The 57,671-nt window shown below is 41.2% G+C and carries 48 protein-coding genes and 1 tRNA gene (1 of these 49 running past the window's edge); 11 read left to right on the plus strand and 38 right to left on the minus strand.

Annotation, left to right across the window (positions count from 1 at the left end):
- Positions 1 to 213: 213 nt before the first annotated feature.
- From BMI76_RS01525 to BMI76_RS01550, 6 genes are all read right to left on the minus strand, one after another.
- Positions 214 to 1,281, minus strand: a complete 1,068-nt coding sequence (locus BMI76_RS01525; RefSeq protein ID WP_075345866.1) for a zinc-binding dehydrogenase — start codon at positions 1,279 to 1,281, stop codon at positions 214 to 216.
- A 33-nt stretch (positions 1,282 to 1,314) separates the two neighbouring features.
- The gene (locus BMI76_RS01530; protein ID WP_075345867.1) at positions 1,315 to 2,583 is read right to left on the minus strand and encodes a PTS galactitol transporter subunit IIC; all 1,269 of its coding nucleotides are present in this window, start codon (positions 2,581 to 2,583) and stop codon (positions 1,315 to 1,317) included.
- Positions 2,584 to 2,620: 37 nt separating this feature from the next.
- Positions 2,621 to 2,920 (minus strand): PTS sugar transporter subunit IIB, encoded by a 300-nt coding sequence (locus BMI76_RS01535; RefSeq protein ID WP_075345868.1) that lies wholly within the window; start codon positions 2,918 to 2,920, stop codon positions 2,621 to 2,623.
- A gap of 12 nt (positions 2,921 to 2,932) precedes the next feature.
- The gene (locus BMI76_RS01540; RefSeq protein WP_075345869.1) at positions 2,933 to 3,406 is read right to left on the minus strand and encodes a PTS sugar transporter subunit IIA; all 474 of its coding nucleotides are present in this window, start codon (positions 3,404 to 3,406) and stop codon (positions 2,933 to 2,935) included.
- Between the two features lie 35 nt (positions 3,407 to 3,441).
- Complete coding sequence (locus BMI76_RS01545) at positions 3,442 to 5,379, minus strand: transcription antiterminator (RefSeq protein WP_075345870.1); 1,938 nt, start codon at positions 5,377 to 5,379, stop codon at positions 3,442 to 3,444.
- A gap of 291 nt (positions 5,380 to 5,670) precedes the next feature.
- A complete protein-coding gene (locus BMI76_RS01550; protein WP_075345871.1) occupies positions 5,671 to 6,963 on the minus strand; it encodes an adenylosuccinate synthase in 1,293 nt (430 codons plus the stop codon).
- A 321-nt stretch (positions 6,964 to 7,284) separates the two neighbouring features.
- Here BMI76_RS01550 and gshAB point away from each other — a divergent pair, with 321 nt between their 5' ends.
- Positions 7,285 to 9,555, plus strand: coding sequence for a bifunctional glutamate--cysteine ligase GshA/glutathione synthetase GshB (gene gshAB / locus BMI76_RS01555; protein WP_075345872.1), 2,271 nt, complete (start codon positions 7,285 to 7,287; stop codon positions 9,553 to 9,555).
- Between the two features lie 128 nt (positions 9,556 to 9,683).
- Here gshAB and BMI76_RS01560 read toward each other — a convergent pair whose 3' ends face one another.
- Positions 9,684 to 10,286 (minus strand): nitroreductase family protein, encoded by a 603-nt coding sequence (locus BMI76_RS01560; RefSeq protein WP_075345873.1) that lies wholly within the window; start codon positions 10,284 to 10,286, stop codon positions 9,684 to 9,686.
- 156 nt (positions 10,287 to 10,442) lie between these two features.
- Between BMI76_RS01560 and hslO the strand changes: the two genes are divergently transcribed.
- Together hslO and dusB are read left to right on the plus strand one after the other, a co-directional pair.
- Positions 10,443 to 11,315 (plus strand): Hsp33 family molecular chaperone HslO, encoded by an 873-nt coding sequence (hslO, locus tag BMI76_RS01565; RefSeq protein ID WP_075345874.1) that lies wholly within the window; start codon positions 10,443 to 10,445, stop codon positions 11,313 to 11,315.
- Positions 11,302 to 12,282, plus strand: coding sequence for a tRNA dihydrouridine synthase DusB (gene dusB, locus BMI76_RS01570; RefSeq protein ID WP_075345875.1), 981 nt, complete (start codon positions 11,302 to 11,304; stop codon positions 12,280 to 12,282). Before hslO ends, dusB begins: the two co-directional genes overlap by 14 nt.
- A gap of 374 nt (positions 12,283 to 12,656) precedes the next feature.
- On the opposite strand, the gene BMI76_RS01575 is transcribed toward dusB, so the two are convergent.
- The 4 genes from BMI76_RS01575 to rpsB form a co-directional block, all read right to left on the minus strand.
- On the minus strand, positions 12,657 to 15,098 hold the full coding sequence (locus BMI76_RS01575) for an ATP-dependent Clp protease ATP-binding subunit (RefSeq protein WP_075345876.1): 2,442 nt from the start codon (positions 15,096 to 15,098) through the stop codon (positions 12,657 to 12,659).
- Positions 15,095 to 15,559 carry a CtsR family transcriptional regulator gene (locus tag BMI76_RS01580; RefSeq protein WP_075345877.1) on the minus strand — a complete coding sequence of 155 codons (465 nt, stop codon included), beginning with the start codon at positions 15,557 to 15,559 and terminating at the stop codon, positions 15,095 to 15,097. The genes BMI76_RS01575 and BMI76_RS01580 overlap by 4 nt, the downstream gene beginning before the upstream one ends.
- 184 nt (positions 15,560 to 15,743) lie before the next feature.
- A complete protein-coding gene (gene tsf / locus BMI76_RS01585) occupies positions 15,744 to 16,784 on the minus strand; it encodes a translation elongation factor Ts (RefSeq protein ID WP_075345878.1) in 1,041 nt (346 codons plus the stop codon).
- Positions 16,785 to 16,904: 120 nt separating this feature from the next.
- On the minus strand, positions 16,905 to 17,690 hold the full coding sequence (gene rpsB / locus BMI76_RS01590; protein ID WP_003089767.1) for a 30S ribosomal protein S2: 786 nt from the start codon (positions 17,688 to 17,690) through the stop codon (positions 16,905 to 16,907).
- 202 nt (positions 17,691 to 17,892) lie between these two features.
- On the opposite strand from rpsB, the gene BMI76_RS01595 reads away from it, so the two are divergent.
- Both BMI76_RS01595 and BMI76_RS01600 read left to right on the plus strand, forming a co-directional pair.
- Positions 17,893 to 17,963 (plus strand) — tRNA-Cys (locus tag BMI76_RS01595).
- Positions 17,964 to 18,039: 76 nt separating this feature from the next.
- Complete coding sequence (locus BMI76_RS01600) at positions 18,040 to 18,996, plus strand: S66 peptidase family protein (RefSeq protein WP_075345879.1); 957 nt, start codon at positions 18,040 to 18,042, stop codon at positions 18,994 to 18,996.
- 437 nt (positions 18,997 to 19,433) lie between these two features.
- Here the strand turns inward: BMI76_RS01600 and BMI76_RS01605 are convergent, their stop codons facing one another.
- Genes BMI76_RS01605 through BMI76_RS01615 form a run of 3 tightly spaced genes read right to left on the minus strand, consistent with a single transcriptional unit; the run spans position 19,434 to position 21,718 of the window.
- Entirely contained in the window at positions 19,434 to 19,733 is a 300-nt protein-coding gene (locus BMI76_RS01605) for a rhodanese-like domain-containing protein (protein WP_075345880.1), read from the minus strand.
- Complete coding sequence (locus BMI76_RS01610; RefSeq protein ID WP_075345951.1) at positions 19,726 to 21,378, minus strand: FAD-dependent oxidoreductase; 1,653 nt, start codon at positions 21,376 to 21,378, stop codon at positions 19,726 to 19,728. The genes BMI76_RS01605 and BMI76_RS01610 overlap by 8 nt, the downstream gene beginning before the upstream one ends.
- A 16-nt stretch (positions 21,379 to 21,394) precedes the next feature.
- A complete protein-coding gene (locus tag BMI76_RS01615) occupies positions 21,395 to 21,718 on the minus strand; it encodes a rhodanese-like domain-containing protein (protein WP_142355020.1) in 324 nt (107 codons plus the stop codon).
- 132 nt (positions 21,719 to 21,850) lie between these two features.
- Between BMI76_RS01615 and BMI76_RS01620 the strand changes: the two genes are divergently transcribed.
- Positions 21,851 to 22,111, plus strand: a complete 261-nt coding sequence (locus tag BMI76_RS01620; protein WP_075345953.1) for a metal-sensitive transcriptional regulator — start codon at positions 21,851 to 21,853, stop codon at positions 22,109 to 22,111.
- A gap of 88 nt (positions 22,112 to 22,199) precedes the next feature.
- On the opposite strand, the gene BMI76_RS10850 is transcribed toward BMI76_RS01620, so the two are convergent.
- The 8 genes from BMI76_RS10850 to BMI76_RS01660 form a co-directional block, all read right to left on the minus strand.
- Positions 22,200 to 22,391, minus strand: a complete 192-nt coding sequence (locus BMI76_RS10850; RefSeq protein ID WP_257615230.1) for a hypothetical protein — start codon at positions 22,389 to 22,391, stop codon at positions 22,200 to 22,202.
- Between the two features lie 151 nt (positions 22,392 to 22,542).
- Entirely contained in the window at positions 22,543 to 23,424 is an 882-nt protein-coding gene (garR, locus tag BMI76_RS01630) for a 2-hydroxy-3-oxopropionate reductase (RefSeq protein WP_075345881.1), read from the minus strand.
- 101 nt (positions 23,425 to 23,525) lie between these two features.
- Positions 23,526 to 24,668, minus strand: coding sequence for a glycerate kinase (locus BMI76_RS01635; protein ID WP_075345882.1), 1,143 nt, complete (start codon positions 24,666 to 24,668; stop codon positions 23,526 to 23,528).
- Positions 24,669 to 24,689: 21 nt separating this feature from the next.
- On the minus strand, positions 24,690 to 25,601 hold the full coding sequence (locus tag BMI76_RS01640; protein ID WP_075345883.1) for a dihydrodipicolinate synthase family protein: 912 nt from the start codon (positions 25,599 to 25,601) through the stop codon (positions 24,690 to 24,692).
- A 10-nt stretch (positions 25,602 to 25,611) separates the two neighbouring features.
- Entirely contained in the window at positions 25,612 to 26,940 is a 1,329-nt protein-coding gene (locus tag BMI76_RS01645) for an enolase C-terminal domain-like protein (RefSeq protein WP_075345884.1), read from the minus strand.
- A 37-nt stretch (positions 26,941 to 26,977) separates the two neighbouring features.
- Entirely contained in the window at positions 26,978 to 28,105 is a 1,128-nt protein-coding gene (locus tag BMI76_RS01650; RefSeq protein WP_075345885.1) for a mandelate racemase/muconate lactonizing enzyme family protein, read from the minus strand.
- 18 nt (positions 28,106 to 28,123) lie between these two features.
- Positions 28,124 to 29,467: an enolase C-terminal domain-like protein gene (locus BMI76_RS01655; protein ID WP_075345886.1), complete on the minus strand. Its 1,344-nt coding sequence runs from the start codon at positions 29,465 to 29,467 to the stop codon at positions 28,124 to 28,126.
- Between the two features lie 21 nt (positions 29,468 to 29,488).
- The gene (locus BMI76_RS01660; RefSeq protein ID WP_075345887.1) at positions 29,489 to 30,829 is read right to left on the minus strand and encodes a GntP family permease; all 1,341 of its coding nucleotides are present in this window, start codon (positions 30,827 to 30,829) and stop codon (positions 29,489 to 29,491) included.
- A gap of 587 nt (positions 30,830 to 31,416) precedes the next feature.
- Between BMI76_RS01660 and BMI76_RS01665 the strand changes: the two genes are divergently transcribed.
- The gene (locus BMI76_RS01665; RefSeq protein WP_075345888.1) at positions 31,417 to 32,535 is read left to right on the plus strand and encodes a sugar diacid recognition domain-containing protein; all 1,119 of its coding nucleotides are present in this window, start codon (positions 31,417 to 31,419) and stop codon (positions 32,533 to 32,535) included.
- A 126-nt stretch (positions 32,536 to 32,661) separates the two neighbouring features.
- The gene (locus tag BMI76_RS01670; protein ID WP_075345889.1) at positions 32,662 to 33,501 is read left to right on the plus strand and encodes an aldo/keto reductase; all 840 of its coding nucleotides are present in this window, start codon (positions 32,662 to 32,664) and stop codon (positions 33,499 to 33,501) included.
- A gap of 103 nt (positions 33,502 to 33,604) precedes the next feature.
- Here BMI76_RS01670 and BMI76_RS01675 read toward each other — a convergent pair whose 3' ends face one another.
- From BMI76_RS01675 to BMI76_RS01755, 15 genes are all read right to left on the minus strand, one after another.
- Complete coding sequence (locus BMI76_RS01675) at positions 33,605 to 35,500, minus strand: M13 family metallopeptidase (RefSeq protein WP_075345890.1); 1,896 nt, start codon at positions 35,498 to 35,500, stop codon at positions 33,605 to 33,607.
- A 424-nt stretch (positions 35,501 to 35,924) separates the two neighbouring features.
- Positions 35,925 to 36,662, minus strand: coding sequence for an ABC transporter permease (locus tag BMI76_RS01680; RefSeq protein ID WP_075345891.1), 738 nt, complete (start codon positions 36,660 to 36,662; stop codon positions 35,925 to 35,927).
- A gap of 1 nt (position 36,663) precedes the next feature.
- Positions 36,664 to 37,419: an ABC transporter permease gene (locus BMI76_RS01685; protein ID WP_245543127.1), complete on the minus strand. Its 756-nt coding sequence runs from the start codon at positions 37,417 to 37,419 to the stop codon at positions 36,664 to 36,666.
- A 10-nt stretch (positions 37,420 to 37,429) separates the two neighbouring features.
- Positions 37,430 to 38,341 carry an ABC transporter ATP-binding protein gene (locus BMI76_RS01690; protein WP_075345892.1) on the minus strand — a complete coding sequence of 304 codons (912 nt, stop codon included), beginning with the start codon at positions 38,339 to 38,341 and terminating at the stop codon, positions 37,430 to 37,432.
- A 411-nt stretch (positions 38,342 to 38,752) separates the two neighbouring features.
- Entirely contained in the window at positions 38,753 to 40,897 is a 2,145-nt protein-coding gene (locus BMI76_RS10605) for a peptidase domain-containing ABC transporter (protein WP_075345893.1), read from the minus strand.
- A 3-nt stretch (positions 40,898 to 40,900) separates the two neighbouring features.
- Positions 40,901 to 43,705, minus strand: a complete 2,805-nt coding sequence (locus BMI76_RS10610; protein ID WP_075345894.1) for a type 2 lanthipeptide synthetase LanM family protein — start codon at positions 43,703 to 43,705, stop codon at positions 40,901 to 40,903.
- Positions 43,706 to 44,083: 378 nt separating this feature from the next.
- Positions 44,084 to 44,227, minus strand: coding sequence for a type A2 lanthipeptide (locus BMI76_RS01705; RefSeq protein ID WP_075345895.1), 144 nt, complete (start codon positions 44,225 to 44,227; stop codon positions 44,084 to 44,086).
- Between the two features lie 1,325 nt (positions 44,228 to 45,552).
- Complete coding sequence (locus BMI76_RS01710; RefSeq protein ID WP_075345896.1) at positions 45,553 to 46,416, minus strand: Rgg/GadR/MutR family transcriptional regulator; 864 nt, start codon at positions 46,414 to 46,416, stop codon at positions 45,553 to 45,555.
- 557 nt (positions 46,417 to 46,973) lie between these two features.
- Positions 46,974 to 47,483, minus strand: coding sequence for a hypothetical protein (locus tag BMI76_RS10615; RefSeq protein ID WP_142355021.1), 510 nt, complete (start codon positions 47,481 to 47,483; stop codon positions 46,974 to 46,976).
- Between the two features lie 16 nt (positions 47,484 to 47,499).
- Positions 47,500 to 47,913, minus strand: coding sequence for a hypothetical protein (locus BMI76_RS10620; RefSeq protein ID WP_075345898.1), 414 nt, complete (start codon positions 47,911 to 47,913; stop codon positions 47,500 to 47,502).
- Positions 47,914 to 48,403: 490 nt separating this feature from the next.
- Positions 48,404 to 48,862 (minus strand): hypothetical protein, encoded by a 459-nt coding sequence (locus tag BMI76_RS01730; RefSeq protein ID WP_075345900.1) that lies wholly within the window; start codon positions 48,860 to 48,862, stop codon positions 48,404 to 48,406.
- Between the two features lie 1,279 nt (positions 48,863 to 50,141).
- A complete protein-coding gene (locus tag BMI76_RS01735) occupies positions 50,142 to 50,363 on the minus strand; it encodes a hypothetical protein (protein WP_075345901.1) in 222 nt (73 codons plus the stop codon).
- Between the two features lie 408 nt (positions 50,364 to 50,771).
- Positions 50,772 to 51,002, minus strand: coding sequence for a Blp family class II bacteriocin (locus BMI76_RS01745; protein WP_075345903.1), 231 nt, complete (start codon positions 51,000 to 51,002; stop codon positions 50,772 to 50,774).
- A 306-nt stretch (positions 51,003 to 51,308) separates the two neighbouring features.
- Complete coding sequence (locus BMI76_RS01750) at positions 51,309 to 52,226, minus strand: sensor histidine kinase (protein ID WP_180372818.1); 918 nt, start codon at positions 52,224 to 52,226, stop codon at positions 51,309 to 51,311.
- A 440-nt stretch (positions 52,227 to 52,666) separates the two neighbouring features.
- Complete coding sequence (locus BMI76_RS01755) at positions 52,667 to 53,413, minus strand: response regulator transcription factor (protein ID WP_075345905.1); 747 nt, start codon at positions 53,411 to 53,413, stop codon at positions 52,667 to 52,669.
- A 487-nt stretch (positions 53,414 to 53,900) separates the two neighbouring features.
- Between BMI76_RS01755 and BMI76_RS01760 the strand changes: the two genes are divergently transcribed.
- The 3 genes from BMI76_RS01760 to BMI76_RS01770 all read left to right on the plus strand — a co-directional run bounded on the left by BMI76_RS01760 (position 53,901) and on the right by BMI76_RS01770 (position 57,286).
- Positions 53,901 to 55,616: an alkaline phosphatase gene (locus BMI76_RS01760; RefSeq protein ID WP_075345906.1), complete on the plus strand. Its 1,716-nt coding sequence runs from the start codon at positions 53,901 to 53,903 to the stop codon at positions 55,614 to 55,616.
- 406 nt (positions 55,617 to 56,022) lie between these two features.
- Positions 56,023 to 56,619, plus strand: coding sequence for a hypothetical protein (locus tag BMI76_RS01765; protein ID WP_075345907.1), 597 nt, complete (start codon positions 56,023 to 56,025; stop codon positions 56,617 to 56,619).
- Between the two features lie 10 nt (positions 56,620 to 56,629).
- A complete protein-coding gene (locus BMI76_RS01770) occupies positions 56,630 to 57,286 on the plus strand; it encodes a DUF4767 domain-containing protein (RefSeq protein ID WP_075345908.1) in 657 nt (218 codons plus the stop codon).
- Positions 57,287 to 57,431: 145 nt separating this feature from the next.
- Here the strand turns inward: BMI76_RS01770 and BMI76_RS01775 are convergent, their stop codons facing one another.
- Positions 57,432 to 57,671, minus strand: partial view of a LacI family DNA-binding transcriptional regulator gene (locus BMI76_RS01775; RefSeq protein ID WP_075345909.1) — the 3' end only. The gene runs 753 nt beyond the window's last position; only the last 240 of its 993 coding nucleotides appear in the window; the start codon falls outside the window, past its right edge — the gene reads right to left on this strand; it ends in the stop codon at positions 57,432 to 57,434.

A 57,671-nucleotide genomic window follows, 5' to 3' on the forward strand; every position in this document is an offset into this window, starting at 1 on the left:
ATTCTCCTTGTGATTTTTTGAGCATATATGTCTTTAGAAAAAGAGTCTGGAGTCAGTCGATTAAGAGGGGCACGCCCCGTCTTGATAATCTAAGATAAGTCAAACTGAAATCAGCCAACCTTAACTCTATTTCCAGACCCTTTTTGACCTTCTGCTTTTCAACAATCAAAGCTATAGCTTGTCGTCTAGTCTATTGTTGATTTTGATTGAGTATTAGTCTAATTCTCCGGGATTCGAAGCAATGAGAACTTTCAGCTCCTTACCGGCCATCATGGCTTCAAAAGCATCCCGCCAATGTTCCAAATCAAAGACCGCAGTTACCATTTTTTCTTCATTAATAGCACCTTTGCTTTCCAAATGAATCGCTATCGGCCAGTCATAAGGGTTTTGTGACCGTGAACCTTGATAAGTGATTTCATGCTGAATGATGGTTCGTTCATCAAGTTCGTTTAAATCTTTGGCAAACAGTCCTACTTGCTGCAGCACGCCACCCTTGCGAATCAGAGGAAGCGCCGCATTGACAGCAGGAATGGCTCCTGAGCAGTCATAAACCTTATCTACTCCCACACCATTGGTAGCATCTGCTATAATTTGAGCCAGATCTTCTTCCTGCGTGTTGACAACAATATCGGCACCTAATTCTTTAGCAATCTTCAGCCGGTCGGCATCCTTAGTAACGCCTGAAACGATGGTAAAGGCTCCAATTTCTTTGGCAATCTGCAGGGATAAAAGCCCCATAGGCCCAGGTCCGATGATAAGAATAGTATCGTGGAAGTCCAGCGGCGTCAGCTGATACATGGCATGTACGCAGGACGCCAGCGGTTCTGACATGGCTGCTAATTTATAGCTGACATTATCCGGAAGAATATGCACACTTTCTTCGCGTGTCAGAACATAATTAGCCATGCTGCCAAAAGCTTTTGTACCGATTCCGGAGCGTTTTTCACATAAATTGTATTTTTTCTCTTTACAGTAAGCACATTCGCCGCAGGTATCAAAAGTGGTCTCGCTGGTAACGCGGTCCCCCACTTTGACCTTTGTCACATCCTCACCGACAGCCACGACCTGTCCGGAAAATTCATGTCCCAGCACTAGGGGAGTGACAGCGTTTTTATATTCGCCCTTATAGGTATGAATATCTGTCCCGCAAATACCTGTGTAGGCTACCTTCATCAAGACACGGTCCCCTTTGACCTCCGGAACATCAATTTCTTCCAGAGACATGTTATCAAAACCGGGAGCTGATTTGACAACAGCTTTCATTTTCTTAGGAATACTCATTTAACTTTCCTCCATACTAATAATGATCTTATGTTAGAATACTGATTTAACTAATTCTGAGAGTTTTAAGAAAATCCAGTTAAGCAGATTTCCGCCCGTGTCAAAATTAGAAATTTGCGATGCGCCTTTAGGGAATTTGACAACCCCTTCTGCCATTTTCGTCATAACTGGCGCATAGTCAGTTGCCATCCACAAAGCAAAGGTAATAACAACAGTCAAAGCAATAACTGAATGCAGGATATTACCTTTTCGAGTTGGGACAACCAAGGCAGCAAAGAAAGGAATTGTTGCTAAGTCGGCAAATGGCAGCACGCGGTTGCCCGGCAGCAAAACAGCAATAAGCAGTGTAATGGGCACCATCAAGAGACCTGTTGACAGTGCTGCTGGAGAACCTGTTGCAAGAGCTGCATCCATTCCCAGGAAGATTTCACGGTCAGCATACCGTTTTTGCAGCATGGTCTGAGCAGCTTCCTGAATGGGAATGAGTCCTTCCATGAGAATCTTAACCATGCGCGGCAGAATAAACATAACTGCACCCATAGCCATGGCTGTTTGAAGGATTTTGGTAACATTATAACCGCCCAGAATTGCGAGCGCTCCGCCAATAATAATTCCCATGATCATTGGTTCACCAAAGATACCAAAGCGTTTTTGAATGGTTTCGGGTTTGACATCAAGTTTGCCGATACCAGGAATCTTGCTGACAGCCCAGGCAATGGGAATACCAAGAATCGCATACCCCTGAGCAGAACCTGTTGATATCGAAACCCCTTCAAGTCCATAATATTCCTGAACATAAGGAGCTGTTTTATCGGCAATGATCTGAACAATAATGGTATAGCCAATCCCGCAGACAATGCCCCAGAAAAAGCTCTTAGTTACGATATAGCCAGTTGCTGCTGCCGCACTCATATGCCAGTAATTCCAAATATCAATATTGAGTGTTTTGGTCCAATTGAAGGCCAGCATGATGAGGTTGACAAGCAAGATGACCGGTATCATTACCGCTGCAATCGGATGAGCCCAGGTTGCTGCCGAGACTGCCGGCCAGCCGGCATCCACAACAGTAAGCTCCAAGCCAAATCTCTCAACCATGGCCTGCGCTGCAGGGCCGACATTATCGGACAAGAGTCCTAATACCAGACTGATTCCTAACATACCGATCCCTACAGTCAAGCCTGATGTAATGGCCTTGCGCACCGGAACTCGAAAGATAACTGCCAAAGTAAAAATGATTATTGGGAGCACTACGCTTGAGCCCATATTCAAAATACCTTGAACAACAGTTGTTAATGTATCCATAACCGTCTCCTTTTAAATAATAATGAAGTCCTGCAAATTATTGATTGGCCTGTATTTTAGCCACTTCTTCCAAAATCTGAGCCTCAACCTTATCCTGTCCGATTCCTGTTAAGAAGGCCATTGCTTTGATAGCAGGTATCTTATATTCCATCGGCAGCATGGTTGTCGTAATCAGCAAATCATTTGAATCCTGCTTAGACGCAGCTTCTGCAATTTTAATCTGTGTGATTTGGGCATCAATATGATTGCGTGCAAACAAATCTTCAATCTTTTTCATAACAACGGTAGAAGTTGCTATACCCGCTCCGCAGGCTACCAATACTTTAACTTTTGACATAATACGTCTCCTTTAAATGTTATTTGTGTTTACAATAGTGATAAGATCCTCTGCAGAATGTACCTTTCGTATTTGCGTCAGTAATGCTGCATTCTGCAATAAGCCCATCAGCGACTGAAGCATCTCAAGCTGGGCATGAGGCTCTTTCAGACCCAAAACAAAGGCTATCTCGGCTGCTACCGATTGATTGAAATCTTCCATACTCATAAAAGAAATCGGCTGGGTTGTCACAATAGCGACAAATTCTTTTTTGATGCACTCAGCATCTGTATGAGGAATAGCAACACCCATTTTTTCCAGCTGCAGACCTGTCGGAAAATTCTTTTCCCGTTCGATGATTTTGTCAAGAAACGTGTCATAGACATAACCTAAATCAAAGGCTTTTTTATAGATTGTTTCAAACATATCCTTGCTTGATTTAAAGCTTTCATTAACAAAAATAAGTTCTGGTCTTATATAATCTTCAAGTTTCATTTTTTCAGCCATTATGTTAACCTCCTCCATTACTATTAGCTGCTTTTTTACAATAATTCTATAAAGTCAGTGACAGTCGGCGAGTACCACAATTTATCGATGTATTCTGAACTGTCAATCTTAGAATAAATGCTGATTAAGGCATCCTTGTAAAAAAATTCATCTTCCTGAGACATCGAAATTAACATAATCACCTTAACCATATTGCTTCCCCAGCGAATAGGTTTTTTCAGCGTCATGATCACCAATTGTGATTCACTCACAGCAACCGGCAGGGCATGCGGAAGTGCGATTCCGGTGTAAACACTGGTGCTTCCCAGGTCCTCACGGATGAGGATAGACTTGCGGTACAATGGATTTTGGCGATTCTGAAGGCTGGATTTTTCAACCAGAAAGTCAATGCAGCCATTGACCGTCTTTTGGTCAACTTTTAAGAAAACATTCTTTCCAATCAGCTTATGAACCAGTGATTTCGTATAGGCTTCCTTATTTTCAATGACAGACAAAACCCGTCTGTTCCCCTGTTGAAGCTGTAAATACCGATTTTGCAAATTTTCCAAATCAGCATCAGTCAGCACCGGGCTGATAAAAATAACCTTGGACTCATCAACCTCTATATCTGACAAGGAAATGGAACTGATAATCATATCTGCCTGCTTTATTTTGTCTGCTGTCAATTCACTGGCATCAATTTTTATCAGGTGGTCAAAATTAGAAATCACATGCGATAAGGAGGTCATAATCAGCTCAGTTGTCGCCAGTCCCTGGGGACAGACCACATAGATCATCAAAGGTTTGGCCAGCTTTTCAATAGCGATTTCAAAATGAACGGTCAAAAAGGCCATTTCCCCGTCTGTCATATCAATTGAGAAGGCATCTGACAATTCACGGCAGGACAGCCAAACAATATTGTAAAGAACGCTGTACTTCTTTTTGATTTCTTCAGTGATGTCACTGTTAACCATGATTCTGTTTTTCAGACGAAAGATCATGGGCTGCACATGGCTGATCAGCATCTTAAAAAGATGCCGGTCGCCGCTCAAATCAATACTGAGCAATTGGCTGACGCGCTCGATCAGATTTTTGATAATATTATTAATCTGGTCCCCGACAATCAAGTCATTGGTTTCATAGCCAACGGACAGCAAGGTGTAAGACAGATTAATAATCTCTAAGAGCGGCATGGGCTTATCCTTAAGTCCGACAAATTCTCTGAATAGATCGCCGGCAAAGGTGTAAACTTCGTAATAAGAAAGATTTTCGATGAAATGAACCATGTCATTTGATACGATAGTACTGCCATTTAGATAGCGCATCTTTGCAATCAGCAGATCAACAATTAAATAGATGCTGTACTGCTCACTCAGAATGAAATGGTAGGTCGCCGCATAGTGATTTAAAATGGAAATAACACGTTCTATTTCTTCTTTTGGAAAGAAATATGCAAACTGCGGATTGTGTGTCACTGTATGCAGGCCCAGATGAAACTCCGTTATCAAATAGTTCCTCAGAAACTTCCTTATTTCCTGCTCCTGTCCGACAATCCTGTACCTGCCGTTATGGCGCTCCATGTGAATCTTATAACCTGTAAATTTATTTTCTAATTTATCAATATCCCTTCTGACGGATGTTTCACTGACAAAATACTGAACAGACCAGTCAATAATGTCAATCTCCTTTTGATCAAAGAACAGAGATTTCAGCAGCAGATATTCCCTGGAAATATCTTTCATTTCCTCAGCATGAAAATGATTCAGCAGATCTGCCAAACGCTTTTTTTCATTGGCATTGACGGCCAAGCGTATGCCGCGCCGAGGAATTTTTTCGATTTTATCAGACAGCTCTTCTATCTCTTTGTTCAAGAAAGACAGGTCTGAGTAGATGGTTTTTGTCGAGACGGAGTATTTATTAGCCAATGTTTTGCCGGCAATGAAATCATCGACTAACAGTAAATCTCGTAAAATACTTATCTGTCTGTAATTCACACGTCATTCCCCTTTCTTTGATATGTTTCATTATAAATGTTTGCGTTTACAAAACAAAGCCAAGTTACTTCCCCATTAATGTGGAAGCGCTGACATCAGCACTGTTAGAGCTTTAATATAAATCCTCTTGATTTTCTCATAAATATTTAATTAAATTAATAACGTAAAACTTTCTAATTCATTAAATCTATTTTCTGCAGGCATTATTTTCAAAAAAAGCAGACAAAAAGAGCAGAGGCAAAATGACTTTTTGCCTCTGCTCTTTTAAACTGATGTATTTAATAATCCCTGCTAAATATTAGCCCAGACACTGTCTAAAATATTGGTCTGGTCGCGGTCCGGCCCAACAGAGAAAGTTGAAATGCGGACACCGACAAGCTCGCCGACACGGCGAACATAGTTGCGGGCATTCTCCGGCAGCTCTTCAAGGCTGCGAACACCTGTAATATCTTCAGACCAACCCGGCAGCTCCTCATAGATAGGCTTGCAGCGCTTGAGCTGCTCGAGGCTGGCTGGATAGTGGTCAATACGCTGACCGTCCAGATCATAAGCGACACAGATCTTAACTGTCTCAAGCCCTGAGAGAACATCAATACAGTTGAGACTGAGGTTGGTAATGCCTGATACACGGCGGCTGTGGCGCATAACAACTGAGTCAAACCAGCCGACACGGCGCGGCCGCCCTGTTGTTGTTCCGTACTCATGACCGATTTCACGAATGCGGTCTCCAATTTCATCAAAGAGTTCTGTCGGGAAAGGTCCGTCACCAACACGGCTGGTATAAGCCTTACAGACACCGACAACCTTGTTGATTTTACTTGGACCGACACCTGAGCCGATTGTCACACCGCCCGCAACCGGGTTGGATGAAGTTACAAAAGGATAGGTTCCTTGGTCAATATCCAGCATAACACCCTGTGCTCCTTCGAACAGAACACGCTTGCCCTTATCCAGAGCATCATTTAAGATGACGGAAGTATCGGTCACATATTGCTTGATTTCCTGACCGTAGGCATAATACTCTTCAAAGATATCCTCAAAAGCAATTTCTTCGCACTCGTACATCTTGCTGAAAAGACGGTTTTTCTCTTCCAAATTGGACCGCAGACGCTCTGCAAAGATGTCCTTATCCAGCAAATCAGCAATCCGAATGCCGACACGCGCCGCCTTGTCCATATAAGCAGGACCGATTCCCTTATTGGTCGTTCCAATCTTGTTGTCGCCCTTGGCAGTTTCCTGCAGCTGATCAAGTTTAATATGATAAGGCAGAATAATATGAGCACGGTCAGAAATACGCAGACTGTCTGTCCTAACGCCTTCTTTGTGCAAATAAGCCAGCTCCTCAACCAAAGACTTAGGATTGACCACCACACCATTGCCGATAACCGAAATTTTTTCCGGGAAGAAAATGCCTGACGGAATCAAATGCAGTTTAAATTTTTTACCGTCAATAACGATGGTATGACCGGCATTATCACCGCCTTGATAGCGCGCAATCACTTCGGCATCTGCTGACAGAAAATCTGTGATTTTCCCCTTGCCTTCATCTCCCCACTGGGTTCCAACTACTACTACTGATGTCATATGCTGATACGAACTCTGACAAAGAGAGTCCTCATCCTTTCTTAAAAACTATAACCCCTAAAAAGCAGATTGCCTAAGCTCCGGCACTCCTCAGACATACTGAAAGCCAAAATAAAAGCAGAAACCAATGAAAATTTCTGCCAGCAGCAGGGTCTCAAACTTATTAAGCAGCTATAACATGGCAGGAATTTCACCTGCAGGTTTGCCTTACAATTTATTATAAGAAATTTCTGACTGTTTTTCAATATTTCGTATCAGAAACATGCGTTTTTCCGAACATTCTTGTAAACTAGAACTAGAATATCTTTTAGGAGAAAGAATATGTCAAACATTGATCAGATTTTACAGCAAAGTCCGCAGAACCTCCCCGTCTTACAAGCTACTTTTGGACTGGAAAGAGAGAGCCTGCGTATTGATCAAAAGACGCAGCGCTTAGCACAGACTCCTCATCCTCATAAACTAGGATCTCGCAGCTATCATCCATACATTCAGACAGACTACAGCGAACCTCAGCTAGAATTAATCACCCCCATTGCCAAATCAAGCAAGGAAGTGCTGCGCTTTTTAGGAGCTATTACCGATGTCGCTCAGCGCAGCATAGATAACGATCAATATCTCTGGCCCCTGTCCATGCCGCCGCAAATCAGAGAAGATGAGATTGAAATTGCTCGGTTAGAAGACCCTTTTGAGCTATCCTACCGTCAGCATCTGGCTGAAAAATACGGCAAGATGCTCCAATCTATGTCGGGTATTCATTACAATATCGAATTAGGTGCCGACCTGCTTAAATCACTGTTTGAGCGCAGCAGCTATCAGTCTCTAATCCCCTTTAAAAACGATCTTTATTTAAAATTAGCTCAAAATTTCCTGACCTATCGCTGGTTTTTGACTTATCTCTATGGCGCCAGCCCCTTGGCCGAACAAGGCTTCTTTGAAAAAGAATTAACCACCCCTGTTCGTTCGCTCAGAAACAGTCATTTAGGCTATGTCAATACCTCAGATGTCAAGGTTCCTTTTGATCGGCTGGAAAATTACGTCGCAAGCATTGAACGTTATGTTGACACAGGTGCCTTGTCTGCCGAGAAAGAATTTTACTCAGCTGTTCGCCTGCGCGGCAGCAAGTACAGCCGAGACTACCTCACCAAGGGCATTACTTACTTAGAATTCCGCTGCTTTGACCTGAATCCCTTTGACAATTGCGGTATTACGCAGGAAACCATCGACAGCGTTCATCTCTTTACCCTGGCTATGCTTTGGCTCGACGCTCCTCAGGAAGTCAATCAGACAGTGGAGAAGGCTGCAGAACTTAACGAAAAAATCGCTCTCAGCCATCCCTTGGAAAAGCTGCCACAAGAGGCTCCTTACCAAGATGTCCTGACAGCTATGGAAGAGCTGATCAGGCATTTCCAGCTGCCTGCCTACTATGAACAGCTTCTGGCCGATATCAAAGATCAAATCAATAATCCCGAACTGACTGTTGGCGGCCGGCTTTCAAAACACCTTGATAACCTGTCCTTGGAAACATTCGGTCAGCAAAAGGGGAAGGAATACCATGACTATGCCTGGGAGGCCTACTATGCTCTTAAAGGCTATGAAACCATGGAACTCTCAACACAAATGCTCCTTTTTGACGCCATCCAAAAGGGGATTCATTTTGATATTTTAGATGAGAGCGATCAGTTTCTCAAGCTCTGGCACGGCAGCCATATTGAATATGTCAAAAACGGCAACATGACATCTAAAGACAACTATGTTGTTCCCTTGGCCATGGCTAATAAAGTTGTAACCAAAAAAATCCTAAGAGAACACGGCTATCCGGTTCCTGCCGGTGCAGAATTCGACAGCAAGGACGAGGCGCTCCGCTATTATCAGCAAGTTGAAAAACAGGCTATCGTTGTTAAACCCAAATCAACTAATTTCGGTCTGGGCATTTCCATTTTTGAAGCGCCTGCCAGCCTGAGCGCTTATGAAAAGGCACTGGGTATTGCCTTTCTTGAAGACTCTTCTGTTTTGGTTGAAGAATTTGTTGCCGGAACTGAATACCGCTTTTTTGTCCTTGACGGCAAATGCGAAGCTGTTCTGCTGCGGGTTGCCGCAAATGTGGTCGGTGATGGTCACAGCACTGTTTCTCAGCTGGTTGAGCAAAAAAATAAAAACCCGCTGCGGGGCCGAAATCACCGCTCACCGCTTGAAATCATCGAACTCGGTGACATTGAATGCCTCATGCTGCAGCAGCAAGGCTGCACCCCAGAGAGTATTTTGCCAGCCGGCGTCAAGGTGAATTTGCGCGGCAATTCAAACATTTCAACAGGCGGAGATTCCATTGATATAACTGAGGAAATGGACAGCAGCTACAAGCAGCTGGCTGCTGATATGGCTACAGCCATGGGAGCCTGGGCCTGCGGCGTTGACTTGATTATTCCGGATACCACTTTAAAAGCAACTAAGGAAAATCCGCATTGTACTTGTATTGAGCTCAATTTTAACCCGTCCATGTACATGCACACCTACTGTCAGGAAGGTCCGGGACAGGTGATTACTGGAAAAATACTGGCTAAATTGTTCCCTGAAGTCCCTATCCATTTAGACTAAAGTCAGAAACAAAAAGCGACACGCAAAACAGATAGAAACTGTCAGCATGTCGCTTTTTATGTTTTTTAAAATGTCACAGCATGCAAGCTCGGCCTAAGGAGCTGCCTTGCTTTGCAGGTTATTCTAATTTAAGCTCCAAAAACTTTGAAACGGTCCTGATCCGCTGCAAATTCTTTGTCGCCTGCCGGAGCTTCGATAGAGCCAAACGGTGCCTGAGCACGCAGTTTCCAATTAGCCGGCAGACCATATTTTTCAGCAACCTGGGCATCAACAAGAGGGTTGTAGTGCTGCACACTCATTCCAATGTTTTGTTCAGCCAAAGCCAGCCAAGCTGCATAAAGAGCAATACCGTGCGCTTGTTCAGACCATGGCTTGAAGTTGTCCGCGTAGAGAGGGAAATTTTCTTCCAGATTTTTAACAATATCCTGATCTTCAAAAAAGAGAATCGTTCCAACGCCGGCTGCAAAGCTTTCTAATTTAGCTTTTGTTCCTTCAAAAGCTTCAGCTGGTGTTACTTTTTCTAACTCACTGTAAGCAATCTTGTTCCAAAAATTATTGGATTCTTCACCAAACAAGATGACTGCCCGGCTGGTTTGTGAGTTGAAAGCTGAAGGTGCCTGTTTGATAGCATTTTTAATCACATCAGCAAGTTCGGCTTCTGATAAGGCAACATTTTTACCCAAGGCATAAATGCTGCGGCGCTGTTTTTGTAAATCTAAAAAGTTTGACATAGTATAATAGCCTCCATTTGTATTTGTAAGACTATTATATAGTTATTACTAATTAGTATCAATTAATTTGCTTGCTTTTTTATAAAACTGCTGACAGCCTGTTTTTACAGAGTTTCCGTCCTGCTACTTCCCTCAATTTATGTTAAAATAAAAGGTATGGACAAACTTATTAAATCAATTTCAGCATCGGGTGCTTTCCGTGCTTATGTGCTCGACAGTACTGAGACAGTTCGGACAGCACAGGAAAAACATCAAACCCTTTCAAGCTCGACAGTTGCCTTAGGCCGTACACTGATTGCCAATCAAATTTTGGCTGCCAATCAAAAGGGTGACAGCAAGGTAACGGTCAAGGTCATCGGCGATTCTTCTTTTGGGCACATCATCTCAGTAGCTGATACCAAAGGCAATGTCAAGGGCTATATTCAAAATAAAGGGGTTGACATTAAGAAAACCGCAACAGGCGAAGTTCTGGTCGGTCCTTTTATGGGACATGGACAGTTCGTCGTCATCACAGACTATGGTATCGGAAATCCCTACACCTCATCTACACCTCTGGTATCCGGAGAAATCGGAGAAGATTTGACCTACTATCTGACAGAAAGTGAACAAACGCCCTCCGCAGTAGGGTTAAATGTTCTTTTGGATGACAAAGACAAGGTCAAAGTCGCTGGCGGCTTTATGCTGCAGGTTTTGCCTGAAGCTTCTGATGAGGAAATCACCCGCTATGAGAAGCGTATCCAAGCAATGCCTGCTATTTCAAGCCTCTTGGAAGCCGATAATCCTATTGAAGCCCTGCTTTCAGCACTTTACGGCGAAGATGAGTACAAGGTGCTCTCTGAAGAGGAAATCCGCTTTGCCTGCGACTGCTCGCGCAAGCGTTTTGAAGAAGCTCTCAAGACTCTGCCGGCGGATGACCTTAAGGAAATGAAAGAGCACGACCACGGCGCAGAGATTGTCTGTCAATTCTGCGGGAGAACTTACCAATTTAACGAAAATGATTTAGAGGAGATGATTCATGACCAAGCTTAACAGCTCATTTAGGATTGGTGGAGTAGAAATCCCCCATCGTACTGTCTTAGCACCCATGGCTGGTGTCACCAATTCTGCCTTCCGCACCATTGCTAAGGAATTCGGAGCCGGACTCGTTGTGATGGAGATGGTATCAGACAAGGGCATTCAATACAACAATGAAAAAACACTGCACATGCTTCATATTGATGAAGAAGAGCATCCTGTTTCTATCCAGCTTTTTGGCAGCGACGGTGACAGTCTGGCACGCGCAGCTGAATTCATTCAGACCAACACTCAGGCTGACCTTGTAGACATTAACATGGGCTGCCCGGTGAATAAAATCGTTAAGAACGAGGCAGGAGCCATGTGGCTCAAAAATCCTGATAAGATTTATTCGGTTGTTTCAACCGTTAAATCTGTCCTTGACATTCCACTGACAGTCAAAATGCGGACAGGCTGGTCAGAACCTTCTTTGGCCGTCGAAAACGCTCTGGCTGCTGAGTCTGCCGGCGTTGCTGCTCTCGCCATGCACGGACGCACACGCGAACAAATGTACACCGGCCATTGCGACCATGAAACACTGGCTAAAGTAGCCCAGGCCATCACTAAGGTTCCTTTTATCGCCAATGGGGATATTCGTTCTGTCGAGGACGCTAAATTTATGATTGATGAGGTAGGTGCCGATGCCGTTATGGTCGGACGCGCTGCCAGAAGCAATCCTTATATCTTTACCCAAATCAACCACTATTTTGAAACCGGAGAAATCTTAGACAATCTGCCTTTCAGCAAAATGCTGGAAATTGCCCAAGACCATCTGAAACGCTTAGTTAATCTTAAGGGTGAAACTATTGCTGTCAGAGAATTCCGCGGCTTGGCACCGCACTATCTCCGCGGTACATCCGGCGCTGCTAAAATCAGATCAGCCGTCTCTCGGGCAGAAACTTTGGCTGACGTGACAGCTATTTTTGATGGGATTTACTCATAACCAACGCGCTCTGTCCAACAGTTTTTTCGGACTTATCTCATCCAGACTTCTTTCTTGAGCCAAAGAATCCGTCAAGCTCTAAGAGCTGCAAAGAAAACTGCTGCCTTTAAGCCTATCTGTCCTAAAAAGATGTTTACTTTAAAAAGCTTGGAAAAAATAATTTTCCAAGCTTTTTAATAATGCTCACAAAAACACCGATTTTATTTAGGCAAAAGGAAAGCCAGCTAGCAGTGGTTCATTGGTGCTAAAGCACTCAATAAACTGTGCAGGGGTAAGGCGCAGCCAACAAGTCTTACTCCCAACCATTGCATCAAGAGCTTATTCCAAAACAGGAATACTGGACGAGTTTTACCGAGCCTCTTCTGTTTTATATATCAGACAATATCAAATTTGAGTTTATCTTTTTGAATACCGATTTTCAGTGTCTGTCCGCTGGAGAGTTCTCCCGAGAGAACAAGCTCTGCCAGTTTATCTTCGACCTCAGTTTGAAGACTTCTGCGAAGCGGACGCGCTCCCATTTCTGCATCGTAGCCGATCTGCGCCAAATGCTTGAGCGCTGAGCTTTGGAATTTCAGAACAATGCCTTGTTCGGCCAAATGAGCAACCAGCGGCTGCACCATAATTTTGACAACATCACGCATATTTTCCTGAGTAAGATTATGAAAGACAACTTTTTCATCAATACGGTTAATGAATTCAGGACGGTAAGCTTTTTTTAGTTCCTCCAAAATCCGACTTTCCATGGCCTTATAATCCTGAGAAAAATCCTTGGCCCCAAAACCGACTGTCTTATCGTCACGAAGAGCTGTCGCTCCAAGGTTTGAAGTCATAATAATAATCGTATTTGAAAAATCAACCTTGCGGCCGCGGCTGTCAGTCAGAACCCCATCATCCAGCACCTGCAAGAGAACATTGAAAATGTCCGGATGGGCTTTTTCAACCTCATCAAAGAGCAGCACAGAATAAGGCTTGTTGCGAACTTTTTCAGTCAGCTCGCCCCCCTCTTCATAGCCGACATAGCCCGGAGGGGCTCCGTTGAGGCGGGAAGCTGCGAATTTTTCCATGTACTCACTCATATCAAAACGAATGAGAGCCGATTCATCATCAAAGAGGACTTCTGCCAAGGCCTTGGCCAATTCTGTCTTACCGACACCGGTCGGTCCCAGAAACATAAAGGAGCCGATCGGACGTTTTCCAATTCGAATACCTGACTGATTCCGGCGGATGGCACGGCTCACCGCAGAAATTGCTGTATCCTGACCGATAACACGCTTATGCAGTTCTTTTTCCAGATTGAGGTACTTTTTGCTGTCTGCCTGAGTCAGCTTGTTTACCGGAATTCCAGAAAGCTTGCTCAAGGTTTCTAAAATCGCATCCTCGCTGACTGCAACACGTTTTTTAAGCAGAGGTTTTTCCTCTTTTTTCAATAAACGGCGGGCAGCAGCTATATCTTTATCAATAATGGCTTGATCCAAGTCTGTCAGAAAGGCAGGTGCCTCTTTTTTCACCAAGCCCTGCACGGTCGCACTGGCCTCATCCAACAAATCAATAGCCGAATCAGGCAGATTCTTGCTGGTCAGGTAACGGTGCGCTGCTTTGACGGCTGTTTTGACAGCAGCAGCAGAAATCGTCACATGGTGATAATCTTCATAATTTTTCTTTAAGCCAAGCAAAATTTGATATGCCTCTTCTTCGCTCGGCTCTTCAATGGTTACTTTGGCAAAGCGGCGGGACAGGGCAGAATCCTTTTCAATATGCTTTTGATATTCTTCCTGAGTTGTAGCACCAATAGTTCTGAGACTACCTCGCGCTAAGGCCGGTTTGAGAATATTAGCCGCATCCAAAGTGCTGTCGATTCCGCTGCCGGAGCCCATAATAGTATGCAGCTCATCAATAAAGAGAATAATGTGCCCGTCTGCCTCAATATCCGCAATAATCTGATTCATACGCTCTTCAAAGTCCCCGCGGAAACGCGTTCCGGCAACAACGCTCATCATATCCAGTTCCAAGACTTTCATATCGGCCAGTTCAAAAGGCACCGCGCTGTCCACGATACGCTGGGCCAGTCCGTAAGCCAGCGCTGTTTTACCAACTCCGGCATCCCCAACTAAGACAGGATTATTTTTTGTCTTGCGGCTTAAAATCTGAATCATGCGTGAGATTTCCTTCTCCCGGCCAATAACAGGCTCCAAACGTCCTTTGCGGGCCAGATCGGTCAAATCCCGTGTGAAATCAGCCAATTCGCCTGTCAGGCTGGGCGGCTTCATTAAGTCGGAGAAATTGCCGTTGTTTTTGATTTTCTTGGGCTTACGCATTTCAAAGATGGCTTTGATATCTTCTTTTGAGAAACCTGCATAGCGTTCAACAGCCTTGCGCAAATCAAGCAGGCGGACAGACTCGCCGTCGTCCTTGATTTGAAAACCGACTAATTCTAAAATCCGCGTTGCCAGCAAATTAGGATTGAGCAGCATAGCAAACAAGACATGCTCCGTTCCTACTTCCTTGGCACGAGTCGCTTGACTGATGGCAGAAGCTTCTGCCAGAGTTTTACTCAAAGCCTTTGACTGTTCCAGCAAAGTAATCTCACCGCTTGGCTTCTTAGGTCTTCTGCCAACCGCCAATATAGCTGCCGCCTGATAGTCTTCAAACTGGACATCGTCTTCAAATTCAGCAAAACTCAGGCCGGCTACTGAACTGTCAATTTCAACCATGGCAAGAAGGACGTGCCAGCTTTCAAGATAGGAGCTTTCAAAGCGGGCAGCTTCAAACTGAGCCAGCCGGAAAACTTCCTGCATTTTCAATGAATAATCGGTCATAGATGGTATCCTTTTCTGTCTAAACGTTGTAGTATCTTGCGAAGCATGCGGGCCCGAATTTTAGGACTGTCTGCACCCAGAACTTCGTCTCCGGCAGCCGACAAAATAATATTTCCTTCACGCTCACTGATAATCTTTTCATCAAAGAGCAGCTGAATAATATCCGCAAAAACCTGCTCACTGATTTGCTCACCAATGTTTGCTTCCAGATTGTTAAGCATCTGATGCTGGTCTGAAAAATGAATTTTAGCAATTCGAATATAGCCGCCGCCGCCGCGCTTGCTTTCAACAAGGTAGCCGCGGCTCTCGGTAAAGCGTGTCTTAATCACATAGTTGATCTGACTGGGAACAACACTGAAACTGTCCGCCAAAGCACTTCTCTTAATTTCTGCAAAACCAGACTGAGCCAGTATCTTTTTAATATATTCTTCAATACTGTCAGACGTATTTTTTGATGTCATGATATCGACTCCTTCCCAGTCACTTTGACTATAACTGACCTTATTATACCGAAAAATCATACTTTTGGAAAGCAAGAGCCTTGGAAGTGAAACGGTCTTGCTTTTCAAAATTTATTCAGGCAAGCAAAAAGCACTCCAAGATAAGCCCTGACAGCCTATCTTAAAGTGCCGTTAAAATAAAATCTTAGTTGTTCAAGGCAGCGGCCATTGTTGCTGCAACTTCGTTTTCAAAGTCATTAGCAGCTCTTTCAATACCTTCACCCACTTCAAAACGAACAAAGCTGATTGCTTTAGCATTTACTGATTCGAGGTAGGCCTCAACAGTCTTGCTGTCGTCCATAATGTAAACTTGGGACAGCAAGGTGTACTGTTGGTCAACCTTAGTATTATCAAGCATGAAGCGTGCCATTTTACCAGGAATGATTTTATCCCAAATCTTTTCTGGCTTGCCTTCAGCCTTAAGCTCAGCTTTGATGTCTTCTTCGGCTTGTGCCATAACTTCATCAGTTAATTGCAGTTTTGAACCGTATTTAAGAAGCGGAAGCGCTGGTTTGTCAACCATGGCACGGCTTTCGTTATCTTGTTCAATCTTATGGTTCATTTGAGCCAATTCATCATGGATGAATTCTTCACTTAATTCCTTGTAAGAAAGAACGGTTGGGTTCATTGCTGCTACGTGCATAGCTACTTGTTTTGCAAGAGCTTCATCTGCACCTTCGAGCACTGTGACAACACCAATTTTACCGCCATTGTGTTGGTAAGCTCCAAAAACTTGGGCATCTTCTTTTTCAACAAGGGCAAAGCGGCGGAAAGAAATTTTTTCACCGATTGTTGCAGTTGCATTGACATAGGCTGCTTCCAAAGTTTCTCCTGAAGCCAAAGTTACTTTAAGAGCTTCCTCATTGTTAGCAGGTTTTTGTTCAGCAATAGCTTTTGCTGTTTCATTAACCAGTTCAACGAATTGAGCATTCTTTGCAACAAAGTCCGTTTCTGCATTAACTTCAACGATAGCTGCAACATTGCCATTAACATAAATACCGGTCAAACCTTCAGCAGCAACACGGTCAGCTTTTTTCGCTGCCTTAGCAATACCCTTTTCACGCAGCAATTCAACTGCTTTTTCCATATCGCCTTCAACTTCAACCAATGCCTTTTTAGCATCCATTACACCGGCACCGGTTTTTTCACGCAATTCTTTAACAAGAGCTGCAGTAATATTTGCCATGATTATTCCTCCAATTTTAAGTATAAAAGGGGAGGGCTAGGCCCCGCCCCTTAGGTTACGTATGTTATTATTATGAGCACAGACAGGTAAAAACAAAGCTTTTACCTATTCGTCTATGACTTAGTCTTCGTTTGAGCCTTCAACAACTTCAACGATTTCTTCGATTGAATCAGCCTGTGTATCGTCTGCTGCAAGTTCTGCTTCAACCGCTTCAACACTGTCTTCACCTTGACGGCCTTCAATAACAGCATCAGCTAATTTGCTTGTGATCAATTTAACGGCGCGGATAGCGTCATCATTTGCTGGGATGATAACATCGATATCATCTGGATCAGCGTTAGTATCAACCATAGCAACAACCGGGATACCCAGTTTTTTAGCTTCTTTAACAGCGATTTGTTCTTTATGCGGGTCAACGATGTAGATAACATCTGGAATACGAGGCATATCTTCAATACCGCCCAAGAATTTTTCAAGACGGGCACGCTGTTTGTTCAGAAGAGCTACTTCTTTCTTAGGAAGCACTTCAAACGTTCCGTCAGCTTCCATTTGTTTGATTTCTTTAAGACGAGCGATACGTTTTTGAATAGTATCCCAGTTGGTCAAAGTTCCGCCCAGCCAGCGATGGTTAATGTAAAATTGGCCTGCGCGTTCAGCTTCTTCTTTAATAGCTTCTGAAGCTTGTTTTTTCGTACCGACAAACAAGATAACCGCATCGTTAGCTGCTGCATCGCGAACAAAGTCGTAAGCTTGATCGGCTAATTTAACGGTTTGCTGAAGGTCAATAACGTGAATTCCGTTACGTTCTGTGAAGATGTACTTAGCCATCTTAGGGTTCCAGCGGCGTGTTTGGTGACCAAAGTGAACACCAGCCTCAAGAAGTTGTTTCATTGAAATTACTGCCATGAGTATTTCTCCTTTATAATGTTTTTTCCTCTCTCAGACTTCAGCTTGCAGCCCAACCTCAAAAGGCAACCAGACCACAATTCATCTAAGATGAGTATTATCACATTTCTGCGACTTTACTATCATAACAAAATTAGGAATAAAATGCAAGGGAATTCTACTTGACCAAAAGGCAAATTTAAGGTAGAATAATTACTGTTACGGCGGTATAGCCAAGTGGTAAGGCACGGCTCTGCAAAAGCTTGATCGTCGGTTCAAATCCGTCTACCGCCTTTTAGTTTGAGAACTCCCAGCCTTTCTGGGAGTTCTTTTGTCTGTTTTAACAGTTTGGGGGATAACAAATCGATTTATGAGAAAATTAACTTACGGCGACCACATCAGGATTGTCAGTCCATCGAGCTCTATTGAACTTTTAGGAGGCTTCAAAGCTAATTTATCTGCTAAAAGAACCTTGGAAAAATTAGGTTTTACAGTCTCATTTTCCAATAATTATATGGAAAGCGACCTGCTTCACTCAAGTTCTATCGCCAGCCGTGTTTCCGATCTGCACGATGCCTTCCGTGAAGACCACGTTAACGCTATTTTAGCGACTATTGGCGGCTTTAATGCCAACGAACTGCTGCCTTATCTGGATTATGATTTAATCAAAAAACACCCTAAGATTATATGCGGTTATTCTGATACGACTGCTCTTTTAAATGCTATCTATGCTAAAACCGGTATGGAAACCTATATGGGACCTTCTTATTCGAGTTTCAAGATGGAGGAAGGTCAGGACTACCAAAGCAGAATGTGGCTCAATGCTGTCACCAGACATTCTTACAGCCTTGTTCCCAGCAAAGAATGGTCCAGCGACGCTTGGTACGATCCTAAGCAGCCGCGCCATTTTCAGCCGACTGAATGGAAAATTTACAACGATGGCAAGGCTCAGGGAACTATCATCGGCGGAAACCTGTCGACTTTCGGACTTTTGCGCGGAACAGAATTTGCTCCCAAACCAGAAAATTATGTTCTCTTTTTAGAAGGGGCTGAGGAAGAGCATTATACAGAAGTTGCCCGCAATTTGGCTGCTCTTTTGCAGGTCTATCCGGATCCGCAGGCAGTGGTCTTTGGGCGTTTTCCTAAAGAAACACAAATGACCGAGGACATTTTGCGCTTTATTCTGGATAAACATCCGATCCTTAAAAAAGTTCCTGTGATGTACGACCTTGATTTCGCCCATACGCAGCCGCTCTTTACCTTTACCATTGGTGCTCAGGTAACCATTGATACTATCCACAGGCAGCTGTCAGTAGTAACTGACTAACAGCAGTCAAGCATCTTGCTGGCCGGGAACATGATTAGCTGCACTGTCCGGATAGCGGCTCAAATCAGGCTCTGTCACGCTGTTATACTTCAATAGTTAAAAAAGAGGAGGGAATTTGTACTGTTCCTCAAAAGTTAGACAGAAAGACTAACTTTTGAGGTGCAGTTCATTCATCCCAGCCTCTTTTTCTATGGCCAAAAAGCTTACTAACAACCAATCAAATTGGCATGAAAGCACCTATTTTCGCGCTATGACCCGAAAACTTCTGCTTTCATCACTGAAAAATATCAATACAGCCAAGGCTAAAACAGGTCACCTTCGATAGTGAAACAAGCATTCAGCAAGAAAAAGACCTGTCTCCTGTGCCATACAGAAAAACAAGTCTCGTTATTTTTTCTCTTATTAGTCAGCGGCCCTTATTTAAATGGTACTCTTGTTTATTGTTCTAAGGAACCTGTCCAAGCACTTGTTCCGCCGCTAATATTGGTAACATCATACCCCTTACTGTCCAGAAAGGCACAGGCCTGTGCAGAACGGCCGCCCATTTGGCAGATGATATGATAGGGTTTATCTGCCGCTAATTCTTGGTAACGGCTGGCTAATTCACTCAAGGGCAGATTAACTGCACCCGGAACACGGCCGGCTGCAAATTCATCGGCTTCACGCACGTCAATTAAATTAAAAGCTTTCGCTTCTAAATCTTCTTGAATTGCTTTGATATCAACAACTTTAATCATGGATTATTTCCTCCGGTCTAACCATATTATACAGTGAGTAAGCTCCGTCTAAGTTTTGTACCTTGAAGCCATTTTGTTTCAAGATGCGCTCTGCCAGATAAGAACGCAGACCGCTGTGGCAGCTCACAATGTAAGCTTTCTCTTTATCCAGCTCACCTAAACGTTCCCGCAGCTCATCAAGCGGGATAGTCAGTGCATCGGGGAAACGGCCGTTAGCTATTTCGGAGGCTGTCCGAACATCAAGCAGAACTTTGCCTGCCGCCAATTCATCCTTTAATTCATACCATTGAACACTGTCACTCGTCCCTTCAGCCAAGTTACTTGCTGCATAACCAATCATGTTGACAGGGTCCTTAGCAGAACCAAACGGCGGAGCGTAGGTGAATTCCAACTCTGGCAAATCAAAGACCGTCAGGCCACCCTTGATAGCTGTCGCCAAAACGTCAATACGCTTGTCAACACCTTTTTGTCCAACAGCCTGAGCTCCATAAATGGCACCCGTTTTGGGATTGAAAATTAATTTCAGAGTAATAGAGGTCGCGCCAGGATAATAACCGGCATGGTCATTTCCAGTTGTATGAACAACGGCCACATCTTCAAAATGCTGGCGGGCAACCCGCTCGCTCAGACCCGTTGAAGCTGCTGATAAATCAAAGACGCGGACAATAGCAGTTCCGATACTTCCCTTGTTTTGACGCGGCAAACCAGCGATAATATCTGCCACTTGCCGGCCTTGACGATTGGCCGGACTGGCTAAGGAAATCAAGGCATCTTCTGATGTAATCTGCTGTTTCACAACAATCGCATCCCCTACAGCGTAGATATCCGGCTGACTGGTCTGGTAATGCTCGTCTACCAAAATACCCCCACGTAAACCTAAAGCAATTCCTGCTGACTTAGCCAGGTCATTTTCAGGCTGCACGCCAACAGAAAGAATGGTAAGGTCAGACTGCAGTTCTGTACCATCTTCCAGCACGATAACCTGACCTTTTTCAGAAAAAGCTTGTGCAGACTGATTGGTATAGATAGTAATACCTTTTTTAATCAGTTCATCCTGCACATAGGCTGCCATTTCTTCATCCAGCGGCGGCAGGACATGAGGCGCCTTTTCAACAATGGTCACGTCTAAGCCTTTTTTAGCAAGGCTTTCTGCCATTTCCAGACCGATAAAGCCAGCCCCAATAACAGTTGCCTTACGGGCAGCAGAGCTGCCCAGACCTGCCATAATTTTATCCAGATCGGGAATATTACGGAGCACAAAGACATTCTCTGCCTCATCTAAACCTGCCATCGGCGGAACAAAGGGTTTGGCACCTGGTGACAAAATCAATTTATCGTAACTTTCCTTATATTCCTGACCGTCTGACACAACAGTCACTTCTTTTTTAAGCGGATCAATCGAGAGGACTTCTGTTTCAGGACGCACATCCAACTCAAAACGAGCCTTCAATTGCTCTGGTGTCTGTACCAGCAAATTAGAGCGCTCTGCTATTTCTCCCGAAACGTGAAAGGGTAAACCGCAGTTGGCAAAGGATACATAGGGTCCCTTATCAAAAACAATAATTTCAGCATCTTCCATCAAACGGCGCAAACGCGTAGCTGCTGACATACCGCCGGCTACACCGCCGATAATAACGATTTTCATGAGTTTATCCTCCATTTTATATAGTTTTTCCTTTATAAGACATCATGCCGCCTTTGACATTAATGGCCTCATAGCCTTTTTGGCTTAGTACACTTGCTGCCCGCTTACTGCGCATTCCAGATTGACAGATGACATAAACCGGCTCAGTTTTTTTCCCTTGGTAGGTATGAATATCCTGCAGCGGAAAATTGCGCGCACTTCTAATATGCCCGCCCCGGTATTCATTAGGTTCCCGGACATCTAGCAAGGTAATTTTTTTCTCAGCTAAAATATCCTCTAACTCAGCAGTTGTAATACTTTTCCCCGAAGAAGGAAACAGTTTTTTAAACAATTCAAGCATGCTTTCTCCTTTTCTCTTTAAATACCCCAAAGGGTATGTTTAGATACTACCACAATAGCGAATTGCTTGTCAACTGTTTTACTTCCTGTTTTAGGATTTGACAAAAATACCCCCGGTCAGTATAATAAAATCATGAAAAAAGAGCAAAAAGATATTATCAATCGTCTAAAACGGGCCGAAGGACAGTTACGGGGTATCCAAAAAATGATGGAAGAAGATCAAGAATGTATTGACATCATCACCCAGCTCTCAGCCGTTCGTTCCAGCATCAACCGCACAATGGGACTGGTCATTGCCAGCAAAATCACTCAGGTTATTGAAGAACCCAGTGACGATCCCGCTTTGCAAGAAGAACGCATTCAAGAAGCTATCGGCCTTATTGTGAAAAAATAGCAAAAAGGCTGAAGAACCCTTACGCTGCGCTCAAAACTCCCGTCATTCAAAATACAAAAAATAAGCGGGAAAGAAAAATCAGGAACGGTCAACTCAATTCTGCAGCTCTGACCCCAACCGCCGCATCACAAAATATAAAATGAGGCTGAGACTCTTTTGTCTCAGCCTCATTTTTATAATCGTCAAAAAGTGCTTCATCAGCCAGCATGAAATAGTACCATGCAGCTTTAAGAGCTGAACTTCTGCCTCTCAATGCCGCCCGCAGAGCAGTTATAACCAAGCAGCACCGCCTTTTGGAACAAGAAGAACATTTAACGGTATTTAAAAGACTTGCTTCTCGTGCAACAAAAGGAAACAAGTCTCATTATTGTATTTTTGGCTGCTGAGAGAGGGAGTCCTCCATCCCAGTTTTTAGCTGTCAGAATAAGCGGCTACTGCAATTTTTGGCCATTTACCAATTCATAATAGCGCGCAATGGCTGAATGGTCATCTGAACCGTAGTCATGAGCCTTAAGCACTTGGAGGATTTCCATAGCCTGCGCAGTGAACGGTGTTGACACATTGTAGGAGTGTGAAGCATCTAAAGCATTTTGCAAGTCCTTGATATGCAAATCAATACGGAAACCTGGTGTAAAATCACCATCAAAAATTTTCTGTGACTTTTGATCCATAACCGTCGAACCGGCCAAACCGCCGCGAATGGCTTCATAAACCCGCGATGGATCAACTCCAGCTTTCTTAGCCAAAGAATAAGCTTCAGATACTGCAGCAATATTGACCGCAACGATCATTTGATTAGCTAATTTCGTTAAATTACCGGCACCGACTTCACCGACGAGAGTAACACTGCTGGCCATGGCCTGCAGAACATCCTTATATTGTTCAAAGACCTTTTCATCACCGCCGACCATAACAGCAATGGTTCCGTCAATAGCCTTAGGTTCACCGCCGGACACAGGAGCATCTAAGAAGGATACAGACAGTTCTTTTAACTTGTCATGAAATTCCTTGCTGGCTACTGGTGAAATAGAGCTCATGTCAATGACCGTCTGACCGGCACTTAAGCCTTCAGCAATCCCGTTTTCATTAAACAGAGCCGCTTTTACATGCGGTGAATTGGGCAGCATGGTGATAACAATATCACCCTTTTGAGCAGCATCCTTACCGCTCGCAGCAGCATGGCCGCCAGCTGCTGTCAAGGCATCAATGCTGGATTGATTAAAGTCAAAACCATAGACCTCGTGACCGGCCTTGACCAAATTGATAGCCATTGGTTTACCCATAATACCTAATCCGACAAATCCAATTTTCATTTTATTTACATCCCTTTCTGAATTCTATACTTTACATTTTAACAAACCCTTATCTCAAGATAAATAGTATGTGTACTATAATTATTAAGCGACAAGCTTTTTTATTTGGTCAATGTACCAAATAAGGTGATGAGATTTTGGCTGGCTGACAGTACCAAAGATCTGGTATCAGCCATGGCTTCTTCCAAAGTCATCGGACGATTAACAATATCAAAAACACCTGCTATTCCTTGATGATAGACCTCGTCCAGTTCTAAAGAACGGCTGCCCACGATTGCTACCGTAGGAACATCGTATTTTTTGGCAATGGCTGCAATGCCGATGGGAGCTTTGCCATTGATCGACTGACCATCCATGCGGCCTTCGCCGGTAATGACCAAGTCGGCTCTTTTAATGTCCTCTTCAATATGAATCATTTGCAGAATCTTATCAATACCGCGCTGAGACTGGCCGTTCAAAAAGGCCATCAAACCTGCACCGAGACCGCCTGCAGCTCCCGCACCAGGGACATCCTTGATATCCTTGTGCAGAGTCTTCTTAATAACCTGAGCAAAATTAGCAAGTCCTTCATCCAGAACCTTTATCAAGTCCTCGCTGGCTCCTTTTTGAGGACCGTAAACTGCTGTTGCCCCATTGCTGCCGCAGAGCGGGTTGGTCACATCAGACAAAATAATCAGCTCTACAGAATCAAAACAGCCTTCTGCAGCAGATACGTCCAAACTGGCTACCTGAATCAAATTTTCACCATTTGCAGCTAGTTCTTTTCCCTGTGCGTCAAAGAACTTCACACCAAGCGCTGCTGCCATTCCCATACCGCCATCGTTGGTTGCTGAGCCGCCAATACCAATATAGATCCGCTCAACGCCATGCTCTAAAGCACTCTTAATCATTTGGCCGGTACCATAAGTTGAGGCCTTCATAACATCTAAGGCTCCTGACTCAACTAAGGTAATACCGGATGCTGCTGCCATTTCTAAAACAGCTGTTCTCCCACCATCAATAATAGCATAGGAAGCATTGACAGGGGAACCGAGCGGCCCTTGAACACAAACCGTAACCTTCTCACCCTGATTGACATCAAGGATAGCATCAACAGTTCCCTCGCCGCCGTCAGCAATGGAAAAAATCTTTGTTTCATAATCAGGATACAAGCTATGGATGCCCTCAGAAATATAGGTTCCAACTTCTTTAGAACTGGCACTGCCTTTAAAAGAATCCGATGCAATGACAATTCTTTTCCCCATACTTATACCTCCTGCTAATCTTTACATGTCAGATGGAAGAAAACCACCCTTACGCATTGCTTCTTTCATTTGTTCTAATACCGGTCCGGTAGTCGCCTCAGTCGGCAGAACCGATTTACCCATGTCCATGCCCATAAGGTTAGCCATATCCTTAGTCGCTGCCGGGAAGCTTGCTGCATCCTGAGACAGACGAATCGGATTTAGTTTAAACTGAGCTTCCAGCGATTTTTCAAAATCACCGGCAGCATAGTAATCATAGATACTGCTGACCAGCTGCGTGTACATATTGGCTGTAGAGCAGACACTGCCGACAGCGCCTACGCAGAGGCCGGGATAAATAGTAGTGTCTTTGCCTGTCAGAACTCTGAAATCAACATCATGTGTCTGACGAACCAATTCACTGCAAAAGGTGATATCACCGCTTGAATCCTTGATACCGATAATATTTGGCACATCGTGAGCCAAACGGACAATAATGTCCAGCGGAATCGTATAGCCGGAGCGCCCCGGGTTATTATAAAGCAGCATAGCCGTATCAGGGACACTGTCAGCAATAGCTTTAAAATGATGATACAGGGCTTCAGGAGTTGGCTTAATGAACATAGGATTCAGCACTGAAACAGCGGCAATATCCCGTTTGGCAGCTTCCTGAGCGAGCTCAATACATTTGCGAGTGCGAATGGCTCCGATACCGAAATAAATTGGAACACGGCCGGCAGCCTCTTCCAGCATGACATCCAAAGCATGAAACATTTCATCCGGCTCAAACATATAGAACTCTGAATTGCTGCCAAAGGCTAAGATGCCATGCACCCCGTTTTCGATGACATGATTGACGATTTTCCGCAGTCTGGTATCGTCAATATTTTCATTATCATCAACAGGGGTAATAATCGGAACGACAATTCCTTTTACATTTTCTCTCTTAAACACTGAGTTTCTCCTATCTTACTAAACTTGGCTTTTTATTGTCAAATTTCCAGCCCGGAATCAAATACTGCATAGCAGCCGCATCATCACGCGCACCAAGATTCTTATCAACATAGAGCTGATGTGCTTTTTTGATAGCATCCAAGTCAGGTTTGATGCCTAGACCGACAGAATCTTTGGCAATATGAATGACACCATCTCTGATAATATGAGGATTTTCGGTCAGAGCCTGACCGTCCTGCCAGATATAATGCGTGTCGCAGGCATTGATTTCACCTGGTGCTGCTGCCGCAGCATGAGCCACCATGGCTAAGGAAATATCAAAGTGATTGTTGGAGTGAACGCCCCAAGTCATACCAAAATCATGGCACATCTGAGCAACACGGACAGAACCTTGCATGGTCCAAAAATGCGGATCCGCAAGCGGAATGGTTACAGAATGCAGAGCGACCGAATGCTGCATCTGCCGCCAGTCTGTCGCAATCATATTGGTAGCTGTCGGAATACCGGTCGCCTTGACAAACTCAGCCATAACTTCACGGCCGCTAAAGCCGTCTTCAGCCCCGCAAGGATCTTCAATATAAGCAGCAATGCCTTTTAAATCTCTGCCGATTTCAATGGCTTCTTTCAATGACCAAGCACCATTTGGATCAAGCGTAATACGGGCATTTGGAAATTCTTCTTTCAAAGCCTTAATAGCTTTAGCTTCTTCTTTGCCTTCTAAAACACCGCCTTTGAGCTTAAAGTCCTTGAAACCATAGCGTTTATAAGCAGCCTTGGCCAAGTCAACAATAGCTTCCGGTGTCATCGCTTCCTTGCGGCGCAGACGGCCCCAGTCATCAGAATCATCATCTCCTTGTAAATAAGGAAGGTCTGTTTTATTAGGATCAGCAACGTAGAAGAGATATCCTAAGAAAGGCACGTCTTCGCGAACCTGTCCGTCTCCCAGCAAAGCAGCTACTGGCACTTGAAGATGCTGACCCAGCAAATCAAGCAAAGGTGTTTCTACTGCTGTCTGAACATGGACAGTCGTCCGGAGGTCAAAGGTTTGGAGACCGCGGCCGCCTGAGTCAAGCTGGCCGAATTTCTCACCAATTTCTTTAACGATGTTTTTATATTCTCCAATACTGCGTCCAACAACTAAGTCTTTCGCCCTTTCTAAAGTATCGGTAATTTTTTGACCGCCCGGAACCTCACCGACACCCAGATTGCCTGAACTGTCTTCTAAAATCACTACATTGCGCGTGAAATAGGGACCGTGAGCTCCGCTTAGATTTAATAGCATGGAATCATATCCGGCAACCGGATAAACATCCATTTTCACAACTGTAGGTACTGACATTTTTTATCCTCCAAAATTATTTTCTCTAGTTAATACCTTATTGAAATACCTGAGCATCTACTTGTAAGTCCGGCAAAACATCTTGATTGAGCGTCAGCCCCAGACCCGGACGTGTCGGTACTTTCATCTTGCCATCGACTAATTCTACCCTTTCTTCAAAGAGACCTACTGTTTCAAACCATTCAAAATGTTCTACCCAAACATCTCCGCTGTAACAGGCTGTCAGTGGCAAATGGAGCTCCATACTGTAATGGGGTGCCAATACCAAATGATTTTCTTCAGCGCGCTGGATTACCTTTTGAAACTGTGTAATACCGCCGATACGCGGTGCATCAAGCTGACAGACATCAAAAGCACGTTTATCAAAGAAAGGAAGACCTTCTTCATAACTGGTCAGCATTTCTCCTGTTGCAATCGGTGTCCCCAGAGCTTGTGATAAGCGCAGATGCCCTTCAACATCATGGCAGGTCACCGGTTCTTCAAACCAAACGAGATTATAGTCATCAAAATATTTGCCAGCCTTAAGTGCCGTTGAGACATCCCACTGCTGATTGGCATCAATCATGATAGGCACATCGTCGCCCAACGCCTTTCTCAAAGCGGCTACACGTCTGACATCTTCCTTATAATCTGGCTGACCGACCTTGATTTTCACACCGCCGACGCCTTCTTCCAAGACTGTCTGTGCATGGGCAATGACTTCTTCAATCGTATCTTGTAAGAAACCGCCCGTTGTATTGTAACAAGGAACGTATTCCTTGTACTGACCCAAAAGCTTACTTAAGGGAAGACCGGCACGCTTAGCCTTAATATCCCACAGGGCAATGTCGAAAGGTGTGATTCCCTGAACAGCAACACCGGTATTGCCAATCGAAATACTGGACCACAGTAATTTATTCCATAAGCGGCTGATATCGTTAGGATCCTGACCCAGCAACAAGGGTGCGTATTCTTTAGCTAGAGCGTACTGGGCAGGGCCGCCGTTTCGTTTGCAATAAATGTAACCCAGACCCGTATAGCCGCCTTCTGTCTCAATAACCGCTGCTGTAATCATAACTTCTTTCAGCGGTGTCTGTTTGCCTTGAATAACTTTGGCATCACTGACAGGCTTTTTGAGAGGAACACGAATTAATTTCACCTCAACTTTTGTAATCTTATCTATCATATAGTCAACCCCTCACATTTAGCGATGGCAAAAGACCGGCCGGTTGGGATCGAACTGCCACCCTTCTTCCAAATACTGCATGGCAATGGTATCATCACGGTCTTTAAAATCCATTTGATGATACAGAGCATTTTGTTTTTCCAGCTTATCCAAATCAATATCGACACCCAAGCCGGGTTTATCCGGAAGCTTGATTTTTCCATCAGCAAAGCTTAGCGGTTCTTTAAGCAGGGACTCGCCGTCCTGCCAGATCCAGTGTGTATCAACCGGAGCAATGTTGCCCGGAGCTGCGGCTGCAACCTGTACAAAGGTCGCAAGCGTAATGTCAAAATGATTATTGGAATGCGAACCCCAGGTTAGTCCCCACTCATTCAAAAGATAGGCCATGCGAACACTGCCGTTTAAGGTCCAAAAATGCGGATCAGCTAAAACAATATTGACGCTGCGCAGAGCCGCAGCATGGTGAAATTGCCGCCAGTTGGTCGCAATCATATTTGTCGCCACAGGAATTCCTGTTGCATCGCGGTATTCCGCCATGATTTCACGGCTGGAGAAGCCCTGTTCCGGACCGCAAGGATCCTCAATGTAAGTCAGCACATTTTTACGGTCTTGTGTCAGAGCAACCGCCTCTTCCAGCGTCCAGGCTCCGTTAGGATCAATGTTGATGCGAGCATCCGGAAAAGCAGCTTTCAAAGCGTCAACCGCCTTCATTTCTTCTTCACCTGCTAAAACACCGCCCTTTAGTTTAAAATTATTAAAACCGTATTTTTCTTTGAGCACGCGCGCTTGTTTGACAATCGCCTCAGGCGTCATCATTTCAGTTCGGCGCAGCGATTCCCAGCTGTCGCTGCCATCGCTTTTTTCATAAGGCAGATCAATTTGAGCAGAATCTGCCGAGTAAAAGAGATAGCCCAAAAACTCAACCTCATCACGTTGAACACCGCCTTCACCCAACAAAGCAGCGACAGGCAGCTCTAAGAATTTCCCCAGCAAATCCAGCATGGCACATTCAATAGCAGCCTCAGACTGGACAACAAATTTTAAGTTAGAGAGATTTAACTGCTGCAGACCCTCACCAGTATCTTGTGCAGCCCTTTGACGGCTTTTGCGAATATTCGTCAGAACCTTATGGTACTCACTGACTCGCTCTCCAAGGACAAAAGGCTTATAGCTCTCCAGCTGCTTGGTAATATGCTCTCCGCCGTGTATTTCTCCAATACCAAGATTGCCGCTGTCATCTTTTAAAACGACAACAATTCTCGTGAAATAGGGTGCATGGCAGCCGCTCAGCGTTAACAGCGGACTGTCATGACCAGCTACCGGATAAACAGTCATTTCGATGACTTTTGGTGCTTTACCCATATTTTTCTCCTTTAATTGATCCTAAACAATACCCATGGATGCAATAACAGCAATGAAAACAGAGTTAACCAGCGGGAAGGCTGCTCCCAGCCAGAATTCGTGGTAATAACCTTCCTTATGTGTCAAATGGGTGTAGTTGAGACGATTGATAACCGAACCATTGTGCGGCAGGGAATCCAAACCGTAACAAGAGATATTAACCATACGGTGCAGGACATCCGCGCTGATACCTTGTTTTAAGAAACGCGGAGCAAAGACATTGAGCGAGATAGCTTCACCGCCTGAAGCCGAACCGGTAATACCAGCAACCAAGTTAGTAGCAACAGCAAGCTGAATCAGCGGCGGTCCAGGGATTTTATCCAAGTTATCAACCAGATATTCAAAGCCCGGTGCCGCTGCAACGATACCGCCAAAACCAACAACGGCAGCAACATTCATGATAGACTTCATGGTTGAATTAACACCATCAGCCATGGTATTTTTGAAATTAGCAAATTTATTATAGTAGAAAGCAAAGCAGACCAAACAGCCCATGGTCAAAGAAAGATAAGGAGGCACATTAAAGACATTCATGGCAACAATCAGGGTAATAGATGGCAGGAGTGCTTTGACAAAGTCCCAGTTAGTTGTCTTTTTATCCATAGCTTTCAAGGCTAAAATTTGTGAAGCCTCTTCCATCTTGTGACCGGTCTTTTCAAACCCTTCCCCGCGTTTTTCATTGCGTTTGAGCATCCACCAGATATACCAGGCACCAAAGATAATAGACACTCCGGCAGCGATAATACCAAGTATGGGTGCTGCAGTTGGTTTTGTTCCCAGTGTTTCCATTGGAATCAAGTTTTGAATAGCCGGCGATCCCGGGAGAATAGCTGTCCACATTGAACCACCGTAAACCGCAACGGCAATAATGAAATGCCAAGGAATATCCAATTCCTTAAAAATACGGAAGCAGATCGGAGCAATTGTAAAGATAACAACGAAACCGCTTACACCGCCGAATGAAAGAATAGCCGTAATCAGCGAAAGCCCCATCAAAACCCAGAACTTCGCATTTTTATTACCCATTTTCAGAGACCATTCAGCGATTTTATTGGCAATATCCTGAGCGGCACCGCAGTCTCCCAGCATAGAGCCGAGAACGGTCGCCGGAAGGAAAATCAGAAAATTATCTTTGGCAAAATCAGCAAATGCCGGTGCATACTCATCTGTCAGGCTTTTTGTCAGCGGCAGACCAGACAAAAGAATAACAACGATAGAGGCAGCAGGACCCAAAACAAGAATCGGAAACTGCTTATAGGATCCCCAAATCAAGAAAGCTAGGGCAAGCAGAATGCCCAGTAAACTAATTAATCCACTGTCCATAACGAACTCCTTTTATAAAAATGAAATAGCATGAGAAAATACCAACTTGAAACACTGAACGGCTTAAAAGCCATCTGCATCAGCCCCATATTGCTATTGACTCCCATTAATGAATGCTGGCTAAGAACGGACAGGTCCGAAAAGCTGACTGACGCTGGCTCCACTCCTGCTTTTGAACCAATCAGAAATTTGTTTTTCCGCCCGTCTTAGTATCGGCTTTTTCATAATAGCATATTGGCATTCTTATGTTCAACGTTTCACAAACTAGAGTTTGATGTGCTTTGACCGGTCTTTTTATGGTATGCGTAACATATTGTGCTATTTTATAATAACTGTCTCTGCCAGCAAACTTAACAAACAGCTGATTCTTCTTTTCCAGACCAATAATACAAGTGTCAGCAGAGCATTCTTTGCTGTTACGGCCACGATGTCAGCTGCTTGTCAAAATTGGTCTAGTCAAAAAAATTATCCCGCTTTAAAACAAGCGATAAGAGCATTTTCGCTTAAATAAATCATTTTTATTACAAAAACTAAAGGAAAAAATAGTATAATGACCTTAGTGTTTACATGTTAAGGGGGAAAGCTTTATGATCGAAGCAAGTGTTGTTCAGGACATTCTTACTCGAATGAAAGAAATTATTCATCAGGAATTAAATTTCTTTTCGACAGAGGGGATTATTATTGCCAGTACAGATCCCAGCCGAATTGGGCAGGTCAATCACGAAGGAGCTCAGTTTGTTCTTGAAAAAAACCAGCCCATTGTCATCGAATTTGACAATCAGTACCAGGGTGCTAAACAGGGCATCAATCTGCCGGTTGACATTGACAATCAGATCGTCGGTGTCATCGGAATTACCGGCAAAAAAGAAGAAGTGTCTCAATTCGGCCAAATCATTAAGGAAATGACCAAGATTCTTATCCTTAACAATGCTGCTAAAGAATTGGTTTACAACAGGCGCAATTCTCATAAGAATATTCTGGATTATATCCAAAATGATGACAGCCCCAATGATAATTTTTCAGTTGAAATGCTCTACGGCATCAACCTCTCTTCCAAAGAGTACACAGCTATTGTCGGTTTGCCCAGCGATAATGTTACTGAACAGTACTTTGATGATATATCCAATGTCTATCTGGATTTGGAACTCTTATTGGGCGATGGCAAGACAATCTTTGAGGTTCGCGGCAATATGATTTTAGCCCTTCTGCAGGATAAGCATCCGCAGGCCATTTCCAAGATTACTCAAAGAATTGCCCAAATTATCGAAAAAAAATACCGTATGACCCTTCTGTTTGGAGTCGGAACTTCCGGACGGGGCAAGGAAGAATTAAAGCAGAGTATCCGTCAGGCCAAGACCGCCCTGAGCTGGAACAAGACCTTCTATCAAAAAAGAGAACTGTTCTTTACCGATATGGAATACGGTCTGATCCTGCACAATGTCGCTGACATTAACAAAAACTATTTTCTGGATAAAATCTTTGCCCAGCTGTCCCAAAAAGAAATTGATGAGATGATTCCGCTTTTAGATACCTATGAATCCTGCAACGGCAGCATCAAACAATGCGCTGAAAGTCTTTTTATTCATAAGAATACCGTCCAGTACAAACTCAACAAGATTACCGAAAAAACCGGACATGACCCAAGAAAACTTTCCGACTTCTTTGTCTTAAAACTCGCTTCTATCCTTTATAAAATTCAGAAATAATTTTTAGTCTCTATACCATGCCTTTTGCGGACGGATTATGTTAGACTTTAGTCATAGAACCTTTCATACCTTCATTGAAATTCTGCTCCTAGGCAGCTTAAAACACCTTGATTGGAGGAGTTTATCATGCAAAACACGTTATTATTGCAGCCGACCTTAGGAATTGGCACCTGGTTTTTGGGAGAAAATCCTGCTGCTGAAAAAGAAGAACTGGCAGCTCTGCAGTATGCCCTGGATAAGGGCATAACCATCATTGACACTGCCGAAATGTACGGTCACGGTCTGGCTGAGAGACTTGTGGGCAAGGCTATCAAACCTTTTGAACGTGAGAAACTCTATCTCATTTCTAAGGTTCTTCCTACAAACGCCAATAAAAAGCGCATGGAAACCAGTCTTGACGCCTCGCTCAAAGCCCTGCAGACAGACTACTTAGACCTTTATCTCTATCACTGGCGCGGCAATACACCGCTGGCTGAAACCGTTGCTGAACTGGAACGGCTGAAAGCCAAGGGCAAAATCCGTTCTTGGGGAGTCTCCAATTTTGATTTGGAAGATATGCAAGAATTATTAGCTCTTCCTGACGGAAAAAACTGTCAGGCCAATGAAGTGCTCTATCATTTGGGTTCCCGCGGTATTGAGTACTGCCTAAAGCCCTTTCAGGATCAGCACGATATTCCGACCATTGCCTACTGTCCTTTGGCTCAGGCGGGCACTCTGCAAAGAAAGCTTCTTAGCAATAAGGAACTGGCTGAACTGGCAGACGAACTAAATATCAACATTTATCAGCTGCTGCTTGTCTTCACGCTGGCCCAGCCCAATATGATTTCAATTCCGCGGACAGGGCAGTTAAAACACATGAAGGAACTGATCGCCTGCCGAGACATCCATCTCAGTGCTGAACAGCTGGACCGTCTTAATCGGCTGTTTCCGGCACCTGATCACCGAGTGCCTTTGGATATTGAATAAAGATAAAAACGCGGCTGGATATCCGGCCGCGTTTGAGCATTAAGTTATTACAGCACTGTTAGCGCTCATTTGACATTCTTTCACCTAAATTTTTTAAAGCAAACTACCAAATGATCACGCGCTTATCTTTATCACGCCACATGCCGTCTCCCTCTTTGACATCAAAAGCTGCAAAGAAGTCATCAAAGTTAGCAACCTGAACATTGGTTCTTAATTTACCAGGAGCATGGACATCAATAGCTGCCAGCATTTGCATGTATTCCGGACGAGCTTTCATCCGCCAGATAGTTGCAAAATTAATAAAATAATCGCGGGCTGAGAAATCGGCCTCTTTTTTAGCTGCTTCTAAGGCGCAGGCCAAACCACCCAAATCAGCAACATTTTCAGACACAGTCAGCTGGCCGTTTACTTTTGCGCCGTAGGAATCAAGCCCGTCAAACTGCTCAACTACCTTGTCTGTACGCTCTTTAAAGGCCTTATAATCCTCATCCGTCCACCAATTGTTGAGGCTGCCGTTTTCATCAAAGGAAGCACCATTGGTATCAAAAGCGTGAGAGATTTCATGGGCAATGACCGCACCAATGCCGCCGTAATTAGCAGACGATGATTGCTCCAGCGAATAAAACGGTGCCTGTAAGATAGCTGCTGGAAAGACGATCTGATTTTGCTGCGGATCATAGTAGGCATTGACCATGTGGGCAGGCATGTGCCACTCCTTGCGGTCAACAGGCTTGTTCCATTTGCTCCAACTGTAGGCAATGGAGATTTTAGCCAGATTTTGGGCATTTTCCACCAGACTCAGCTTATCATCAATAATCTTTTGCGCATAGGTCTTAGGCAATTGCTCGGGATAGCCGATATGCGGCGTGATAACATTGAGTTTAGTAATGGCCTTGTCACGCGTTGCAGGAGCCAGCCAGTCCGTCTTGCTCAGACGCTCCTTATAAACATCAATCATGGTTGCCACTTTAGCTTCCACATCGGCTTTCGCTTCCGGCGAGAATTTCTCCCCAGCATACCAAAGACCGAGTGCTTGATTGTAAGGCCCCTGAGCAAGGTAAAAGGCTGCTTTTTTCTTGTCCATAGGCTGCGGTGTACCCGACAGAGCACGACTGTAGCTGCCAGAAAGGATACGAATATCATCCGTCAGATAAGAATTCCAAGCGCCAGCCGCAGCGAGAACCAAACTCGCTTTTAACAATTCCCAATTGCTTTCAGAATAAAATTCTTTAGCAAACTGTGTCCAAAATCGTTCTTCAGGAACGATGACCTTATCGGGTTTTTGACCCAAAATCTGTGTGAAAATCGCATCCAAGGGCAGCTCCGGTGCCAATTTGGTGAAGTCAGCCCAGTCATAGGGGTGGTAAAGCTTGACATATTCAGAAGACTCTTCGCTTGACAGCACATACTGAGCCAATTTGGCATCCAGCTCAATAACCTTATCTAAAAGATCCTTGATCTCTGCTGTTTCAAAACCAAATTTTGGCAGCAGTTCTTCCTGCATAGCACGCCACTTAGCCAGCAGCTCTTTCCCGTTTTCATTATCCTTAGCATAATAAGTCGTATCCGGTAAAATCAAACTAGGCGCTTCTGCCCAAAGAACATTTACCTGTGCATTCATAAAATCCGGTGCCACACCAAACGGCAGCAGATTAGGTTTGCCGGCCATCTCATAATCAGCGATTTTAGAGGCAAATTCGGCAAAAGACGACAGATTTTGGTATTCTTCAATGAGCGGCAAAGCAGGCGCCACACCTACTGTTTCACGCTTATCATAATCCGCCACCTGACGGTGAAACTTAACAAAGTTTTGCAAAATACTGTCTTCAGGCAGATTTTCTCCTGCCAGCCACTGATCCGTAGTCGCAAGCATCAAATCCTCAATCTCATCCGACAAATCCGAAAAGCCACCGGTGCGCGGTTTATCATCCGGAATAACAGCGGTTTTTTCCCACTCACCATTGACAGCATCATAAAAATCATCTTGTAATCGTACCATAAACACTCTCCATTTCTATACGACTTCTATTGTAACAAAAAAGTCCGATTTAAGCAGAATCGGACGTTATGAGTAAAAAGTATCAATCTTTTGGCAATACAGCTGATTTATATAATCATTAATCTTTAAAACTAACTAATGCTTTTATACTAGCAACTTGTTTGCCTTTGAGAAATAAAGTTTTCCAAAAGAAAGCTGATGGATATAAACATTTATCATGCTTGTCAACGTTTAGGTTTCTTTGCTTATTTAAGCGCTAACCATCATCAAGACAACCTGAAAATGAGGCTTTAAAAGCAATTATCACTGATATAGATTATCTCTATAGTTCTAAGTTCTTGAAAAACGGATGACGTATTATTAATAATGACATCTTTAAACATTTATAGAAATAAAATACACCCCCATTTTTCTCATCTAACAATTATAAGACTGTTTTTCTAAGATAACGGATTTGTAATGAGGTAAAGATCAAAACTATCACTACTGTATAGACACCTAGTTTAATCCATTCAAGGCTTGTAATCTCTGGATTAACCGAAGTCATCTGATTCATAGAAGCAGTTAACTTAGAAAAAGGTAAAACATAGCCTAATTCAGGAATAATATTTTGAGCTGTCAAGATAAACCCAAATATCCCGATTATCATAGACAAAGCAACAGGCGGCGCAAAACTTTTTATGCGCAAAGAAAAATAGGACTGAATAGCAACTAAGGCAATTGAAAAGAAGCTGGCCAAGATTGCCCATAAAAATAGTGCTGTTGGAAAAGTCATTTTAAATTGAAAAAGTAGACCACTGACAGCATAAAGCCCCAAAAAATACAATTGCGACAAAAAGATCAGACTAAAAGCAACAGTTATCTTTGCCCAAACTATACTAGAAAACGAATAAGCAGAAGTTAATAGGAGCTTTAGACTGCCATTTTTATGCTCACTATACCAGATATAAGCACAGATAATACCAATCATACAAGGAAAGAAAAAACTTCCATAAAAAAGATAGACTTGAGTCCATAGACTAAGCCATTCTTGTTTAAGAACACTTTGATTCCCTGCAAAATTAGTACTTCCATAAATAACCGATAAAAAAGGTAGCACTAAAAGAGGCAGCCAAAAGCGAGCACGACGTAATTTCAGTAATTCAATTTTTATCAAGGTCATCCTAATCACCTACCTTTATATGTTTTCCTAATTGGAAGAAAATAACTCCAAGAATAAGAGAAGCTATTAAGGGATAAGCATAAAAATCTCTCAGGCGTCCAATAAATTCACTTCCAACCTTTTCCATATCAACTGATATTAAAAGGCCATACCAACTGTAAATCCACACATGTACAAACCTCCTAGAAACAAAAAGAACAATTATACCAACCAAGGAGCCAACTAAAGCTATCGACAGACTGATAAGTTGATTAGTCCATTTCAAGGATAAAATATAATGCAAGAGCAACACAACTGCCGATATCAAGGCCACAGAAAGAGCAAAAAGTCCCATACGTCCAAGCGGAATACTGACTGTAAAACCATGAATGTTAACCAAAAACAGGATAATTCCCCATTCAATGATTTGAGATGCCAAATAGCACAGATAAATATAGATAAATTTAACAGCATAAACATAGTAATAATCAACACCACTGCTTTGAAGTACTTTCCACATTTTATGACGATTCTCCAGCTGCACAGCCATGCTGGCCAAGCTAGCCAATATAACCGGAGCTGTAACAATTTTGAAAACAGCATTGTTATCAAAAACTTGGTAAAGTTTTATGATGTCTCCTAGTTGGTCTGCTCCTTTTACCCGAAATATTATTAGGGCACAGACAGCAACATTTATGATAATAGAGAGACTTAGCAAATGAATGATAGGCAGACCGCGATATTTTCGCATTTCTATCTGAAATAATTTTTTCATCATCTTCACCACCTTACAAAGCATCCTTAGCTGTAAAATCAATAAAGAGTTCTTCAAGAGACTTGGTTACCTCGTAGATACGATAGACAGCTACATCAGCATCCAATAAGCGTTTGACAATCAGCGCTATCTGCTCATCTGATAAATGCGGCAAAAGCAAGCCTTGATCGGTCACCTTTACATCATTAGGATTGAAGTCTAATAAGGATACTGCTAACACATCGTCTGAGGTCCTCAGGCAAATGCTGCGGCTGTGCTGGCTCTTGAATTGCTCAACAGTCCCTTGATAAAGAAGCTTGCCCTTACCAATGATTCCTATCTGAGTCACCATTTTTTCGATCTCGTCCAGAGCATGTGAAGAAATCATCACAGTTGTATTCAAGGTCGTAGGCAGGTTACGGATGAGCTTGCGGATTTCTTCACGCGCCTGCGGATCCAAACCATTTGTCGGCTCATCAAGTATAATCATTTTAGGACGTCCCATAATCGCCATGGCAATTCCTAAACGCTGCTTCATCCCTAAAGAATAATGTTTGACTTGCTTGTCCTTATTCTCTGTCAGATGAACTATGGCTAACACTTCTGCTACATCTTGATCGGTCAAATTTTTCAACTCTTTAAGAATCTGCAAATTCTCATATCCTGTTAAATTATCATAGTAGGCAGGCTCCTCAATAAGGGAACCAATCTGCTTCAAAATAGCAATACGATTGCTTTCTTTCATAGCAGAACCTGCAACATTAATCTGCCCAGCTGTTGGCGTTAGAAGACCGCAAATCATTTTCATGATAGTGGATTTGCCGGCACCATTTGGACCAATCAGACCATAAATTTCTCCCTGCTCAATTTTTAAATTATTGAGATCAACAGCAGTTTGCTCTCCAAAAACTTTTTTGACTTGATTAAGTTCCATCATTATTGTCATCACTATCGTTTATCCTTTCATAAGTTATAAAGCCTTAAACAATGCATAGAAAAGTAGGAAGACCAACGATAAGTCTCAAGACCCCTGAAAGACTTCAACTTTTTGCAAAACATTATAGGCGTGTTCAATTACTTTATGTTTCATAACAGTTTACTAAAAATCAGTGTACAAAATCTTACAGTTACCCTTAGTTTTCTTACAACTTTGTAAATATTCAAGATGCTTAATATATAATTAGATGAGCTTCTGGCATCCATGGCCCTTCAATCTTTTTTAATACTCTCACTCATGACATGCAAGAACGGGTTAATCATCAATAAAGAATACAATTCTAAAAAAGTGCAGTGAATTAGATTCCACTTCAAATTTACAAATCAATTTTACATTAAATGCTATACATCAAATCAACAATCATTCCAACTCCTTATTGTACTTATTCATGTAAGAGTCATACATATCTCTGTAGGTTTTGTTTCTGCTATACAGAACGTCATGTGTACCACTGTCAGTGATTTTACCAGAATCCATCATGATAATCTTATCTGCCTTTTCTATCGTATTTAGTCTATGAGTAACAAGCACTCTAGTACAGTTAAGTGCTTCTATACTCCTTTGAACAACTTTTTCAGTTTCCACATCTAGAGCAGAAGTTGGCTCATCTAAAACGATTAACCTAGGTTTTGAAATTAGCTCCCTAGCTAAAGAAAGTCTCTGTTTTTGTCCGCCAGACAACGTTAAATTATCTTTTGAAAGCGGTGTATCTAACCCCATAGGCATGTTTTTGATATCATCATATATAGATACTTTTTTACACATTTCAATAACGTCCTCATCAGTAATATCTACCCTATCCAGAGTAATATTATATCTTAAACTGCCATCAAGGATTGGAACATCTTGAAGAACTATTGAAGAAAGATTTCGTAAATCTCTTTTATCTACACTTTGATAATCTATGTCATTATAAGAAAGCTGGCCTACTGTCGGGATAACATGCCCCAACAGCAATTTTGCAAGAGATGATTTACCGCTGCCACTTTTGCCAATCACTGCAATAAATTCTCCCGGATGTATAGTCAGCGATATATTTTTAAGAACTTCCTGACTATTAAACTCATACTTGTACCCGATTTGGTCTAACCTAATGGTTAAATCGTGATCTTTGGATAATTGATATCCTCCCAAAGTCTCTTCTGTTAAACTATTGATTTCTAGCGCTCTTTCATAATGTTTCAAGCTGTAAAGCATCTCATCAATCGAATTTAAAATGGTATTTATAGGATTGACAAAATTTAAAGCCATCATATAGAGTAAAATAATTTCACCGCTACTTTGTTGATTGGAGAGATATAAAAATAAAATGACAATGAATATAGGTACAGAGAATGTAACAAAGTAGTTTATCGTCCCCAAAATATTAAAGTGTTTAGCTCTATCATAAGCAGCATCCGTATAGGAAGTGAAATCCTTTTGCCATTTTGAAAAGATGCCTTGTTCTGTATTTTTAGCTTTTAAAACAAAGAGGCTATCAACCAGTGAAAAAAAGGTTTGCAGCAATTTTTTCTGTTTCAGAACTTCTTTTCCTAATTTTTCTTGCTTAGCTCTTAATACTGCAAAAAATACAGTACTTTCTGTAATAAAAACAATAAGAAGCACCAGCCCTAAATAAACCGAGACAAAAAAGACATAACATAGGCTAGCCAACATAAGAATGATATCTAACCACATGGCTAGAATTCTTTCTGAAACCATCTCTCTCACTATTATAATTCCATTATAACGGTGTATAATATCTGTTCTATCCATATTAGCGATATCTGCTAAGGGTAGTTTTAATAGCTTAGAAACGAAGTTATCAGAGATTTGTCTATGAATACCATTCTGCAAAAGAGCCAGAAAAATATTTTTCAGGAAAAATATCAGACTTTGTATACACATGATAGCTAGAAACAAAAGTGTCATTTCATAGTAGGTAAATGATTTCCTGATATTCCAAGTATCATCTATAACATTTTTCATAAAGAAAGGAACAGTCACCGTAAAAAGCTGAAATAAAAATGTGCAGATAACTGTTAACAGAATTATTTTTCTGTGTGAAAGAATAAGATTTTTGGCATTGTTTAAAATTAAATGGTGGCTCGAAATGCTTCTTAGAGATGATAACCCATTTGTCCTTAAAAAGAGCGTGTAAAATTTCGGAGTCATCTCCTGAAACTCTTCTTTATTTAGTACATACCTGCCAACAGCAGGATCCACAATACTATACTTCCCCTTGCGGAAATTCTCTAGAATAACAAAATGGTCTTCATTAACAAAAGCCATAGCAGGAAAAGAGTGCGGGGTACTATGAAAGCGATAGGTCTGGCATGAAATTCCATAGTTTTTAGCTATATCGGTAACATTTTGAATACTTAAACCATTTCGACCAACATTTATTTTTTGCTTCAGTTCAAAAAAATTTTCTTGAATATCGAAATAGTCCAATATCATGTACAAGCAACACAAGCCACACTCAGTCGGTGTTGTCTGTTCTAACAGCGTAATTCTTTTTTTCATAATTTATAGGTTCCCTTTGGGAAATTCTAATAATAATATTGATGGTACCTGATAACAGGAAATAAATCTGAGCAGCTGATAGGCTATCCCCAGCTCTCCAACCATTAGGTTAAAGACTCTTATATGCTGCGGTAAACCCGAAATCCAGCCATGTTCTGATGCATACCGGACAATATGAAGCAGGTAGCCGGCAATATCGTTCTGGCTGTCCTTGGTGACCTCATCTTCCAACATTAAAAGTTCTAAATTACCCATTTTCCCATGGCAGAGACAATCCGCATTGAGTGCACCGTCTTTTAGTACTGTCTTTTTAGCCATATTAAAGTCCTCTTTAAGCACCTCATTCTTTAGCATTTGTGCTTCCCGATATCTCGTCATTCCAATGCCCGAAGCCCCATGACACCAATAAATAGGCTCTGGAATATTTAACTGCTGTCGTCTCTCCCTATTACGGAAGTCTATCCAATTTCCGTCTGCTATCCTTGTATTTTCAAATTTAATAGCAGAAACAGCTAATTGGTAGTACAGATGATTTTGTGTAACCCTCCAGGATTGCAGTAAAGCATAGGCTATACCTGATATCCCGTGAGAAAATCCATTCAATACTTCTGTCTCGTCAAGATCGGAAATCCAAAAGGTTTCTCCTTCCCGGTTGATAGCCTTGCTGGCGATAAGGTCTGAGATATTTACCAATAACTCATAACTATCATGTGCTTTTTCCCGTTCATAGATATGGCACAGGACGACCAGTAAGCCAGCTAATCCCGAAAGAAAGTCTAGATTGTGGTTCTCTAAAGCTATGTCTTTAAGGTCTGCTATTATTTTAAAGGATAGGTAGCGATAGTGCTCATCTTTGAGAACCAGCCACAAGCTGTAATAGAGATAGAGAAGACCTCCTCTGCCTGTAAAAACCGAAAGACTATCTGTCATAAAAAGCTCTTTCGTATTTTCTATAGTAGATAAGATTTTTTTCAAAACAGAATAATAGTGTTTGTCCTTAGTGACCTGGTAAGCATAAAGGTAGCAGAGAGCGTTTCCTATTAAGCCAGTATATAGAGTTATATCCTGAGGAGAGAGTACCCACTGCTTTGATTCGGTAATATCAATATTTAACCAAGTCATTTCTGAAGCTGAAGAAAAACTCTTTTGCTCAGCTTGCTCCAGTATCTCCTTGGCACTGGAAAGAAGTAATCCTTCAGCGTTTGTGTTTACTTGCTCTTTTATAAAATGATAATCTTCCCCTGATAGCCGTTCCCAGTGTTTATAAGGTTTTTGAATGACAATCTGAATCAGCTGGGTCACAAAATTTAAGTTATCCAAATCCATCTTTTCTAACTTTTCATCAATCGAAGGATTGTCAGCCAGCTTTTCAATCAGATTCTCTTTAGAATTGTAGACTTTACCCTCGGTATCGGCCGTAAAATAGGGAATATCCCCATTCATCAGATCGTATATTTCATTTTCGATGATGGCAGCATCAATATTATCCTTGGCTTCATTTAAAAATGAAAACAGGCACTGTCTATCCTCCTCTGAGCTCAAATATCTAGGATTTGTAGCTGCCCGAAGGAACTTACCATAATCGTTGGTATTTCTGTAGAGCAGCCTTGTTTTTAAATTCCTGTATTGTTTCAAAATAGCCTGGATACTTGTTTTATTTTCCATGAAAAAGCGATAGCAAGTTCTAAAGCCATCTATAATGTAAGAGCTGTAATCTTGAGGTTCTACAGCCTTACCATTAATCCTAGGAATGTTAAAACAATCTTCGCGGAAATAATCCGCCTTAACCAGTCTCATATCGCCTCTGCCTTTGTTGAGCAATTCATATTTTCCCTTTGCAACAGTACCGCCAGAACCGCAAATACCTGAGATATTAAAAGATTCGGTCTTTTGGTATTGTACCGGAAATAGACCGCTGGATAGGACAGTGCCCGAAATTTTTTGATACAGCTGATTAGTGATATTGTTTGGGCCACTCTGTTTATAAATTTTTCTCTGAAAGAAAGTCTCTAAATCAATCAGATAAAGATTCCCCCCAGATACAATGATATTTTCCATGTGTAAATCAGTAATAGAAAACACTTCTGCAATACAAGCCAGAGTGCCAAACTGAGCATATATGCCCTCCACTTCATTCAACGTTGAGTCTTGGCTCTCAACTCCTAGCTGCCAACAGTAATCTCCTTTGCTCAAGATAGCAGGCAACTGAAAGGTTGGAATATCATGTTCCTCCAAGAAGCCGAGAATATCTGACAGCAAAGCAAAAGATTCATAATGTTTCGGCTTATAATAAATTGTTTTATCATGAAAGTCTAACCGGATAACTGTCTGCTTACCTGAATGACTGTCTCCCTGAGAAAACTGTACAGTCTTTAGTACCCCCGAGATCTCAAATTTGTTTTTTAACTCTTCAAAATCAGTGATAAATCTCTTGATAAAGATGTTATAATCTTCGATAACTAAAGATAGTTCTCTTTTTAATTGCTGCAACAAAAATGGATAGCGGCTGAAAAAATCGCTTATTCCTTCTTTGCTACTTAAGTAAGCAGTATAATCTTTGTAGGCTTCTTCTTGATTGTCCTTGTCCTGAGACATATAGTTGATATCAAAAACGAGTGTCTTGAGAGACAGATACATCACTGTTTCAAATGTATGGTTCCACAGAGCTACTTTAAATGCTTGATTTACTGAATCAGATTGACTGTCAAATTGATAAAATTTCTCAGGTAAAACCTTATATTCAATTATAGACACAAAATAGTTATAGAACTGATGATTTAAGTACTCTTTTTTTAATTGTTCCACCATAATTAACCTCTCATCATTTATTAAAATACCTTTCCTAGAACAAAACCTCTAACACAAGATAATTCATCCAGGAAAGTTTATTCCATTACCTAGTAAACAGTGCAAATCACCTTAGATACTCAGCTACAACTGCGCCTCTCATCTTATATATCCTTAGTTTTCTGCTAAGATGTTTCTTCAATAGCAGTCATCAAAAATATTTGGTATTTTTATAAAAAACAATCTATTTTTTCATTGTCGCAATAAATTAAATTCTACACCTATACATCTTTAAACTAGACCCCTTTTGAAATAAAACTAAATCTTTGACGCCTAAAAACTCCTGCCTAGAGGTCACCCTAAGCAGGAGCATACATAGAGTAAAATACCCTATCTGACTTAACAACAGACAAATACTGAATTTGGACACTCATCTGTAATGGTGAAGCTCCAACCATACCAACGTCCACCTGCTGTATCTTTAAGTTCTTGTTCTGATACCTCCTCAATTGTTGTTTCTAAAAGTGTTTTTGCATCTTTCATAATTTAAATCCTCCTTTTTAAAAGATGTTATTGTAAACACGATTCTTAGCTAGCATAAATCAGTTATTACAATAATCAATAAAGCCCTTTGTAAGATATTTAAACTAAACATCTTACAATACCATCTTACTCCCTAAATTATTGATTTTTAGAATTTAGCAAATCTGATTTTTTTTAACTTTTTAATTTCATATTTGCGAATATGGACGTTTCACTAAACTAACTAGTAGAATAAGATAAGAAGGAGGTTCCGTTATGTTTAAAAGATTAGCTACTCTTACTCTATGTTTACCAATATTGTTTTTGCCATTATTGTAATTAATAGAGTAGATATGAAAACTTTACTTTTTTAAGGGCTGGGTAAAAGCTAGCTCTAAACAAAAAACACAGCGGAAACTCTCTTGTTATCGGTACTGAAAGTTTCCGCTGTGTTTTTTACTTCCTTAGAACCTATTCCCCAAATCTTGGCTAGTTTGATAAGAATTCATGCTCATAAAGAAGGGATCTAACTCTGTTTAGGTATATAATTCCCTCTAACATGAGCACAACGTATAAGTATCTCCCATCCAGTCAAAAATAATTTCAATATCGGTCTTGCGTTTGATATAAGCAAGACCAGATTATTCTGGAGCATCTCTTTAGCCTTTTCTTTGAAATAAATCTAGCTGGCGGGAAGTTAATAGATTTGCTTCTGACACCCTTAGCGGTCTTAGCTGATCTTCTTATCTTAGAACTAGCTTTAATTTATAAATCTTGAAATCCCATTCAAATCCTTTCCCATATTTGTAGTGAAAATAGTGTTTAAAAGAATAGAGTCCTCATCTGATTGCTGCCACTAGTCAGTCTCCGCAAAACAAATTCAGCTGATTTAATTATTAGGATTGTTCTTATACTTATGAGTTCCCTCCTTTTGGTACAGATTACAAGAAATTAAAGAGGTATAGCTCATCAATAATATAAGTACAGTTCTTTTCGCTACCGTAGCTAGCATCTGTATTAGTTTTTGTGTAGAAATAAAGTTCCTATCTCGTTCATACTTTTTACTAACAAAAATGATTTTTCGTCTATAATACAATACAGTAAAACACCCCCTTTGTATGTAAACTTACTAGCTTTTTGTGTTCTGGTCTGAACTACTTGATCGTAACTCGTTTAGAGTTTTTTGTGACCTATCCTGCGATGAACACCCGTATAGCAGGCGGTTTCTTTGTTTTGTACCTGACGAAGTGAGACAAATTAAAGTCACTAAATGAAAAACGAGCAAATCCAGTAAGAAAATACCCGTTTTTTGGATGAAATAAGGTTAATTTCTTACCGTTCTAAAACTACTTATTACTGATAATCTGCTTTAAATTTGTTCTTAAATACATAACAAGTGTAGGATTATCTAATTGTTCAATCAATCTAATATAGTTTTCTATATCGCTCAAATCAGTTGTTTCTCCTTTAATGTAAGCCATGACCTTCTTTAAAAAGGTTAAAAAAATTCTTGCGAACATATCTTGATAAGTTAATATTTTTTCAAGATTCTCAACAAAATAGGAAGCGTGGTAAAAATTGCGATGTTCCAATAGAATTAGAATCAGGTTTAATAATACAAGCTCAGCCCGATTTTTATGAGCAGGGAGATTCCTGTAAAGTTTATCTCTATCAACAAAGGCCTTACCTAAAAATACTAAATCATCATCGGATAAAATAAATAAAGTATTGCCAAAAAGATAAAGCTCATATTCCGTCCATTCTTCAATCGCATAAAGATACGAAGTCAGAAATTCCTTTTCTTCAATAGTAATTTCAAAACTTTGATCCAAAGTATAGATTGCTGCTTTAATTACTAACTTATTAAGACGATTATAAATTGCATAAGATTCAGTCCCTTCATAATTATCTAAAATTTTCTTTAGTCCATCAATATCATTTTGAGACTGTAGTTCCATCAATCGCTTACCTGTTTTAAAAAAATCACTTTCCTGATATTGAGTCAAAGCATAGCCAAACTCCGAAAAGGTCATGTGAATCCCTTGAATCGCTAAAAGCATTTTATCAGCTGCTAACATAGTTTGGCCGTTTTCAAACTTTGACAGTTGAGAAATAGACAAGTTATCCTTAGCAACATCTTTTAGCTTTAAACCTCTGGCTATTCGCAATTCTTTATAAAATTCACCAAGTTCGAGAGATTTACCTAACATGTGATACCTCCTAGTAAAAAACAACTTTATAGCACCATAGCCCACGAAATACTCTATCAGTGCTAATTCTAACCTAGTCTCAACTCCTTATAGGTCCTTCGATTCCAACTCTCATTAGCTAACCATTGGCTATGGGAAACTTGAAGAGTCTCTTTTCTGATTAGGTCAGAAAACTTATCTTTGAGCCTCAGTACATGATAGCTGTTGCTGGCTAGCATAAAGAGTTGCTTGAGGGTACAATCAGACAAACCGAGGAAAGCTTTTAAGATCTTAGTCGTTAGTAAAATTCATAACTTGGTAGCCGATTCCTAGCCCATCACCCTTTTATACAATCATTACAACACTACTATTCGTCTTTAGCTTAACAAAAACATGTTACAATTTTATTAAAGCGTTAATATAGATGTTAGTGGTTTGGGAGGTATGATAAACAACATAGCATAAATGTTTCGGTTTCTTTATGCTGAACATTCAATTTATTTAGCAGAGTATCAACAATAACTGATAAAACCTTGCTAATAGCCTTTCTGAATATAGACTTATCCATTTCTTTTGAATCAGCTGCCTTTAATGATAAGGAACCATCTTTTTTGATGGGGTTGATTAGAATCACTTCTTCCGCTTTCAGAAATTTTGCTACAGTCTTTGTTGGCAGCATTATTGTTCTCAGAAGCTGCCGGCTGTTGTAATGATATTACTGCCGCCCTGTCTTTGATTGCTATTTCCTGCGTTGATGATTCAGAATCTTGTTTTATGTTCCTGTATAATTGATTATACAAGTCTTGAGAGGTAATTCCGCTGCCTACCCAGCCAGAGATAATCTGTCCTTTATCAATATACAAAGTTGTCGGAATCGCAAACATTTTTGTCTTTTTCGTTAGAAAGTTTTTTGCTGCCGGAGTAAAATCTTGCCTGTCAGTATTGTAATAATAGAGCTGAGAGCCTGTTAAAGCATTAAATTCTTTTAAAGCAAGAGAAAAATCACGGCAATAATGACAGGTTGGACGGCCAATATAAAGTGTATAGCTGTTTTCGGTATCGTCAAACATATGGTAAACGTCAGCCATACTTACTGCCTTAAAATCAGCAACATTGGCTTCGTACTCTTGGGCTGTCATTGCCCCCTGCTTGATTATTGTCTTCAGCAGAATTGGTCGATTGAGTTACGTCCGGAGTTGATACAGTTTCAGAGGATTCCTGCGTAGTTACAACTGTCTCATCTTTTGTTTTCTCTCTATTACTAGGTGTTTCTTCCGATAGAGCATCATGATTATCTACATTGTTTTGTGATTGAGTGGCAGCGGTAGAATTACTCTCCTCGGCAGCAGGATTAGTTTGTTGATTTTGTCCGCTGCTAACATCATTAAGTTGAACCTGAGTTGTCATTTCAGATTGTTCAATTGTCTGCTGCGTGCCCTGTTCATCTGCATAAGAAACTCCTCCTACCAGTAGCAATAATGAGGATGAAAATAAGAAAAGTGATTTTTTAAATTTCATAATAAATAGTCCTCCTTTTTATAACTATTAAGCAATAATCAATTAACTCTTCCTAACAAAAACATTACATTAAAGTATTTTTGGAAGCTGACGGATAACTCCATAACTAAGTGGTCAATACTGGGACAGGTATGCGGAAGATAGTAAATTCTGCCTCCAACAATACCAGCGAGCATTTCTTTAGGAATCTTGTCATACAATGCTGATGTTTTTGAATCCATATAAACATTTCTTTCTTTGTTATTGGTTATTTAGTTTAAACGGTGTAAAATTAGTACACTTATTTTTAACTTCTGTATGCTAAAACTATAAGTATAAAAATCTGTTGTAAATGGTAGAAAAATTTTTTACTGTCTTTCTTCAATTGAAAGACAGTAAAAAATAATTTGATTTATGATAACTCACTCCTCTGCTTATTTACGAATTTTTTGCTTAAAATAAAAAGAAGTATCACTAACTTCCCTTTATCTTATTTTCCGACAAAGCGATCTTACCTATTAATATTCAATTTTTTAGCTTGCAGATAAGTTCCCACATAAAGAGCCGAATAAACAGCTAAAGCTATCAAACTAATAATATTAAATACGATAAAAAGGCTAACAATATAAAGAGCAATGAGAATACCACCTAGATAGTAGGGCAGATAGCTAAGATCCTCCTTGTTTTTTAATGCACGGTTATTCTTAATAGCTAATATTAAAATGATGATACCAAATACTAAGAAAATAAGACTGTTAACAAGCACCCAAGGCGTAGTCGCCCTTCGGACAGCTTCAATCTGTTCGGCAGTTAGACCGCCTCTTTCAAAAGTTCCATTTTCTAAATTGATCTTATTTATATAGTAGCCGAAAGCACTAAGCAACCCTCCAATAATGTGAAAGCACTCCATAACAATAATAATCGTATTAAGTGATTTGACAGTATTTTTTAGTTTTTCAATTGAAATCATAGAGTACTCCTAAAATTTTATTTTGTTCCCTATTCTATTATAGTAATAAGATATTTGACCAATACAGTATAAGACGATACAAATTAATAGTAATCTAAAATATTATTGGAAGACAATAAAGCATTGTCACCAAGAAAACTAAGATTAGCATAATCTTCAATATTTTCTTAAGAATTTATCCACAGCATCCAACTACTACAGCGGTAATACAAATAAACTTGGTCTTACTGTTAGCAATTTTCTCATTTAGTATAACAACAAATTTCTATGTCATTTCTCTAAAAAATAGGATAAGATATTGACAGCTGAAAACACTGTAAAACCTATAACTGCCAGAATTTTTGAAATAGGCCACAGTACCCAGGCAAGCATAAAGGCAGCTGGCCTAAGTACCAAAGCCTGTCGTCTGTGATTTCCTTTTTTCATTTTTAAACTCGCTCCATTCTTTAAAGATACCTATCATCCCAAACAAGGGTAAAGAGTGGCTTAGCATCAACTACCGCAGATGCTAAGCAAGCTCTCGTACCACCGCCGGCAATTCCAGAAATTATATCCTTATCCATGACTTCAAACGATTTAAATGCTTGTGTTTTCATAATATTTAATTTTAACTGCTTGGCTAACTGATGATATTACCCTAATTTTCAAACCATGCCCTCCTGTGTCATGACTGGTCGTTATTTTGTCGTGAACAGTAAAAGAGAGCAGGACAAACAGATATAATGGCTGTCTGTCCTAGATTCTAAGATATTGAGTATTGTACAATACAAACTTACTTTTTCTTCCAAAATTTTACTACTAGACCAGCTAAATACAGTAATATACCAATAACTGCAAGCGCTATTTACCATAAATAATTTGAAGTCATTAAAACTGTGGCACCTAGAAACAGGATTATCAACGTACATAGAACGGTGATATTATCCTAATTGTATAAATACCTTACTCTATAAATGTTATTATAAGCTCAAATAAGTAATAGCTAAATAATATCATGAATAAAACAACAACAAACGAATAGAATTGTTTATCATTGAACCATTTTCTTTTTTTTAAACAAACTGAAATTAATAAAAAGAAGAAAAAGATAATAACTTTAATAATAAGTTCCATAGAAGTTAGTTATAGTCCTAGAAAAAAGATTCTACAATACCTACTGCGCATCCTGCTGCCATGCCAGCAGGTCCGCCCCATGCCCCAAGCAAGGCATCGCCAGCTTTTCCTGCTAGATATACTACTGGTTAACATTCTCAAAAAATCAGCCCTCTTCTTAAACATTTTACGGCATTTGAGAATCAATCCAACCCGCATAAACTCCTGCACCCGCTGCACATGCTAATGTCACATACGGAGTAGCTGCCGCACAAGCTGATGCACCTTCTACAGCGCCAGCCATGCCTGCCGTAATATGTCTGTACAATCTTTGATTTCCGCCTTGGATGACCTCCAAATCTACCATATTAAGATTATCAAATTTTTTAATACTCCGAAATTCATACATAATAACACCTAATCTTTCTTTATCTTAATGAAACTTAGTATAGCTAATATTGAGAAAAAAACTACTGTAAAATGGATATATAAATAAATTAAAATATCTGAATAGCTTCCCTGACTAATATTAACAATAGGAGAAATACTAGTTATCGCGATAACAACCAATGTTCTCCTGGAAAACAAATAGCTGAGAAAATTAAGAGAAAAATCAATCCATCTCATATTTTCAACTTTATCTTTGATAATAGCTAAAAATAATAGATAAATCATAAACTCAAATATAACACTTCCTATAATTAGAACTAAACTTTTTTCAATCTTAATATCAAGGAACAAGCCATTTAAAAAATTTAAAATCGTTGATATACAAATTACAGTGAGTAACTTAAAGATTTTTTTATTCTGCATAATCTTACTGTGCCAATGCCCAAAGCGCTGCTGCCCCACAATACTGAGCACCTAAAATAGCTCCAGGGAGGAAACCGGCGCCACCAGTAGCAAATCCACCAATAGCTGCACCTTGTATAGCACAGCCACCGATAGCTGTTGCTGCTTGCCCAAATGAAACCTTACCTCCCCCTTCAACAGCAGAAAGCACTTCCTTATCCATGACTTCAAATTGTTCAAATGCTTGTGTATACATAATAAATCCCCTTTTTTCATATTTATTTTGTCTGCTTGGCCAACCGATGATATTAGTATACCCTAATTTTTAAGCTGTGCACGTCTATGTCATGAACAGTTGTTATTTTGTCGTGAACGGTCATTTTGGGTTTATTTACAGAATTTTTAATAAGTATTATTTAATGTAGAAAGAAATTGACCGTGTATAAAATATTACTGCCGCATCTGCCATTATCTCTGTTTTGGGCTTGTATTAGGTGGTAAGATGTTAATAAAAAGATGCGATTGCTATTATCCCCTAGCAATCGCACCATTTGTTATAAACTTACCCTATCTCCAAAGTTTGCTGAAAGCGGCCATGTTTGATACTTGTTTTAAGATTCATATGAGGATAATCATTCAGTATCTCTCTAACATTAGCCAACCCCCACCCTCTGTCAAGTCCTTTAGAAGATTTGCCGCGCTCGTAAAGATCTGTCAGGCTAATATCCTGATGAAGCATGCTGTTTGCAATGATGAGAACAGTCTGTTCCTGATGTTTAAAGTAGGATACCTGTAATTTTCTATCATTAGACTCGGCAGCTCCTTCTATAGCATTGTCCAATAAAATAGAAAGCAGCCGGATAAAATCAAGGAGAGTTAGATTAGGCCTGCCAATTTCCTCAGGAATCTCCACTTTTACCTGAATTCCATATTCGGCAGCCTGAGACAGTTTGGCTGAGAAAATACTCTTAATCGCATCATCTCTGATAAGTGAAAGGTTGCCGATTTCAAAGTGGTCTGACTGCAAAAATCCAGCAGATCCTGCTGCCACCTCTTCAAAGGTTTGACGGACACTGGCCATATCATTGTGCTCAATACCATAGCGAAGACTGGCTAAAACATTAGCATAATCATGACGAAAAGAGCGGATATCTCTGTACAGGTGCTCTATCTCATGACTGTAATTTGTTAGATATCTTAATTCTTTTTCTTTCTGCTTTAACAGAACCAGCTCAAGGTGACTGGTCATTTTTTGATTTAAAGAAGCTATAAAGACAGGCACCGAAATCATAAAGACTAAACTCAGATACTTTCGAATATCCATAGCTGATTCTTCTGAAGTTAGACCAAGGTAGCTGAGGTTGTAGGACAGCCACTGAATGAAAGAATATAAGCTCAGCGTCATAATCGTTGGTTTGATAATGGAAACAGTAACTGATTGGTCTGCAATCTTAAAAAGGCTCTTAAAATCTACCTTCATTACACGTATAATTACTTCATTAATAAAAATAGCCCCCAGACATTGTAAACACGTTATTAAATTTACTGCCAATCCGCTACTACTGCTTGCTATATCAGGATAAAAGATATTAAAAATGTTAAAGACCAAAAAACGTGCGAGAATTTCAAATATAACCTTAGGATAAAGAGCACAGAACCATCTTAACCAACTTTTTTTAGAAAGATTCCCAAACTTTGCTGCTAAAACATAAAGCAGACCGATATCCAGCAGATAATCTGAGTAAAATAACATTCTTGCAGGAAAGTAACCCAAAACTCCTGTAGATAAAACACCAAATCTATATTTAGCAGGTATTTTGATATGAGTTATTCTCTCAAATATTATTAGGATAGTCATTAAAATAGCCGTACGAGAAATGCTATAACTTAAAAAAACAGACAAAGTATTGTCAAGCACTATTACTTTCCTCCATGCAAAGCTTCCATTGCTCTGATTAATTCTTTTATTTTTGATCTGGCAACGATGCAAGTCTCACCATTTGGAAAATAAGCTACACGCTGACTATAATCTAATTTTGTGACATTCATCGGATTAACAGCATAGGAACGATGAGCCCTCAAAAAATGTGGGTCTCCTTCCATTTCAGCCAGAGTTCCATAAAACTCCATATAATCATACTGACCGTGAAGAATCAGTTTATGAGGGGTAGCTGACACTTCAATATAATAAATGTCCTTATAAGGCATCTGAATGCGAGAATAGTCATTTTCAAGAAGAAAAGTCTGGCCGGCAGCAGGCTGATTCAAGTTGCCAACCACATAATCCAAGGCCGCCTTTATCCGCTCAGCAAATTTTTCTGTCGAAACATTTTTATCAATAAAATCAAAAGCCGATACTTGATACTGAAAGGTGAGGGGCATCAGCTCAGAGTGCGTCGTTACAAAAACGATAACCGCCTGATTGTCTTTTTCGCGGATGCGGCGCGCTATTTCCAGTCCTTTCTTTTCCTCATTTTTAATTTCAATATCTAAGAAAAAGATTTGATGATTGCCTTTTTCTTTAACCTCAGCTAATAGCTGATCAGGTTTTCCATGAAGTGAAATCCTGCTCCCTAAGATATGCTGCTCGTGCAGATAATGAGTAATGATGTTTTCTATACGTGACTGCTGCTGAAACTCATCTTCTAAAACATAAACCTGTATCACTAATTTACTCCTGTCCTTTGAATTGAATGTCTATCAGAGAGTTAGCACTGATGAAAATTCAGCACCCATCCAAAGATAGACTCTCCTGCAGATTTCCAAGCTATGAATCACCAGAAACCTTTTCTCCAGCTCTTGCTAATTTAAAATCGACTGTTTTATTTCACTGCTGCTGCAATAATATAATTTTCATTTTAACAAAGGCGTGTTACAGCTTTATTAAGAGGCGCTTGGATGCAGAGTCAGCTGCTAAAAGCGAAAAAGTACTCTCATCGTGTTTCACAAAGACTATTCGTAATTTATCATAAGCGTCTTTTCGCAATGACCTTATATAAAACAGCAAGAAAATATGACTAAATATTTTCTGACATCCAATAACCAATCACGGCTTCTCTGTCCACTATTTACATAAAATTGACAATATCAAGATAAAAATCATACAAAGTTTAGCTATAATCAAAGTGAACTTAATATAATGTTGGGGGAATTTATGAAGTCAAACTCTAAATCAGTGAAACGTTTTGGAATTGCTCTGGCAGCTTCGGCTATTTTGTTTGGTGCCTGCACCCAGTCAGGTTCGATCAAGTTAAATACTGATGCGGTCAACAGTTCAGCTGCAGCTAAAAAAACCGCAAACGGTAAAGATGTTGCTATGTATGACACCAAGCGGCCCAAGACAGAAGATTATTCCAAAGTCAATGAAAATCAGACTAAATATGTCTTTCTTTTCATTGGAGACGGCATGGGTGTTACTCCTGTCACAGCCGCTGAAAATTACTTGGGCATCAGCAAAACAAACAAGGGTGAGGTCTATCCTGATCGCATGAACTTTACAGAGATGCCGGTGATTGGTCTAAAGACCCAGTATGACTGCCACTCCTTTATTCCGGATTCGGCTTCAACAGCAACAGCTTTTGGTACAGGAATTAAAACACAGACAGACACATTGGGACTTTCAGGAGATTTTTCAAAGTCTGCCGATTCGATTGCTGAAAAGGCTAAACGCGCTGGCAAATCAGTTGGAATCCTGTCCTCTGTAACGCTCAACCATGCGACACCGGCGGCTTTTTATGCCAACGAAGAATCCAGGGATTCTTATTATGATATCGGGCTGCAGATGGCTAAAACGAATTTTGATTACTTTGCAGGAGGCTCTTTAAAGGACCGAACGGGAGAAAATGAGGATCAAAAAGATCTCTACAAGGTCTTAAAGGAAAACGGCTATACAATAGCAGACACCAAGAAAAAAGCTAAAAAGATTGATGCGGACTCTAAAAAAGTATACTTGGTTGCTGAAGACCTGCAGGATGATGGTGCCATGACCTATAAAATTGACCAGAAAAAAGGCGATCAAGACTTAAATGATATGGTCAAAAAAGGTATTGAAGTCATGGAAGACGACCCGGAAGGATTCTTCATGATGGCAGAATCCGGAAAAATCGACTGGGCCGAGCATGCTAACGATGCTGCAACAACGCTTAATGAGGTCATCGGTTTTCAGGATTCCATTCAGACTGCTATTCGCTTTTATAAGGAGCACCCTGATGATACCTTGATTATTGTGACAGCTGACCATGCGACGGGAGGATTTACCATCGGCAATGAATCAACCGGCTATGAAACTTATCTTGAGCAGCTGACCCATCAAAAAGGATCGCAGGTCGAATTTGATAAGATTGTGACAGAAGCTCTTGAGAAAAATCCTAACTTGACCTTCGAAGAATTTGCTCCGAAAATTCAAGATTTCTTTGGCTTAAAGCTAAAGGCTGACGCCCCTTCTGAAACAATAACCAATGCTCAGGAAGAAGATTACCTGAAACAGCAAGCCAAGGACCGGCTGCTTTGCTCCAAAGAAGAATACAACAACTTGAAAAAGGCCTTTGAGGACTCCAAGAAAGAATCCGATCAGCAGGATACCAACTACGGCGGCTATATCCCAATTTCGATTACAGCCACAAGAATCTTAAACAAAAAATCAGGTCTGGCTTGGACCACCACAGACCATTCCGGAGACAAGGTACCTGTCTATGCCATGGGATCCGGGGCTTACATGTTTGACGGTGAATTTGATGATACCGATGTAGCTGTTCGTATCGGCGAGGCAATGGGATTCAACGGCAAACCTGCCGGCCCTAAAGATGAGATGGAAAAGAAAACGAAAAAGCCTACAGGCGTAGGACAAAAACCGCCTAAGGCTAAAGAATAACAGTCTCTCTCATTTACTGATAAAAAAAGGGGTAATCGCACATTGCCCCTTCTTTCATAATGGAACACGGCTACGACACTGTGCAAAAAGATAGTTTCTCCCAGAGTCCTGCGACTCTTGGTCTTAAATTCGTCGTAGACGTCTGAACTCTCTGCGCCATGCAGGCATTGAGAGTTCTAGTCGTCCTGACGAGGGTGCGTCAACGAAATCTCAGATTTCTGACTTACCGCTTATTTTGCTGTGTGTCGCTTACGCCTTTGCGACACTATGTTTGGTTAGTCGATTTTACTAACCAAATATAGTTAGCGGGAGAGGCAGCCAATTCACTGTGGTGATTGGCGTTTGTTATCAAGTGCAGAGCACTTAGATAACAATCCTCTGCCGTATCTTAAGTAAAGGAGAACACATGAAAAAATATGCACTGCCTTTGCTGCTCCTTCCTCTGCTTTTTGTGATCTTTGGCAGCAGCAGGGCAAAAAGCGAAACACGTTTACTAAAAACAGAGCCGCGGCTGCAGAAAAAATTTGATGCAGACACTGTCAAAATGCCTGAACAGAAGTTTAACCGCAGCAAACTAAATACCTACAGCGAAATATACAGCTATCTGAAATCAACATTTGGCAAGCCAATCAAAAGCGAAAATACTCAAACCGGTGATGGTATTTTTTTAAAGGCTGATTATTTTAAAGATAAGATCAGCGGCAATCAGTACTTTGTGGCAAGCAACACCATTCCGGACTATTCTCAAAGTCAATTTGTTTATTACGGCATTATCGCTTATTCTCAAAAAGCCCTGGATATCGGGCTGAAAACAACAGACTACTATTATCAAAAAAAGAAAATTTTGCTGAGCAGCCGCTACGATCCTTACATTATGGGTGATGTTGCTATTTCTTACCGTGAAATCCCAGTCACTAAAAAACAGAAAGCTTACGGCATTTCTATTTTCAATACGAAAGAATATAAAACATTCCAAGAAGCTGTTTTAAGCAAAACGGAATAGAAAGAAGACGATGAAATCAATTAAAAATGTTAGCAAAGTTCTTATCATTTGCAGCCTTGCCGCCTTTGCCGTTGTTTTCCTGCTGCTGTTTCAAACAGAGCAGGCAGCTGCCCGGCAAAATTTTGAGCAGATAAACTGCCAGCCGGTTTTTCATAATAGGAAGGAATTCCGCAGCCAATTGCTAAAAGAAGAGCACGGTCATCAGCATGACCATCACGAACCGCAAACAGAAAAGCAGACTGTTTGGAATCTGCAGAAAGCAGACCGTTTAAGACAGAAGATGATGGTTTACCGACCGTCAAATCAGGGGCGTTTCAGAGAATACTGGGTGGGAACATCCCTTAAATGGAAAGGCGTCAGCCTGCCCAACCAGGTTATCAGCAATGTCAAAAATAAGCAGACATTTCATGTCAGCATTGACGGGAAGGACCGCCAGCTGCAGTATTCAAAAACCGGCGAGCAGGCCGGCTGGAATGTTGTTGCCGTTTTTTCCAATCAAAACGATGCAAAGGCCAGTAAAAAACACACTTACTTTTTTATCATAAACGATAGGAAAGAAGCGCTAATTATTGAGCCTGTCTCGCTTAACCGTAAGCATATAGCATTTACAAGCAAGGTCAGCCGCCAGCTGCTTTCTGTTTTTACCAGCATTCTTGCTGAACACTAAAGCAAAAGAAAAGCTCTGCCGGACTGCCTTTACAGGCCTTTAATGCTGGAGAAAGTCATGGGCAGTCGTCAAATCGGTTTTCCTCATTTGCTATCGGCAAATTCAGGCAGAAAGCGGGGCAAACAGCCCCATCATTTGAGGCTGCTCAGCTGCTTTCTCGCTCCACCAATACAGAACTGTACACCAAGTGTCTGGCACTTGGTTTTCTCGTTTTTGAACCAATGTCTTCAAGGTTCATCACAGCGGCTTTTTCTCCCAGCTCTTTAGCCGGAATTTCCATGGCTGTCATTGACGTCTCCAGCATAGCTCCGATCGCCTGACCGGTTAAGCTGATAAGCCTGACTTGGTCGGGTACTCTGATAGACTTTTCTTTCAAGGCTCTCAG

It is taken from the genome of Streptococcus sp. 'caviae', assembly GCF_001937065.1.
GTDB lineage: Bacteria > Bacillota > Bacilli > Lactobacillales > Streptococcaceae > Streptococcus.

What these genes read in the sequence shown, in the direction of transcription:
- BMI76_RS01650 (WP_075345885.1), bottom strand. Translation starts at nt 28,105, where the DNA reads ATGATAGATAAGATTACAAAAGTTGAGGTGAAATTAATTCGTGTTCCT.
- BMI76_RS10620 (WP_075345898.1), bottom strand. Translation starts at nt 47,913, where the DNA reads ATGAAATTTAAAAAATCACTTTTCTTATTTTCATCCTCATTATTGCTA.
- BMI76_RS01580 (WP_075345877.1), bottom strand. Translation starts at nt 15,559, where the DNA reads ATGACATCAAAAAATACGTCTGACAGTATTGAAGAATATATTAAAAAG.
- BMI76_RS01540 (WP_075345869.1), bottom strand. Translation starts at nt 3,406, where the DNA reads ATGGCTGAAAAAATGAAACTTGAAGATTATATAAGACCAGAACTTATT.
- BMI76_RS01690 (WP_075345892.1), bottom strand. Translation starts at nt 38,341, where the DNA reads ATGACAATAATGATGGAACTTAATCAAGTCAAAAAAGTTTTTGGAGAG.
- BMI76_RS01525 (WP_075345866.1), bottom strand. Translation starts at nt 1,281, where the DNA reads ATGAGTATTCCTAAGAAAATGAAAGCTGTTGTCAAATCAGCTCCCGGT.
- BMI76_RS01670 (WP_075345889.1), top strand. Translation starts at nt 32,662, where the DNA reads ATGCAAAACACGTTATTATTGCAGCCGACCTTAGGAATTGGCACCTGG.
- dusB (WP_075345875.1), top strand. Translation starts at nt 11,302, where the DNA reads ATGACCAAGCTTAACAGCTCATTTAGGATTGGTGGAGTAGAAATCCCC.
- BMI76_RS01665 (WP_075345888.1), top strand. Translation starts at nt 31,417, where the DNA reads ATGATCGAAGCAAGTGTTGTTCAGGACATTCTTACTCGAATGAAAGAA.
- BMI76_RS10605 (WP_075345893.1), bottom strand. Translation starts at nt 40,897, where the DNA reads ATGAAAAAAAGAATTACGCTGTTAGAACAGACAACACCGACTGAGTGT.
- garR (WP_075345881.1), bottom strand. Translation starts at nt 23,424, where the DNA reads ATGAAAATTGGATTTGTCGGATTAGGTATTATGGGTAAACCAATGGCT.
- BMI76_RS01735 (WP_075345901.1), bottom strand. Translation starts at nt 50,363, where the DNA reads ATGTATGAATTTCGGAGTATTAAAAAATTTGATAATCTTAATATGGTA.
- BMI76_RS01685 (WP_245543127.1), bottom strand. Translation starts at nt 37,419, where the DNA reads ATGATGAAAAAATTATTTCAGATAGAAATGCGAAAATATCGCGGTCTG.
- BMI76_RS01605 (WP_075345880.1), bottom strand. Translation starts at nt 19,733, where the DNA reads ATGATTAAAGTTGTTGATATCAAAGCAATTCAAGAAGATTTAGAAGCG.
- BMI76_RS01615 (WP_142355020.1), bottom strand. Translation starts at nt 21,718, where the DNA reads ATGCTTGAATTGTTTAAAAAACTGTTTCCTTCTTCGGGGAAAAGTATT.
- BMI76_RS01770 (WP_075345908.1), top strand. Translation starts at nt 56,630, where the DNA reads ATGAAATCAATTAAAAATGTTAGCAAAGTTCTTATCATTTGCAGCCTT.
- BMI76_RS01765 (WP_075345907.1), top strand. Translation starts at nt 56,023, where the DNA reads ATGAAAAAATATGCACTGCCTTTGCTGCTCCTTCCTCTGCTTTTTGTG.
- BMI76_RS01730 (WP_075345900.1), bottom strand. Translation starts at nt 48,862, where the DNA reads ATGATTTCAATTGAAAAACTAAAAAATACTGTCAAATCACTTAATACG.
- BMI76_RS01705 (WP_075345895.1), bottom strand. Translation starts at nt 44,227, where the DNA reads ATGAAAGATGCAAAAACACTTTTAGAAACAACAATTGAGGAGGTATCA.
- rpsB (WP_003089767.1), bottom strand. Translation starts at nt 17,690, where the DNA reads ATGGCAGTAATTTCAATGAAACAACTTCTTGAGGCTGGTGTTCACTTT.
- BMI76_RS01635 (WP_075345882.1), bottom strand. Translation starts at nt 24,668, where the DNA reads ATGGGGAAAAGAATTGTCATTGCATCGGATTCTTTTAAAGGCAGTGCC.
- BMI76_RS10615 (WP_142355021.1), bottom strand. Translation starts at nt 47,483, where the DNA reads ATGGCTGACGTTTACCATATGTTTGACGATACCGAAAACAGCTATACA.
- BMI76_RS01675 (WP_075345890.1), bottom strand. Translation starts at nt 35,500, where the DNA reads ATGGTACGATTACAAGATGATTTTTATGATGCTGTCAATGGTGAGTGG.
- BMI76_RS01575 (WP_075345876.1), bottom strand. Translation starts at nt 15,098, where the DNA reads ATGACCGATTATTCATTGAAAATGCAGGAAGTTTTCCGGCTGGCTCAG.
- BMI76_RS01745 (WP_075345903.1), bottom strand. Translation starts at nt 51,002, where the DNA reads ATGTATACACAAGCATTTGAACAATTTGAAGTCATGGATAAGGAAGTG.
- BMI76_RS01655 (WP_075345886.1), bottom strand. Translation starts at nt 29,467, where the DNA reads ATGGGTAAAGCACCAAAAGTCATCGAAATGACTGTTTATCCGGTAGCT.
- tsf (WP_075345878.1), bottom strand. Translation starts at nt 16,784, where the DNA reads ATGGCAAATATTACTGCAGCTCTTGTTAAAGAATTGCGTGAAAAAACC.
- BMI76_RS01535 (WP_075345868.1), bottom strand. Translation starts at nt 2,920, where the DNA reads ATGTCAAAAGTTAAAGTATTGGTAGCCTGCGGAGCGGGTATAGCAACT.
- BMI76_RS01560 (WP_075345873.1), bottom strand. Translation starts at nt 10,286, where the DNA reads ATGTCAAACTTTTTAGATTTACAAAAACAGCGCCGCAGCATTTATGCC.
- BMI76_RS01610 (WP_075345951.1), bottom strand. Translation starts at nt 21,378, where the DNA reads ATGAAAATCGTTATTATCGGCGGTGTAGCCGGCGGTATGTCAGCAGCT.
- BMI76_RS01530 (WP_075345867.1), bottom strand. Translation starts at nt 2,583, where the DNA reads ATGGATACATTAACAACTGTTGTTCAAGGTATTTTGAATATGGGCTCA.
- hslO (WP_075345874.1), top strand. Translation starts at nt 10,443, where the DNA reads ATGGACAAACTTATTAAATCAATTTCAGCATCGGGTGCTTTCCGTGCT.
- BMI76_RS01645 (WP_075345884.1), bottom strand. Translation starts at nt 26,940, where the DNA reads ATGTCAGTACCTACAGTTGTGAAAATGGATGTTTATCCGGTTGCCGGA.
- BMI76_RS01760 (WP_075345906.1), top strand. Translation starts at nt 53,901, where the DNA reads ATGAAGTCAAACTCTAAATCAGTGAAACGTTTTGGAATTGCTCTGGCA.
- BMI76_RS01600 (WP_075345879.1), top strand. Translation starts at nt 18,040, where the DNA reads ATGAGAAAATTAACTTACGGCGACCACATCAGGATTGTCAGTCCATCG.
- BMI76_RS01680 (WP_075345891.1), bottom strand. Translation starts at nt 36,662, where the DNA reads ATGACCTTGATAAAAATTGAATTACTGAAATTACGTCGTGCTCGCTTT.
- BMI76_RS01550 (WP_075345871.1), bottom strand. Translation starts at nt 6,963, where the DNA reads ATGACATCAGTAGTAGTAGTTGGAACCCAGTGGGGAGATGAAGGCAAG.
- gshAB (WP_075345872.1), top strand. Translation starts at nt 7,285, where the DNA reads ATGTCAAACATTGATCAGATTTTACAGCAAAGTCCGCAGAACCTCCCC.
- BMI76_RS01750 (WP_180372818.1), bottom strand. Translation starts at nt 52,226, where the DNA reads ATGAAGGTAGATTTTAAGAGCCTTTTTAAGATTGCAGACCAATCAGTT.
- BMI76_RS01660 (WP_075345887.1), bottom strand. Translation starts at nt 30,829, where the DNA reads ATGGACAGTGGATTAATTAGTTTACTGGGCATTCTGCTTGCCCTAGCT.
- BMI76_RS10610 (WP_075345894.1), bottom strand. Translation starts at nt 43,705, where the DNA reads ATGGTGGAACAATTAAAAAAAGAGTACTTAAATCATCAGTTCTATAAC.
- BMI76_RS01620 (WP_075345953.1), top strand. Translation starts at nt 21,851, where the DNA reads ATGAAAAAAGAGCAAAAAGATATTATCAATCGTCTAAAACGGGCCGAA.
- BMI76_RS01710 (WP_075345896.1), bottom strand. Translation starts at nt 46,416, where the DNA reads ATGTTAGGTAAATCTCTCGAACTTGGTGAATTTTATAAAGAATTGCGA.